At 37.3% G+C, this 53,309-nt stretch carries 45 protein-coding genes, 1 tRNA gene and 1 riboswitch; of the genes, 37 read left to right on the top strand and 9 right to left on the bottom strand.

Translation table 11 applies throughout. From position 1 onward, the window contains the following. Positions 1–73: 73 nt before the first annotated feature. The 5 genes from RTL21_RS17420 (at position 74) to tsaD (ending at position 3,049) form a co-directional block, all read left to right on the top strand. A tRNA-Met gene (locus tag RTL21_RS17420) sits at positions 74–147 on the top strand. A 265-nt stretch (positions 148–412) separates the two neighbouring features. Continuing rightward, entirely contained in the window at positions 413–868 is a 456-nt protein-coding gene (tsaE, locus tag RTL21_RS17415; RefSeq protein ID WP_312097631.1) for a tRNA (adenosine(37)-N6)-threonylcarbamoyltransferase complex ATPase subunit type 1 TsaE, read from the top strand. Next, a complete protein-coding gene (tsaB, locus tag RTL21_RS17410; protein ID WP_312097630.1) occupies positions 865–1,581 on the top strand; it encodes a tRNA (adenosine(37)-N6)-threonylcarbamoyltransferase complex dimerization subunit type 1 TsaB in 717 nt (238 codons plus the stop codon). The genes tsaE and tsaB overlap by 4 nt, the downstream gene beginning before the upstream one ends. Next, on the top strand, positions 1,581–2,027 hold the full coding sequence (gene rimI, locus RTL21_RS17405) for a ribosomal protein S18-alanine N-acetyltransferase (RefSeq protein WP_312097628.1): 447 nt from the start codon (positions 1,581–1,583) through the stop codon (positions 2,025–2,027). The genes tsaB and rimI overlap by 1 nt, the downstream gene beginning before the upstream one ends. After that, positions 2,024–3,049 carry a tRNA (adenosine(37)-N6)-threonylcarbamoyltransferase complex transferase subunit TsaD gene (gene tsaD, locus RTL21_RS17400; RefSeq protein ID WP_312097627.1) on the top strand — a complete coding sequence of 342 codons (1,026 nt, stop codon included), beginning with the start codon at positions 2,024–2,026 and terminating at the stop codon, positions 3,047–3,049. Before rimI ends, tsaD begins: the two co-directional genes overlap by 4 nt. A 210-nt stretch (positions 3,050–3,259) precedes the next feature. On the opposite strand, the gene RTL21_RS17395 is transcribed toward tsaD, so the two are convergent. Next, a complete protein-coding gene (locus RTL21_RS17395; protein WP_312097626.1) occupies positions 3,260–5,188 on the bottom strand; it encodes an ABC-F family ATP-binding cassette domain-containing protein in 1,929 nt (642 codons plus the stop codon). A 139-nt stretch (positions 5,189–5,327) separates the two neighbouring features. On the opposite strand from RTL21_RS17395, the gene moaC reads away from it, so the two are divergent. After that, positions 5,328–5,813: a cyclic pyranopterin monophosphate synthase MoaC gene (moaC, locus tag RTL21_RS17390; RefSeq protein ID WP_312097624.1), complete on the top strand. Its 486-nt coding sequence runs from the start codon at positions 5,328–5,330 to the stop codon at positions 5,811–5,813. Between the two features lie 39 nt (positions 5,814–5,852). Next, positions 5,853–6,524: a redox-sensing transcriptional repressor Rex gene (locus RTL21_RS17385; protein ID WP_312097623.1), complete on the top strand. Its 672-nt coding sequence runs from the start codon at positions 5,853–5,855 to the stop codon at positions 6,522–6,524. Positions 6,525–6,647: 123 nt separating this feature from the next. On the opposite strand, the gene RTL21_RS17380 is transcribed toward RTL21_RS17385, so the two are convergent. Next, on the bottom strand, positions 6,648–6,866 hold the full coding sequence (locus RTL21_RS17380; RefSeq protein ID WP_312097621.1) for a YdiK family protein: 219 nt from the start codon (positions 6,864–6,866) through the stop codon (positions 6,648–6,650). A gap of 1 nt (position 6,867) precedes the next feature. Next, positions 6,868–7,602 carry a CPBP family intramembrane glutamic endopeptidase gene (locus RTL21_RS17375; RefSeq protein ID WP_312097620.1) on the bottom strand — a complete coding sequence of 245 codons (735 nt, stop codon included), beginning with the start codon at positions 7,600–7,602 and terminating at the stop codon, positions 6,868–6,870. A 355-nt stretch (positions 7,603–7,957) separates the two neighbouring features. On the opposite strand from RTL21_RS17375, the gene groES reads away from it, so the two are divergent. The 8 genes from groES (at position 7,958) to RTL21_RS17335 (ending at position 16,929) form a co-directional block, all read left to right on the top strand. Next, the gene (groES, locus tag RTL21_RS17370) at positions 7,958–8,242 is read left to right on the top strand and encodes a co-chaperone GroES (RefSeq protein WP_016204035.1); all 285 of its coding nucleotides are present in this window, start codon (positions 7,958–7,960) and stop codon (positions 8,240–8,242) included. 72 nt (positions 8,243–8,314) lie between these two features. Further along, positions 8,315–9,946 carry a chaperonin GroEL gene (groL, locus tag RTL21_RS17365; protein ID WP_312097619.1) on the top strand — a complete coding sequence of 544 codons (1,632 nt, stop codon included), beginning with the start codon at positions 8,315–8,317 and terminating at the stop codon, positions 9,944–9,946. A gap of 277 nt (positions 9,947–10,223) precedes the next feature. Then, on the top strand, positions 10,224–10,595 hold the full coding sequence (locus tag RTL21_RS17360) for a DUF956 family protein (protein WP_312097618.1): 372 nt from the start codon (positions 10,224–10,226) through the stop codon (positions 10,593–10,595). A gap of 524 nt (positions 10,596–11,119) precedes the next feature. Further along, positions 11,120–12,091 carry a mannose/fructose/sorbose PTS transporter subunit IIA gene (locus RTL21_RS17355; protein WP_312097616.1) on the top strand — a complete coding sequence of 324 codons (972 nt, stop codon included), beginning with the start codon at positions 11,120–11,122 and terminating at the stop codon, positions 12,089–12,091. A gap of 32 nt (positions 12,092–12,123) precedes the next feature. Then, the gene (locus RTL21_RS17350) at positions 12,124–12,930 is read left to right on the top strand and encodes a PTS mannose/fructose/sorbose transporter subunit IIC (protein ID WP_396954466.1); all 807 of its coding nucleotides are present in this window, start codon (positions 12,124–12,126) and stop codon (positions 12,928–12,930) included. 16 nt (positions 12,931–12,946) lie between these two features. Then, positions 12,947–13,858 (top strand): PTS system mannose/fructose/sorbose family transporter subunit IID, encoded by a 912-nt coding sequence (locus RTL21_RS17345; protein WP_312097614.1) that lies wholly within the window; start codon positions 12,947–12,949, stop codon positions 13,856–13,858. A 175-nt stretch (positions 13,859–14,033) separates the two neighbouring features. Continuing rightward, positions 14,034–15,050, top strand: a complete 1,017-nt coding sequence (locus RTL21_RS17340) for an oxidoreductase (RefSeq protein ID WP_312097612.1) — start codon at positions 14,034–14,036, stop codon at positions 15,048–15,050. Positions 15,051–15,255: 205 nt separating this feature from the next. Beyond that, positions 15,256–16,929 (top strand): ribonuclease J, encoded by a 1,674-nt coding sequence (locus tag RTL21_RS17335; RefSeq protein ID WP_312097610.1) that lies wholly within the window; start codon positions 15,256–15,258, stop codon positions 16,927–16,929. A 216-nt stretch (positions 16,930–17,145) separates the two neighbouring features. On the opposite strand, the gene RTL21_RS17330 is transcribed toward RTL21_RS17335, so the two are convergent. After that, complete coding sequence (locus RTL21_RS17330; RefSeq protein WP_312097608.1) at positions 17,146–18,414, bottom strand: FAD-binding protein; 1,269 nt, start codon at positions 18,412–18,414, stop codon at positions 17,146–17,148. A 545-nt stretch (positions 18,415–18,959) separates the two neighbouring features. Here RTL21_RS17330 and dcuS point away from each other — a divergent pair. The 4 genes from dcuS (at position 18,960) to RTL21_RS17310 (ending at position 24,349) form a co-directional block, all read left to right on the top strand. Further along, entirely contained in the window at positions 18,960–20,564 is a 1,605-nt protein-coding gene (gene dcuS, locus RTL21_RS17325; RefSeq protein ID WP_312097606.1) for a DcuS/MalK family sensor histidine kinase, read from the top strand. Next, positions 20,557–21,264: a response regulator gene (locus RTL21_RS17320; RefSeq protein ID WP_312097605.1), complete on the top strand. Its 708-nt coding sequence runs from the start codon at positions 20,557–20,559 to the stop codon at positions 21,262–21,264. Before dcuS ends, RTL21_RS17320 begins: the two co-directional genes overlap by 8 nt. Positions 21,265–21,443: 179 nt before the next feature. Beyond that, positions 21,444–22,412 carry a 2-keto-3-deoxygluconate permease gene (locus RTL21_RS17315; protein ID WP_312097603.1) on the top strand — a complete coding sequence of 323 codons (969 nt, stop codon included), beginning with the start codon at positions 21,444–21,446 and terminating at the stop codon, positions 22,410–22,412. A gap of 233 nt (positions 22,413–22,645) precedes the next feature. Continuing rightward, the gene (locus tag RTL21_RS17310; protein ID WP_312097601.1) at positions 22,646–24,349 is read left to right on the top strand and encodes an NAD-dependent malic enzyme; all 1,704 of its coding nucleotides are present in this window, start codon (positions 22,646–22,648) and stop codon (positions 24,347–24,349) included. Positions 24,350–24,508: 159 nt separating this feature from the next. Here the strand turns inward: RTL21_RS17310 and RTL21_RS17305 are convergent, their stop codons facing one another. Together RTL21_RS17305 and RTL21_RS17300 are read right to left on the bottom strand one after the other, a co-directional pair. Next, positions 24,509–25,072: a DUF2812 domain-containing protein gene (locus RTL21_RS17305; RefSeq protein ID WP_312097599.1), complete on the bottom strand. Its 564-nt coding sequence runs from the start codon at positions 25,070–25,072 to the stop codon at positions 24,509–24,511. Then, positions 25,069–25,398, bottom strand: a complete 330-nt coding sequence (locus RTL21_RS17300; protein WP_312097639.1) for a PadR family transcriptional regulator — start codon at positions 25,396–25,398, stop codon at positions 25,069–25,071. Before RTL21_RS17300 ends, RTL21_RS17305 begins: the two co-directional genes overlap by 4 nt. 306 nt (positions 25,399–25,704) lie before the next feature. Between RTL21_RS17300 and RTL21_RS17295 the strand changes: the two genes are divergently transcribed. The 6 genes from RTL21_RS17295 to RTL21_RS17270 all read left to right on the top strand — a co-directional run bounded on the left by RTL21_RS17295 (position 25,705) and on the right by RTL21_RS17270 (position 33,340). After that, positions 25,705–27,495 carry a sensor histidine kinase gene (locus RTL21_RS17295; protein WP_312097597.1) on the top strand — a complete coding sequence of 597 codons (1,791 nt, stop codon included), beginning with the start codon at positions 25,705–25,707 and terminating at the stop codon, positions 27,493–27,495. A gap of 414 nt (positions 27,496–27,909) precedes the next feature. Next, complete coding sequence (locus tag RTL21_RS17290; RefSeq protein WP_312097595.1) at positions 27,910–28,692, top strand: sugar phosphate isomerase/epimerase family protein; 783 nt, start codon at positions 27,910–27,912, stop codon at positions 28,690–28,692. Continuing rightward, a complete protein-coding gene (gene surE, locus RTL21_RS17285) occupies positions 28,689–29,498 on the top strand; it encodes a 5'/3'-nucleotidase SurE (protein WP_312097593.1) in 810 nt (269 codons plus the stop codon). The genes RTL21_RS17290 and surE overlap by 4 nt, the downstream gene beginning before the upstream one ends. Beyond that, on the top strand, positions 29,491–30,531 hold the full coding sequence (locus RTL21_RS17280) for an ABC transporter substrate-binding protein (RefSeq protein ID WP_312097591.1): 1,041 nt from the start codon (positions 29,491–29,493) through the stop codon (positions 30,529–30,531). Before surE ends, RTL21_RS17280 begins: the two co-directional genes overlap by 8 nt. Positions 30,532–30,558: 27 nt before the next feature. Further along, entirely contained in the window at positions 30,559–32,283 is a 1,725-nt protein-coding gene (locus tag RTL21_RS17275) for an ABC transporter permease (protein WP_312097589.1), read from the top strand. Then, complete coding sequence (locus RTL21_RS17270) at positions 32,276–33,340, top strand: ABC transporter ATP-binding protein (RefSeq protein ID WP_312097587.1); 1,065 nt, start codon at positions 32,276–32,278, stop codon at positions 33,338–33,340. The genes RTL21_RS17275 and RTL21_RS17270 overlap by 8 nt, the downstream gene beginning before the upstream one ends. 100 nt (positions 33,341–33,440) lie before the next feature. Here RTL21_RS17270 and RTL21_RS17265 read toward each other — a convergent pair whose 3' ends face one another. Then, the gene (locus tag RTL21_RS17265) at positions 33,441–34,622 is read right to left on the bottom strand and encodes a DUF4317 domain-containing protein (protein ID WP_312097585.1); all 1,182 of its coding nucleotides are present in this window, start codon (positions 34,620–34,622) and stop codon (positions 33,441–33,443) included. 253 nt (positions 34,623–34,875) lie between these two features. Here RTL21_RS17265 and RTL21_RS17260 point away from each other — a divergent pair, with 253 nt between their 5' ends. The 4 genes from RTL21_RS17260 (at position 34,876) to RTL21_RS17245 (ending at position 40,359) form a co-directional block, all read left to right on the top strand. Beyond that, on the top strand, positions 34,876–35,769 hold the full coding sequence (locus tag RTL21_RS17260) for a LysR family transcriptional regulator (RefSeq protein WP_312097583.1): 894 nt from the start codon (positions 34,876–34,878) through the stop codon (positions 35,767–35,769). A 207-nt stretch (positions 35,770–35,976) separates the two neighbouring features. Then, positions 35,977–37,164: a M20 family metallopeptidase gene (locus tag RTL21_RS17255; protein ID WP_312097637.1), complete on the top strand. Its 1,188-nt coding sequence runs from the start codon at positions 35,977–35,979 to the stop codon at positions 37,162–37,164. Between the two features lie 43 nt (positions 37,165–37,207). Next, positions 37,208–38,653: a YfcC family protein gene (locus RTL21_RS17250; protein ID WP_312097581.1), complete on the top strand. Its 1,446-nt coding sequence runs from the start codon at positions 37,208–37,210 to the stop codon at positions 38,651–38,653. Between the two features lie 17 nt (positions 38,654–38,670). Beyond that, positions 38,671–40,359 carry a M28 family peptidase gene (locus tag RTL21_RS17245; RefSeq protein ID WP_312097579.1) on the top strand — a complete coding sequence of 563 codons (1,689 nt, stop codon included), beginning with the start codon at positions 38,671–38,673 and terminating at the stop codon, positions 40,357–40,359. 181 nt (positions 40,360–40,540) lie between these two features. Here the strand turns inward: RTL21_RS17245 and RTL21_RS17240 are convergent, their stop codons facing one another. Next, on the bottom strand, positions 40,541–41,092 hold the full coding sequence (locus RTL21_RS17240) for a hypothetical protein (RefSeq protein ID WP_312097577.1): 552 nt from the start codon (positions 41,090–41,092) through the stop codon (positions 40,541–40,543). 531 nt (positions 41,093–41,623) lie between these two features. Between RTL21_RS17240 and RTL21_RS17235 the strand changes: the two genes are divergently transcribed. The 3 genes from RTL21_RS17235 to licT all read left to right on the top strand — a co-directional run bounded on the left by RTL21_RS17235 (position 41,624) and on the right by licT (position 45,925). Continuing rightward, entirely contained in the window at positions 41,624–43,531 is a 1,908-nt protein-coding gene (locus RTL21_RS17235; RefSeq protein ID WP_312097575.1) for a beta-glucoside-specific PTS transporter subunit IIABC, read from the top strand. Between the two features lie 28 nt (positions 43,532–43,559). Beyond that, entirely contained in the window at positions 43,560–44,978 is a 1,419-nt protein-coding gene (locus RTL21_RS17230; protein WP_396954464.1) for a 6-phospho-beta-glucosidase, read from the top strand. 116 nt (positions 44,979–45,094) lie between these two features. Then, a complete protein-coding gene (licT, locus tag RTL21_RS17225) occupies positions 45,095–45,925 on the top strand; it encodes a BglG family transcription antiterminator LicT (RefSeq protein WP_312097574.1) in 831 nt (276 codons plus the stop codon). Positions 45,926–46,094: 169 nt separating this feature from the next. Here licT and RTL21_RS17220 read toward each other — a convergent pair whose 3' ends face one another. After that, a complete protein-coding gene (locus RTL21_RS17220; RefSeq protein WP_312097573.1) occupies positions 46,095–46,268 on the bottom strand; it encodes a hypothetical protein in 174 nt (57 codons plus the stop codon). Between the two features lie 319 nt (positions 46,269–46,587). Here RTL21_RS17220 and RTL21_RS17215 point away from each other — a divergent pair, with 319 nt between their 5' ends. The 5 genes from RTL21_RS17215 to guaA form a co-directional block, all read left to right on the top strand. Beyond that, entirely contained in the window at positions 46,588–47,982 is a 1,395-nt protein-coding gene (locus tag RTL21_RS17215; RefSeq protein WP_312097633.1) for a TerD family protein, read from the top strand. A gap of 171 nt (positions 47,983–48,153) precedes the next feature. After that, entirely contained in the window at positions 48,154–49,107 is a 954-nt protein-coding gene (locus RTL21_RS17210; protein ID WP_312097572.1) for an AAA family ATPase, read from the top strand. Continuing rightward, positions 49,107–50,312, top strand: coding sequence for a DUF58 domain-containing protein (locus RTL21_RS17205; protein WP_312097570.1), 1,206 nt, complete (start codon positions 49,107–49,109; stop codon positions 50,310–50,312). The genes RTL21_RS17210 and RTL21_RS17205 overlap by 1 nt, the downstream gene beginning before the upstream one ends. Next, the gene (locus RTL21_RS17200) at positions 50,313–52,550 is read left to right on the top strand and encodes a DUF4129 domain-containing transglutaminase family protein (protein ID WP_312097568.1); all 2,238 of its coding nucleotides are present in this window, start codon (positions 50,313–50,315) and stop codon (positions 52,548–52,550) included. Positions 52,551–52,579: 29 nt separating this feature from the next. Then, positions 52,580–52,681, top strand: a riboswitch (purine riboswitch). A gap of 181 nt (positions 52,682–52,862) precedes the next feature. After that, a partial coding sequence (guaA, locus tag RTL21_RS17195) for a glutamine-hydrolyzing GMP synthase (protein ID WP_312097567.1) occupies positions 52,863–53,309 on the top strand: 447 nt, incomplete at its 3' end.

Genomic DNA, 53,309 nt, shown 5'->3' with positions numbered 1-53,309 from the left:
AGCGCCGATGGTAGTTGGGGGTTCTCCCCCTGTGAGAGTAGGACGTCGCCAGGCTTTTATTATTTTATATCGTCGCGGGGTGGAGCAGTCTGGTAGCTCGTCGGGCTCATAACCCGAAGGTCGCAGGTTCAAATCCTGTCCCCGCAATCAAACAATGAAAAATCCTTAGGAAGTAACCTAAGGATTTTTTTGTTCGTCTAGGAATTTCTAAAATGGAGAGACTGTGGATAACTAGATGAAAAAGAAAGTTAAAGCATGATGAAGTTATTTGAATTATTATTTTGTTTTTTTATGATTTTGGGAGAAACTATTCTGTTTCCGCGAAAAAACAAGGAGACTGACTTTAGACTCAGTGGGTTATTGAGTATAATAAAAAGTAATACCATTATTAAATTTGTATTAGGAGTAATTTATGAATAACTTTGAATGGAAGGCAGATAATGCAGAAGATACGATTAGTTTTGCTGAGCGAATTGGGTTGCTCTTAGAAGCAGGAGATGTAATCACATTAGAAGGTGATCTTGGGGCTGGCAAAACAACTTTTACAAAAGGAATAGCGAAAGGGTTAGGAATAACTAAAACGGTTAACAGTCCAACCTTTACGATAATTAAAGAGTACCAAGGGAAATTACCGTTGTATCATATGGATGTCTATCGATTAAAGGATAGCGATGAGGATTTGGGATTTGAGGAGTATTTCGAAGGGGCTGGAGTCACTGTAGTGGAGTGGGCCCATTTAATTGAGGATCAACTGCCAGTAGAATATTTGCAAATTCAATTGTTCTATGACAACACTTCAGGAAGAAAAATTGTTTTATCCCCTAAAGGTTCCCGTTATACGCAATTATGTAAGGAGTTATTTGAATGAAAATATTAGCAATAGATACGTCAAATTTTGTTTTAGGAATTGCATTATATGAAGATGGAAAGGTAATCGGGGAGTATATCACAAACCTGAAAAAAAACCATTCGATTAGAGCGATGCCTGCAATTGAGCAATTAATGAAGGATTGTGATATAAAGCCAAAAGATCTTTCAAAAATTGTCGTAGCAAAAGGGCCTGGATCTTATACGGGTGTTCGAATTGGGGTAACCATTGCCAAAACACTTGCCTGGACACTAAAGATTCCGTTAGTTGGTGTTTCTAGTCTAGAAGTTCTTGCTGCATCTGTGGGACGATATTTTGATGGTTATGTGTCTCCGCTTTTCGATGCTAGGAGAGGGCAGATTTATACAGGGCTTTATCAATTTACAAGTAATGATGTGGAAATAGTTAAAAATGATCAGTTGATTTTATCTAAAGATTGGGCTCAGCAGCTTGCTCCATTGAAGCAACGAGTATTATTTGTGGGGAATGATTTACCCCTTCATCAAGAAGTCATTAAGGATGGGTTGGGAGAGCTTGCTCTTTTAGCAGGTGCAGTGGAATTTAATCCGAGACCATCTATTCTTGCAATGTTAGGCGAAACGAGACAAGCAGAAGAGATACATACGTTTACACCTAATTATATTCGATTAGCAGAGGCAGAGGCAAATTGGCTTAAAGCAAATAAAAAAGAGAAAAAGGAAGACAGGGGATAATGTCAGCATTTGAATTTCGCTATATGACAGTCGCGGATATAGATAATGTTTTTAAAATAGAAACGATTTCTTTTGCTACACCTTGGAGCAAAGAGGCGTTTTATAATGAGCTAACGCAAAATCGGTTTGCAAAATATATGGTTATTCAGCATGATAGCGAGCTCGTTGGATATTGTGGAGTATGGATTGTTGTAGATGAAGCCCATATTACAAATATCGCGATTCTACCAGAATATAGAGGCAAAAAGCTTGGTGAAACATTGCTTAACAAGGTAATGGATGAGGCAAGAAAGCTTGGTGCGGCTTCTATGACATTAGAAGTTCGTGTAACAAATGTTGTAGCACAGAATTTATATAGAAAACTTGGATTTCAAAATGGTGCAATCAGAAAGAAGTATTATACAGATAATCAAGAAGATGCTTTAGTAATGTGGGTGAAATTATGAAAAATAATAATGTGATTATAATGGGCATGGAAACAAGTTGTGATGAGACAGCGGTTTCGATAGTAAAAAACGGAAAAGAAATACTTTCAAATATTGTTGCTTCACAAATTGAAAGTCATAAGCGATTCGGTGGCGTTGTCCCCGAGATTGCTTCGAGACATCATGTTGAGCAAATTACGCTTGTGATAGAGGAAGCACTTTCGCAAGCAGATATTACGTATGAAGACATTGATGCTATAGCAGTTACAGAGGGTCCAGGTTTAGTAGGAGCGCTTTTAATTGGAGTCAATGCTGCAAAAGCAATTAGTTTTGCACATGATATCCCCCTTGTTGGTGTTCATCATATCGCAGGGCATATTTATGCTAATCAGCTTGTGGATAACTTGGAATTTCCTTTATTAGCACTTGTGGTATCTGGTGGACATACAGAACTAGTATTAATGAGAGAGCATGGTCATTTTGAAGTAATTGGGGAAACGAGGGATGACGCTGCTGGAGAGGCATACGATAAAGTAGCGAGAACACTTAATCTTCCTTATCCTGGTGGTCCACATATTGATCGACTAGCAGCAGAAGGAAATCCAAGGGCGGTTAAACTGCCAAGAGCGTGGATAGAAGGCACATATGATTTTAGCTTCAGTGGATTGAAATCGGCAGTTATTAATACTGTGCATAACGCTGAACAACGCGGAGAAGTTATTAGACCAGAAGATTTGGCAGCTAGCTTTCAAGAAAGTGTTGTAGATGTATTGGTATCAAAGACTGTGGAAGCAGCAGGCCAATACAAGGTGAAGCAAGTTGTATTAGCTGGAGGTGTTGCTGCTAATAAAGGACTGCGAACAGCGCTTGTGGATAAGTTTAAAGAGCTTGATTCTGTTAAATTAACGATTCCACCATTATCCTTATGCACAGATAATGCGGCGATGATTGCTGCAGCGGGAACTATTTTCTTTGAAAAAGGTCAGCGAGCACAATTAGATTTGAATGGAAATCCAGGTTTGGATATAACAATCCACAATTAAGGAAGCTTAAGACCTTTTCCCCATTTGCATAGAAAAGAATAATTGTGAATAAATATGATGTTATATACACAATCTGTGGATAATGTGAGTAATTTATTCGTATTATGTGGATAATGTGGGTAAATATGTGGAAAGCTTATAAAACAGCTCCTTAATATGTGGATAATAATGTGGAAAAAAAGTACTGGGTAAATGAATACCCAGTACTTTTTACTTATCTGATAATTCGGTCCATTCATCCATTAATCGTTCCATTTGGTCCTTTAACTGTTCAAGGCTTTTATTTAGCTCTAAAACCTTTTCATGGTCTTGGAAAATTTCAGGTTCACATAGGAGAGTTTCATGTTCCGATACTTTTGATTCCAGTTCTTCAATGGTTGTTTCGATTTCTTCAATCCTTCTGACTCTTTGGCGCTCTATTTTTTTCGCTTCCTTGCTCATTTGGTAAGAGGTTTTATCCTCTGTTCCAGCGTTTAGCTCTTGCTGTTGAGCAGAGTTCGCTTCTAATGCTTGGATTTCTGCTTGCTCTAGCTTCTTTTCCACATAATAATCATAGTCACCTAAGAATTCTGTGGATCCTTCCTTATCTAATTCAATCACCTTTGTCGCAATCCTGTTAATAAAATAACGGTCATGGGAAACAAATAAAATTGTGCCTGGATAATCGATTAAAGCATTTTCAAGTACTTCTTTACTATCTAAGTCTAGATGGTTGGTTGGCTCGTCCAAAATTAATACATTTGGTTTTTCCATCATTAGTTTAGATAGTGCTAAACGCGCTTTTTCTCCGCCGCTTAATGAGTTAACTATTTTTAAAACATCGTCACCCGAAAATAAGAAATTGCCGAGTACAGTACGAATATCTTTTTCAGGTGTGAGCGGGAAGTCATCCCAAAGTTCATTCAGCACTCGTTTATTGGAGTTTAATTCTGCTTGCTCTTGGTCATAGTATCCAATCATGACATTTGATCCAAGTGTAATGGAACCTGCGTGCTTAGGAAGCGTATCAATGATTGTTTTTAAAAGTGTTGATTTACCAACACCATTTGGACCAACAAGTGCAACGCTATCTCCTCTATTAATTTGGAAGGAGATATTTTTCGATACAGTAGTATCTTTATATCCAATAGAAAGATCATTAATTTTCAAAACATCATTTCCAGTTTGTTTTGTAATTTCAAAACCAAAGGATGCTGATTTTTCATTGCCGTCTGGACGATCCATTCGTTCCATTTTATCTAATGTTTTTCTGCGACTTTGTGCTCTTTTGGTTGTGGATGCTCGTGCCAGGTTTTTTTGAATGAATGTCTCTAGCTTCACAATTTCATCTTGTTGCTTTTCATAAAGTTTCATTTCTCGCTCATAATTTGCCGCTTTTTGTTCAAGATAACCGCTATAGTTACCAATAAACTTTTGAATATGATGTCTGGATATTTCGTACACTTGGGTCACAACTTTATCAAGGAAATAACGGTCATGGGAAACGATTAACACGGCACCCTTATAGCCTTGTAAGTATTGCTCTAACCAAGATAATGTTTCAATATCAAGGTGGTTTGTCGGTTCATCTAGTATAAGGATATCTGGTGTGGTTAGCAGAAGTTTTGCTAATGCTAATCTTGTTTTCTGCCCACCGCTTAAGGCAGCAATTTTTGTACTATAATCGAAATTATTAAAGTTAAGTCCGTGTAAAACGGAACGGATATCGGCTTCGTATTGATAGCCGCCACTTTCTTTAAATTCGAATTGCAGGTGGTCATATTCCTTTAAAATTCTCTCAAAAGCTTCCGGATTTTCGATTGTGTTCGGATCTGACATCTGTTGTTCCAGTTTTCTTAAATGCCTTTCTTTTACTTGAAGGTCATGGAAAACCGTCAACATCTCATCCCAAATCGAAAGACTTGATTCTAGGCCAGTATTTTGGGCTAGATAGCCTATTTCTACAGTTTTCGGCTTGATAATTTCACCGGAGTCATAAGATAGCTGCCCGGCAATTATTTTTAATAAGGTAGATTTCCCAGCACCATTTCTTCCCACTAGAGCGATTCTGTCTCTCGTTTGTACTTCTAATTTTATATTTGATAAGATAAGTTCAGCTCCAAAGTGCTTCGATAGCTGATTTACTTGTAATAGTATCATTTCTTCACCTCAGGGGATTATGTACCATAAGTGTAACCTATAAATATGTTATCCTGCAATAAAGTGGAATGGGGAAAAAAGTGATAATAAATACACATTCCCTTTAAAATAGTGTATCATTTTGCTTAGAGGTGTTATTATGGGGGAGTTTACACATTTTAATCAGGAAGGCCATGCGAAAATGGTTGATATATCAGAAAAAACTGAAACCGCTCGCATAGCTGTTGCTCTATCTAGTATTAGAGTAAGTGAAGAAATCTATGAGAAAATCACAAAGCAGGAAATAAAAAAAGGGGATGTATTAGCTGTTGCCCAAATAGCAGGAATTATGGCTGCTAAAAAAACAGCTGATATTATACCTATGTGTCACCCGATAATGTTGAAGGGTGTCGATATATCGTTTCAATGGGAAGAAGATGCGGAAGATTTCCGATTGATTATTTCCGCAATAGTAAAGACAGTTGGAAGTACGGGCGTGGAAATGGAAGCATTGACTGCTGCATCTGTGACAGCATTAACTATTTATGATATGTGTAAAAGTATGGATAAAGGGATGGTAATTGGCCCCACTTATTTAGTCGAGAAGTCGGGTGGGAAAAGCGGCGATTACAAAAGAGAGCAGTAGTAATAACTGCTAATTTTTAAATATAGGTAGGGGATAAGTATGCATAATGAGGTAATGAAAATACCGCAAGCAACAGCAAAGCGGTTACCACTATATTATCGTTTTTTAAAAAACTTACATTCATCAGGCAAGCAGAGAGTGTCTTCTGCTGAATTAAGTGAAGCGGTGAAGGTAGATTCTGCAACAATAAGAAGGGATTTCTCTTATTTTGGTGCGCTCGGGAAAAAGGGATATGGATATAATGTAAACTATTTATTATCGTTTTTCCGTAAAACATTGGACCAAGATGAACTAACGAAAGTAGCTTTAATTGGTGTTGGTAATCTAGGAGTTGCCTTTTTGAAATATAACTTCTTAAAAAATAATAACACAAAAATAGAAGTAGGATTTGATGTAGTAGAAGATAAGATTGGCACTTTAGTGAACGATGTGCCTATTCATCATATGGATGATTTAGAGAAGGTTCTGCAAGATAACGGCGTAGAAGTAGCGATATTAACGGTACCGGCAAATGCAGCACAGGTCATTACAGATCGTTTAGTAGAGAGCAATATTAAAGGGATATTGAATTTCACGCCTGCACGCTTAAATGTGCCAGCAAATGTGAGAGTTCATCATATTGATTTGGCTGTGGAGCTACAATCACTTGTTTATTTTTTAAAGCATTATCCTTCTCCGGATGTAGTAGAGGTAGAGGAAACGGAAGAATAAAAAGGAAATGCGTGTATAAGGGTGTAGAGGTAACTACATTCTTATACACGCATTTTTTGTTTTTTTTTATAAGGTACGTTAATTTCCGCTCCAAGTAATTCAGTTTTATAGCCTATTTATCCATTACTTCGGCTTTTTAGCATTGGCTTGGTTTTTTTTTAGGAAAAAATGAAAGTTGATTAATTTGATTCCTGATCCGATATCAAAGGTTGCCAGGATAACTAGTAAATACGTATAAAAACCCCAATCTTGGTTATTTTGTAAATCGTGGATAGCAAAATACGTAAAGAGAGCTCCGAAAATAATATATAGAACTCCTGAAAATAACGGTGATCTTCTCATTTTATAAAAATCCTCCAATAAATTGTGTTACGCCCGAGTATTTTTCCTGCCATTCGATAATTCGGTCATAGTTTAATTGCATAATAACGACGAGTGTATTCATTGCGACATGGGCGAAGATTGGCACAAGGATTCTTTTTGTCTTCACATAAAGGAAGGCGAATGTAAAGCCCATGCTTGCGTATAGTAGGATATGGACAAAATCCATATGAGCAACTGCAAAGATAAGGGAACTAACTAGTGCAGAGAGAAAAAATCCGAATCGCTTATAAAGGGAACCGAAAATGATTTTACGGAAAACTATTTCCTCTAATATCGGTCCAATAATACTTACTACCAGAATAACAAATGGTGCTGCATCAATTAGACGCATAATTTGTTCTGTGTTTTCTGACCCTGGTTTAATGCCTAATAACTGTTCAATTATTCCTGCAAAACTTTGGGCAAATAAAGACAGAAAAACCCCGCCAATTGCCCAGCCAATAGAAGATGGAATGCTCATCGCATCTGCACGCATGGGATATCGCATTTCTTTTCTTAATAAAAGAAGGCAGATGATTAAAGCAAGGATAAAACTAACTATTAGCCAAATAACGCCAGATTGGAATTGAATCGCTTTAGAAGCTGGATTGTATCCAAGTAAATCAGCGATAAAAAGAACAAGCGGAACTCCAACAAAAGTGGAAAGTTGCATGGCGATGTAAGCTATTAAGATAATCCAATATTCTTTTTTCAAAATAAAAGCTCCTTTAAATATGATGGTTTAAACAATAAGCGAGAAAGGTATATATCTAAGTTAATCTGTACTTATTATATTTGAGTAAAGAGACAATCATACTTTCTATTCTACTAATAAGAGGTGCGCTGTTTCAAATAGTAACAACTAAAATAATAGAAAGAGTGAATATTTGAAGCTTTAACGTATATACTTTCTAAGGGCAATAGAAACTAGAAAAAATTTTACGGAAAAATAAGTCTTGTCTCTTGCATTATGAGAAAAGATTAATTAATATAATAATTGTGTTAGCACTCATAGTGATTGAGTGCTAATAAGAAAATAAAATGTATATAATTTGAGGAGGTTGTTTCACTTGTTAAAGCCATTAGGAGATCGCATTATTATTGAGCTTGTTGAAACAGAAGAAAAAACTGCAAGTGGTATCGTATTACCAGACTCTGCTAAAGAAAAGCCTCAAGAAGGCAAAGTAGTAGCTGTAGGAACTGGTCGCGTACTAGATAACGGAGAGCGTGTTGCTCTTGAAGTATCTGTCGATGACCGCATTATCTTCTCAAAATACTCTGGTACTGAAGTAAAATACGAAGGTAAAGAGTACTTGATTCTTCGCGAAAGCGACATTTTAGCTATCGTTGGCTAATTCTACTTTAACATAAGAGATTACTGAATAAAAAATACATGAGAATAACAATACTTGAGGAGGTTTTTCAAAATGGCTAAAGATATTAAATTTAGTGAAGAAGCTCGCCGTGCTATGCTGCGTGGGGTAGATGCTCTAGCAGATGCTGTAAAAGTAACACTTGGACCAAAAGGACGTAACGTGGTTCTTGAGAAAAAATATGGTTCACCACTTATTACAAATGATGGTGTAACAATTGCAAAAGAAATCGAACTAGAAGATGCATTCGAAAACATGGGTGCAAAACTTGTTGCTGAAGTAGCAAGCAAAACAAATGATGTTGCAGGGGACGGTACAACAACTGCAACAGTTCTAGCACAAGCAATGATCCGTGAAGGTCTTAAAAACGTTACAGCTGGAGCTAATCCAATGGGCATCCGTAAAGGGATGGACAAAGCGATTGCTGCAGCAATTGAAGAATTAAAAGCTATATCTAAACCAATCGAAGGCAAAGCTTCTATTGCACAAGTTGCTGCTATTTCTTCTGCTGATGAAGAAGTAGGACAATTAATTGCTGAAGCAATGGAACGCGTTGGTAACGACGGTGTTATTACAATCGAAGAATCTAAAGGCTTCACTACTGAATTAGACGTAGTAGAAGGTATGCAATTCGACCGTGGATATGTATCACCATATATGGTAACTGATTCAGATAAAATGGAAGCTGTTCTTGAAAATCCATATATCTTAATCACAGATAAAAAGATTTCAAACATCCAAGAAATTTTACCAGTGTTGGAGCAAGTAGTTCAACAAGGTAAACCATTATTAATCGTTGCAGAAGACGTAGAAGGCGAAGCAAATGCTACATTAGTATTAAACAAACTTCGTGGTACATTCACTGCAGTAGCTGTTAAAGCTCCTGGATTTGGTGATCGTCGTAAAGCAATGCTAGAAGATATCGCTGTTTTAACTGGCGGTCAAGTAATCACAGAAGATCTTGGCTTAGAGCTTAAGACAACATCTATTGAATCTTTAGGACGCGCTGCAAAAGTAGTAATTACGAAAGAAACTACTACAATTGTAGAAGGTGCAGGTTCATCTGATGATATCCAAGCACGTGTAAACCAACTTCGTGTTCAATTAGAAGAAACTACTTCTGAATTTGACCGTGAAAAACTACAAGAGCGTCTTGCAAAACTTGCTGGTGGTGTAGCAGTAGTTAAAGTTGGTGCTGCAACTGAAACAGAATTAAAAGAACGTAAATTACGTATCGAAGATGCTCTAAACTCTACTCGCGCTGCTGTAGAAGAAGGAATCGTAGCAGGTGGTGGTACAGCACTTCTAAACGTATACAATAAAGTAGCTGCTATCCAAGCAGAAGGCGACGAAGCAACTGGTGTAAACATCGTTCTACGCGCAATCGAAGAGCCAGTTCGTCAAATCGCATTTAACGCAGGCCTAGAAGGATCTGTAATCGTTGAGAAATTGAAAAACGAACCAGTAGGAACAGGCTTCAACGCTGCTAACGGCGAGTGGGTAAACATGATCGAAGCTGGTATCGTTGACCCAACTAAAGTTACTCGTTCTGCATTACAAAACGCAGGAAGTGTTGCTGCTATGTTCTTAACTACAGAAGCTGTAGTTGCTGACAAGCCAGAACCAGCAGGTAGCGCTGCAATGCCTGATATGAGCGGTATGGGTGGAATGGGCGGCATGATGTAATCACGCCCCCTCTATCCCTTAAATAATGGAAGCCTCTTAAAAGTTTATTTGACTTTTGAGAGGCTTTTTTTGCTGTACAAAAAAGAGAAGAACTGGGATTTATTCACTTAGGAGATCCATTATTTACTCCAGAAATCTAGAGCGTAGCATCGATGAATAGACAACCAAATCAATCTTTCATCATTTCGAAAATATTGTGAACTTCCCCAAAGTATTTGCTTAAAGTGAAAAAACACGTATAATTATCGTATTAAAAGATAGAAATGGAGTACAACAAATGGTCCAATCAATTAATACAAAAGTCGATTTAGTTATTAATGCAACCTCACATACGGGAATTTCAGAATATGGGAAGATCATGATTGGAGACAAAGGGTTTGAATTTTTTAATAGTCGTGATGCTCGAAAGTTTATTCAAATTCCTTGGGATGAAGTGGACTACGTGATTGCTTCCATTATGTTCAAGGGGAAATGGATTCCACGTTACTCTATCCAAACGAAGAGAAATGGCACATATACCTTTTCTTCTAAAGAGCCGAAAAAAGTTTTGCGAGTAATCCGTGAATATGTGGATCCGAAGCATATGGTTCAATCATTAAGCTTCTTTGATGTAATCAAACGTGGCTTGAAGATAAAGTCTAAAAAATAATCGCTTCAAAGAAAGAATCGTAGAAGAGTAGGCTGATAAGAAAAGAGCTGAGGATTGGATCTCTTATCATTCGGCTTTTCCATCATCTCCATGATGGAATGGAAGGCATACCCTAGTTCTGATAGGGACGAAGGCAGAAAAATTAATAGTAATTTATTTGTTGAAAGCGTATATTCATTGTGCTATAATCTCTGGTAGAAGCTCATTAAAGCAAAACTAACTATTGAAACACTCCGTTTAAAGCGTTTACAAATGAAATTTAAATAGATATTGTCTTTATTTTTTACGTGTTACTGATTCGATCAGGCATGAGTGAAAAGTATGGTTAAATGTAGAATAAGGGGCATACTATACCCATTTTCTACATTTGGATCAGCTTTTTCCTCATGCTTTTTTGTTTTTTAGTGGGTTTGTAACCGCTTTATGTAATCGCTTTTAATGAGCTGGGAAATACAGCTAAAAATATACTTTAGTAGATTGTTAATGTTTATTTAGCTGTAACAATAATAATAGGAGGTAAAAAGATGGTAGGAATCATCATTGCTAGTCACGGTGAATTTGCTAGTGGTATCTTGCAATCTGGAACGATGATCTTTGGAGAGCAAGAAAATGTAAAAGCTGTTACATTGATGCCAAGTGAAGGACCGGATAATGTAAAGGCCAAAATGAAAGAAGCAATTTCCACTTTCGACAATCAAGACGAAGTATTATTCTTAGTCGATCTTTGGGGTGGAACCCCTTTCAATCAAGCGACCGGCTTAATTGAAGAACATAAAGACAAATGGGCAATCGTTGCAGGTTTGAATTTACCAATGCTGATTGAAGCTTTTGCATCACGCTTCTCCATGAACACAGCGCATGAAATTGCCGCACATATTTTGGATACAGCTAGAGAAGGGGTTAAAGTAAGCCCTGAAAATCTAGAGCCAGTAACGACAGCTGCTCCAACTACTGCTAAACCAGTAAATGCAGGTGCTCCTGGGAAATTTGAATATGTATTAGCACGTATCGATTCCCGTTTACTTCACGGACAAGTAGCAACTGCTTGGACAAAAACAACGCAGCCTACTCGCATTATCGTTGTATCGGATGAAGTAGCAAAGGATGAACTTCGAAAGAAATTAATCCAACAAGCTGCTCCTCCAGGGGTGAAAGCGCATGTTGTTCCAGTGAAAAAAATGATCGAGCTTGCGAAAGATGACCAACACTTTGGCGGTCAGCGCGCATTGCTTCTTTTTGAAAATCCACAAGATGCCCTTAGAGCTGTTGAGGGCGGCGTTCCATTGAAGACTATTAACGTAGGTTCTATGGCACACTCACCTGGTAAGGTTCAACCAAATAAGGTGTTAGCTTTTAATCAAAGTGATATTGACGCTTTTTCTAAATTAAAAGAAGCGGGATTAAGCTTTGATGTACGAAAAGTTCCAAACGATTCAAAAGGTAATATGAATGAAATTATCAAGAAGGCTCAAGAAGAGCTGAATAAACGAAAATAACTGATTATCAAAGAAAAAGGAGGCTTAACAGCATGGATTTGAATATGATTCAAATATTATTAGTCATTATTGTAGCATTTTTAGCTGGTGTGGAAGGAATCCTAGATGAATTTCACTTTCATCAACCAATCATTGCCTGTACGTTAATCGGTTTAGTTACAGGAGAATTAGTTCCATGTTTAATCTTAGGTGGTACCCTTCAAATGATCGCTCTAGGTTGGGCGAACATTGGAGCAGCTGTTGCTCCGGATGCTGCGTTAGCATCTGTTGCATCTGCCATTATTTTAGTCCTAAGTGGTCAAGGGGATGCAGGGGTATCTTCTGCTATTGCGATTGCTGTTCCACTTGCAGTTGCAGGTTTATTATTAACAATCATCGTTCGTACAATTGCTACAGGATTAGCACATTTAATGGATGCTGCAGCAAAAGAAGGAAACATCAGAAAAGTGGAATTATGGCATATTGTCGCGATCTGCTTGCAAGGTTTACGTATTGCAATTCCAGCTGCATTAATTATTGCGATTGGTGCAGGTCCGGTTAGTGACTTACTTACAGCTATGCCAGCGTGGTTAACAAATGGTTTAGCAATCGGTGGAGGAATGGTAGTAGCAGTTGGTTATGCAATGGTTATTAACATGATGGCTACAAAAGAAGTATGGCCGTTCTTTGCAATTGGTTTTGTATTAGCAACTGTTTCACAAATCACTCTTATTGGTCTTGGTGCTATCGGTGTTGCTCTTGCCCTTATCTATATAGCTCTTTCTAACAAAGGCGGTTCTGGTAATGGCGGAAATGGAAACACTGGTGATCCGTTAGGCGATATTATCGATAATTATTAAGAAGGAGGGGACAAAAATGGAAAAAACATTCAAATTATCAAAAAGAGATCGTATTTCAGTTTGGTGGCGTTCTACTTTTATTCAAGGCTCTTGGAACTATGAACGTATGCAAAACGGTGGTTGGGCATTCTCTATGATTCCTGCCATTAAAAGATTATATAAAACGAAAGAAGATCGTGCTGAAGCACTAAAACGTCACTTAGAGTTCTTTAACACACATCCTTATGTAGCTTCACCAATTCTTGGTGTAACTTTAGCACTGGAAGAAGAACGTGCAAATGGTGCGCCAGTTGATGATAAAGCAATTCAAGGGGTTAAAGTTGGAATGATGGGACCATTAGCTGGTATTGGTGATCCTGTTTTCTGGTTCACGGTTAAACCAATCCTTGGTGCATTAGCAGCTTCTCTTGCTTTGACTGGTAATATTCTTGGACCAATTATTTACTTTTTTGCATGGAACCTTATTCGAATGGGCTTCACTTGGTACACACAAGAGGTTGGTTATAAAGCTGGTTCTAAGATTACAGATGACTTATCTGGTGGATTACTACAAAACATTACCAAGGGAGCTTCCATTCTGGGGATGTTTATCCTTGGTGCGCTAGTAAATCGGTGGGTATCCGTTAAATTCACGCCTGTTGTATCCTCGGTTGAGCTGGACGACGGTGCCTTTATCGATTGGGGTAAGCTACCTGATGGAGCGGAAGGAATGAAGATGGCCTTGGAACAGCAGGCCGCCGGTCTTTCATTAGATCCTGTTAAAGTAACAACTCTACAAAGCAATTTAGATAGCTTAATTCCTGGTTTAGCAGGATTGTTATTAACACTTCTTTGCATGTGGTTGCTTAAGAAGAAAGTTTCTCCAATCGTTATGATTCTTGGATTATTTGCAGTAGGTATTGTATTCCATTTACTTCACTTAATGTAAGGTAAAGGTGTTATCATCGTGTCGCTTTTCTGTTAAATAATTTATACAAAATCGAGAAGCACCTCCTAATATAGGGTTAACCTATTGTTTTTAGGAGGTGCTTTTTAGATGACAAGGTGCTAGAAAAACAGGTTTAATAAGAATAAATACTAAATAAATATTTAGGGGGACCCACATGCTTACAATTGGTTATATTGGAAATGGAAAAAGCACAAATAGATATCATCTTCCGTTTGTACTGCAAAGAGAGAATATAAAGGTAAAAACCATTTATCAAAGAAATCCTAAGAATGAGAGTTGGGGCCGAATTGCAGGAGTAAACTATACATCGGATTTAGATGAACTATTAAATGACAAGGACATTCAACTAGTTGTTATCTGCACAAGACATGACAGTCATTATGAATACACCAAATTAGCGCTAGAACATAATAAACACTGTTTAGTTGAAAAGCCTTTTATGGAAACTTCCGAACAGGCAAAAGAAATATTTGCCATGGCAAGCGAGAAAGGTTTAATTGTTCAGGCCTATCAAAACAGACGATTTGATAGTGATTTTCTAACTGTTCAAAAAGTGATCGAAGAGGGAAAACTAGGAGACTTGCTGGAAGTGGAAATGCATTATGATTATTATCGTCCCGAAGTACCAGAATCTGCCCAGTCTTATAATCCAGCAGAGTCATTTTTATATGGACATGGCTGTCATACACTTGATCAGGTTATCAGTTATTTTGGCCAGCCAGATCATATTCATTATGATGTAAGACAATTATTAGGACAAGGAAGAATGAATGACTACTTTGATTTAGACCTGTATTATGGAAAGCTAAAGGTTTCTGTAAAATCTAGTTATTTTAGATTGAAAGAAAGACCTAGCTTTGTTGTTCATGGAAAAAAGGGATCCTTTGTAAAAGAAACAAAGGATCGTCAAGAAGAGCATTTAAAGTTATTTTACATGCCTGCTAACAAAGATTTTGGTGTAGATACGATAAAACACTATGGAGTACTAACGTATATGGACGAAGAAGGAACAATCCATGAGGAATCAGTGAAATCCATAAATGGCGATTATGGAAGAGTATATGATGATTTATATAAAGCAATTATCAATGGGGAAGAGAAGAAGATAACAGACGAACAAATTCTTTTACAAATGGAAATATTAGAAACGGGTGTTAAACACTTAAAGTGAAAAATTTAGATTAAATCCAATGAGATTAAAGCCCCTTTTATGGGGTTTTTCTTTTGGAATAAATGATGGAGGGCATCCACTTTAAACAGCGTATTCTTTCGGATTTTCTATTAATGATAAATAGGAATTCGTTTTTCCTTCCCTTTGCATTAAAGCTTTTAAAAAAGGAATAATAAACATATTTAGCTTTGATAGGAGGATAATGATGAAAGTCATTGAAAACGCTTTGTCTTTCTTTGCCCTAGGCGGTATAAATGAAATCGGGAAAAATATGTATGTGGTTCAATATAAGGATGAGATTTTTGTTATTGATTGTGGCGGTAAATTTCCTGATGAAAGCTTATTGGGAATTGATTTAATTATTCCTGACATAGCTTATTTGGAAGAGAATAAGGATAAAATCAAGGCTTTAATTGTTACTCATGGACACGAGGACCATATAGGTGGTATTCCGTTTTTCCTCAGAAAATTAAATGTTCCCATTTATGCTACGAATTTCACCTTAGGTTTAATAGAGTTGAAAATCGACGAGCATCGGTTAAGAGGAGACAGTAAATTAGTGACGATCGATTCAAATTCAAAGCTGGAATTTGGAGCTGTTCAAGTTTCTTTTTTTAAAGTAAGCCATAGCATTCCAGATTGTCTTGGGATAGTTTTTCATACACCGGAAGGGAATATTGTCCATACTGGTGATTTCAAATTTGATTTAACACCAGCCAATAATCAATATGCCGATATACATAAGATGGCAGAAATCGGCCAGCAGGGAGTTTTAGCTTTAATATCAGAGAGTACCAATGCAGAGCGTAAAGGGCTGACTCCTTCTGAACAAATGGTAGGTTCCCATATGGAGGAAGCTTTTATAAAGGCAACTGGGAAGATCTTTATTTCTACATTTGCATCGAATATCAATCGGGTTCAGCAAGTAGTAGAATCAGCTAAGAAGACGAATCGAAAATTAGCATTGCTTGGACGCAGTATGGTAAATGTAGTGGAAGTCGCTATTGAACGCGGATATCTTAAAGTACCAGAGGGGATGTTAATCGATGTTAGTGAAGTAGATAAACTCCCTGCAGAAAAAGTTGCTATTCTCTGTACAGGAAGTCAAGGAGAGCCGATGGCAGCCTTATCACGGTTAGCAAGTGGAAACTTTCGTGATGTCGCGATTTACCCTGGAGATACTGTTGTTTTAGCGGCCTCCCCAATCCCTGGGAATGAAAAAGATGTTTCGAAAATTATAGATAATTTATATCAACTAGGTGCTAAAGTCATTTATGGTTCTGGTAGTACTACTGGGATGCATGTTTCCGGTCACGGCTATCAGGAAGACCTAAAGCTTATGTTAACCTTAATGAAACCGACTTATTTTGTGCCGATTCATGGTGAATTCCGTATGCTTCATCATCATCAGATGTTAGCTGAATCAGTTGGAGTGAAAAAGGAAAATACCTTTATAATAAAAAATGGGGAAGTCATCGATATCAAAAATGGGGTAGCTTCTCAGACTCGCTCGATTCCAGCGGGGGATACGTATGTAGATGGGATGGGTGTTGGCGATGTTGGAGATATTGTATTACGAGATAGAAAGCAACTATCGGAGGACGGGATGCTTGTTGTCGTTATCACGATAAGCAAGGGAGAAAGGAAGATTATTTCCGGACCTGATACGATTACCCGGGGATTTGTTTACGCTCGTAATTCAGATGAACTACTAAAAGAAGTAAATCGTTTGGTGAAAAAGGCTGTGAACGATTTGCAATCAGAGAATATCCGGCAATGGAATGTAATGAAGCAAAACATAAAAAAATCAGTTGGACAGTATCTATTTAATCAAACGAAGAGAAAGCCAATGATTCTTCCAATTATTATTGAGATTTAGGCTTTAGCCGAGAACCCTCGTGACTTCAGTCGTGGGTTGTTGACAGATAAAAAAGATGTATTTCAAGGTATCTTATTTATTTTGTCAAAAAAACAATGGAAGCTATCATTTAAGCTCCCATTGTTTTTTATGACAGATTTCAACTAACAGGGGACATTATGTTTACCCATTCATTCTACCTGCATCCACCAACCTCAATCCACTTTACAAACAAATTCACTCCCCCACACCAAATACATTTCTACTCAAAAAATCATTCCGAAACTTACCATTTGGGTCATACTTCATGAGCAGTTGCTGAAAGTCAGGCATCTTTTCATATAGCGATTGTATTTTTGCCGGAGAAGTTGTAAACAGTTTCCCCCAATGTGGCTTTGCTTGGAAAGGCTCAAGTTGGGCTTCGATTAGTGGCAGCACCTTTTGAACTTCCTCCCTATCCTGCCATGTAAAGTGAAAGGCAACGGAATCTTGCTTATAGGATGGACTTAACCAAAGTTCGTCTTGGGCAATCGTCCGTACTTCGGATATAAATAAATGTGGTGCAATTTGTTCACGGATTTCGCTTATTGCACAAAGTGCTTCGTAGGCATGCTCGCGGGCCATAATATATTCACTTTGCAGCTCTTGGCCCTTACTTGGGGTAAAGTCCATTCGGAAGTGTGGCATGCGATCTAGCCAGTTGCCTGGCACACCAAGCTGGGCAGTACAATTCTCTGCTCCGACTCCTGGTACGGGATGGAGATTTTCTTTGGCAGCTTTTGCTCCATAGAAGTCTTCTCCTAACGAAAAAGTCTGATTATCTGTTAGTTTGCTCTTCAGCCACACCTGATTAAATGTTTCGTTCTGCCAATCCGTAAACAGGCTGACACTATAGGCACTCGAATAAATGGCGTCAAAATCGTGTGCTAGTTGTGCTAGCGGAAGCTTTTCATAAACATCCTGCCTCATTTGATGAGTTGGCTGTATATCTAGTGTTAGTTTTGTGACGACACCGATCCCACCTAGTCCAACAACAGCTCCATGTAATTCTTCTTCTGATTTTTCTCTAGAAAAAGTTACAATACTTCCATCAGCAGTAACAACCTCCATAGCGCGTACCGCTGCAGCTAAATTTTGATTGTGATTACCGGAACCATGTGTTGCTGTTGCGCAGGCTCCAGCAACTGAAATATGGGGAAGGGAAGCAAGATTATGTAAGGCATAGCCATGTTGCTGTAGGATATAACATAGGTCTCCATACTTAATTCCTGCTTCTACGGTTACGCTTTCATTTTCGCGATCAATGTGTAAGACCTTGTTAAGCTTTCGCAAGGATACTATATTCTCATTCGAATCTGCAATACTATTAAACGAGTGACGCGTTCCGATTACACGAAGTTTTTTTAAACTTGAAACTAATTGTTGAACCTCTTCAATCGATTCAGGTTCATGCCAGTTAGACGTGCTATATTGAAAGTTACCTGCCCAATTTCTTTTTAAAGCCATGGGTTTCACTCCTTTTGCTATTATTTAGTTTAACTATATACCTTAGAAGAAAGAATTTTCAATTATTAAGTCTGCGATAGCAGGATGAGACAAAAAAGTTCATCAAAACACGACAATCTGTTAAGTAGGGTATCTTCGTTTACCAGGATAAGTGGCGCTCTTTATGAACCTTCCTTTTCATATAGGTACTTTTTTTAATTACAAAAAAACTTCCAACTGTATTTAGTATTATAATAGACTTAAAAAACTTTTTCTAAAAAGAGAAAGTTTCTGAAAGATTAATACATCTACTATATTCCTATAGAAGTATGACTTAGGTTTGTTAATACAGGTAACCGATCCTATCATTACTTTTACTGTCGTTTTGGATGAATCTGTGTTAACTCTTATGATATTAATCTTATCCATATAGCATATGCCGTTTTGCTAACTTCATGATATATAATCAAGGCTGCTTGTATCTCTTTTTTGAGCTTAGCAGTCTTTTATCTTTTTGCCACAACTTTTATACATACTATAACTATTAGAAAATGACGGAGGAAAATATGAAAAAAGGCAAATTTAGTTTACAGGCCATCATTATTATTTTTGTATGTATTGTTGTTGCCTTATCCCTCGGAATAACCGATTTGATTATAAGTAAAGGCATAACCTCTAGTGTAGAAGGAACACAGAAAGAAAAAGCATTGGATGTTGCAAGGATGATGGCTGTTACTCCACAGGTGAAAGAGGTTCTCGAAGGAAAAGCTAGCCAGACAGAAATTCAAGCTTTTGCAAATCAAATAAAAGAACAAACCAATGTTAACTTTGTTGTTGTGATGGATATGAACGGAAATCGTTTATCCCATCCGGAGCCTAGTAAAGTGGGGAAGCACTTCAGCGGAGGAGATGAAGGTCCTGTTCTGAAGGGAAAGGAGTATGTCTCCATTTCCAAAGGGACGCTTGGCCACTCTATGCGAGCATTTACTCCTATAAAGAATGCACGGGGAGAACAAATCGGTGCGGTTGCTGTAGGGATTTCTTTAAAGAGCGTGACAGAGGCTGTCCATAAAGGTCGGATGGGAATCTTTATGGGAACATTGATCGGGACTTTGATTGGGGTAATAGGGGCAGTGGCTTTGGCAAGATACTTCAAAAAAATTCTTTTAGGACTAGAGCCGTTTGCTATTGCAAAGCTTCTGGAAGAGCGTAGTTCTATGCTTCAGTCTGTGCGCGAGGGAATTATAGCCATTGATCAGGAGGGGAAAATCACCCTTGTTAACAAGGCAGCTAGTAAGCTTTTTCAAAAAGCGGGTCTTGATGAGAATGCTATTGGGAAGAACATTGAAGGATATTTGCCAGATACTCGGTTAACACGCATTATAAAATCGGGTGAAATGGATTTGGACCAAGAGCAGAACTTGCATGGAGTCACCATTTTAGTAAACCGGGTACCAGTAGTTGTGGAAAATCAAGTGGTGGGGGCTATTGCAACATTTCGTGATAAAACAGAGGTCCAGAAAATGGCTGAACAGCTGACAGGTGTACGTAATTATGCGGATGCTCTCCGTGCTCAAGCACATGAATTTATGAATAAACTCCATGTTATTCTTGGTCTCGTTCGCACGGAACAATATGATACACTTTCCAATTATATAAGTGAAACGGTCAATCACCGGGAAACAGAAGTTGGCTTTGTTACGAAGCAAGTCCAAGATCCTGTTCTTGCTGGATTTCTGATTGGCAAGCTAAGCTTTGCCAGAGAATCAGGAGTTTGTCTTTCCTTTCATTGTGAAAATAAACTTCCGAAGCCTCTAAACCCAGAAATCACTCATGAACTAATCACGATTATTGGGAATATCTTTGATAATGCAATTGAGGCAATTGTAGATAGCGTAAACAAAAAGGTACATCTTCAATTGGATTATGCAGAAGATATTTTGACCATTGAAGTCAAGGATACTGGAATGGGGATGACGAATTCCCTTCAAAATAAAATTCTTGATAAAGGCTTCTCGACTAAAGGAAATAATCGAGGGTTTGGTTTGTTTCTTATGGCGCAGGCGATAGAGAGACTGGAAGGTGACCTCATTATTTCGTCCAAGCCTGGAAAGGGCACAACTTTTGCCGTGTATATACCTTATAAAGCAGAGGTGAGTAAAAATGATTAATGTGATGATTGTAGAAGATGATCCGATGGTAGCGGAAATTAATAAGCGGTATCTTTTACAAATTGATGGGTTCCAATTGGTCGCAACAGCCAATTCAGTAGAGGAAGCGATCACTTTACTGAAAAAAGAAAAAATCCAGCTGATACTTTTAGATATTTTTATGCCGGGCAAGCTCGGGCTGGAACTGTTACCCTATCTGAGGAAAAATGAACTGGAAATTGATGTTATCATTATTTCGGCAGCCTCGGATCTGGAACGAATTAAGAAAGCCTTAAGGCATGGTGTTGTCGACTATTTAATTAAGCCTTTTGAGTTTGAAAGGTTTCATGCTGCTCTCACTACCTACCTTGAGCAAACAAGGATTACGGATAAGCGGGATTCCATTAGTCAACAAGAACTGGATTCTTTGCTTTTACATAGAGATGAGACTGTAACCGTTGAGGAATTGCCAAAAGGGTTAACAAAGGATACTTTGAGGCAAATATGGGAAGCGATTCAGAAATTAAAGGAGGCACCTTTCTCGACTGATGATGTGGCAAATGTTGTTGGAATTTCAAGAGTATCTGCTAGAAAGTATCTTAATTTCCTGAAAGAGTTAGGAATACTGGAAGTGAAGGTTATCTATGGAACGATTGGAAGGCCTGTTTATCAACATGAATATAATCAATGGAAAGAACACTTAATAAAAAACTTTCTGTAAGCAGGTAAGAATACTGCTTACTTTTTTTATTTACAAAAAGAATGATTAAACTTACATAAACTTTGAAAGCGTTTAACAGAGGGGTATGATGAACATGTAAAAAACATAAGGGGATGATTCATGGTGTAATATTTAGAGCCGCTTCCCCGAAGTATAAAACTTGTTTAGGAGGATTAATTATGCATATTCCCATTAAGAAGACGCTTGATAAAATACCAGGTGGGATGATGGTTGTTCCACTATTTTTAGGCGTATTAACGAACACATTTTTCCCGCAATTTTTAGAAATTGGTCATTTTACAACGGCATTATTTAGTAAAGAAGCATCATCAACCATTTTGGCATGTTTTATGTTTTTAATTGGCTCGCAAATTAATTTCAAATTAGCTCCAAAGGCAATTAAAAAAGGTGCAATCTTACTATCGGGAAAATTTATAGTAGGTGCTGGTATAGGTATTACTGTCGCCATGATATTTGGACCTGCTGGAATATTGGGATTATCCCCTTTAGCCATTCTTGCAGCATTATTAAATGCTAATGGCGGTTTGTATGCATCACTTGCTTCATCATATGGTGACGAAACGGATGTAGGAGCATATGCATTATTTTCTTTAAAAGACGGTCCATTTTTTACATTGGTTGCATTAGGAGCATCAGGTCTTGCTTCCATTCCTTTTCATGCACTTGTAGGCGTATTAATTCCGATCATAATAGGAATGATTTTAGGAAATATTGATCCTGATATGAGAAAGTTTCTTGGAAGCAGTAAGTTATTATTAATCCCATTCTTTTCCTTCCCATTAGGTGCAGGAATGAATCTTAAAACGATTGTCGAAGCGGGAGGGCCAGGCTTATTACTAGGATTAATAGCTGCATTCACTGGAATTGGAGCTTACTTGCTGTTGAAATTATTTAAAGAAAATCCGATCGTTGGTTTAGCAACAGGGTCAACTGCGGGAAATGCGGTAGCTACGCCAGCTGTTGTTGCAGCAGCAGATCCAACTTTATCTTCCATTGCACCAGCAGCTACTGCCCAAGTTGCAGCAGCATGTGTAGTATCGGCAATCGTCTGCCCAATTATTGTTAGCTATGTATTTAAAAGAGCGGAAAAGAAAAAAGCTAAAAATTCTATTGCAAGAGCAGCATGATAAGGAAAGGGAATGGATAGACATTCTAAAGTTTCTAAGTTAATTGGAAATGAAATAAAGATGAAAGCAAGCCTTGCTTTCCAACTACATTGTTTAGTTACAAAATAGTGAATTTAAGTTAAATAACCTAGTGGAAAATAGCAATCGGTATTAATATGAGAAGAATAGAAATCTATTTTTTTAAGAATGTTAGATTAGTATTTTAATTTATATAGAAAGAAGGATCTACCACTATGAGTGTGTCAGAGAATGTAATTATTACAACATTAAAAGGAAAGGAAATTCTCTCTAATCCCTTTTTAAATAAAGGAGTGGCATTTACTAAAGAGGAAAGAGAAGATCTTGGACTTGACGGTCTGTTGCCGCCACAAGTGCTTACACTTGATGAACAAGTAAACAGGGTCTATGAGCAATATTCGATGCGGACCACCAATCTTTTTAAAAACGGTTTGCTTAATGATTTATATAACCGAAATGTCGTTCTGTATTACCGACTTTTAAAAGAACATCTAGCAGAAATGCTCCCAATCGTCTACACTCCTACAGTCGGTGATGCTATCCAGTCATACTCTCATAGCTACCATCGTCCAGGAGGATTATATCTTTCCATAGATCATCCTGAAGGTGTTGAAAAGGCATTTTATAATCTTGGCAAGTCTAGAAATGACATTGACTTAATCGTTGTTACGGACTCTGAAAGTATTCTTGGCATTGGGGATCAAGGGGTAGGTGGTATTAATATTGCGATAGGTAAACTAGCAGTATATACAGCGGCAGCTGGTATTGATCCAAGCCGTGTTCTGCCGATTGTGTTGGATGTTGGTACGAACAATCAGTCTTTAATTGAAGATCCTATCTATATTGGTAACAAATTTCCTCGCGTCCGCGGTGAGCTTTATGATAATTTCATCGATTTATTTGTTTACACAGCAAGAAAGTTTTTCCCAGAAGTGCTTCTTCATTGGGAAGATCTTGGCAATGTAAATGCACGAAATATCTTGGAAAAATATGGCGATAAAATCCTTACCTTTAATGATGACATCCAAGGAACAGGTGCTGTGACGCTTGCTGCTGTTATGTCTGCGTTAAAAGTTACAGGAGCTTCTCTGAAGGATCAACGTATTATTGTCTTTGGACCGGGTGCTGGTGGTCTCGGTAATGCAGACCAAATAGTTGATGCCATGGAAAATCAAGGGCTAACAAAGGAAGAGGCTTATGATCATTTTTGGGCTATTGACTTTCGAGGCTTATTAACAGATGAAACACCAGATGTTCTGAATTTTCAAATGCCTTATGTAAGAAAAGCGGAGGAAGTAAAGGGTTGGGATAGAAATGAGGACGGAATCATTTCATTACTGGAGGTAGTGAAAAGGGTGAAACCAACCATTCTAATTGGTACTTCTGGCCAAGCTGGCGCCTTTACGGAGGAAATTGTGAAAGAAATGGCAAAGCATGTGGAGCGTCCAATTATCATGCCAATGTCCAATCCTACTATACTTGCTGAAGCAGTTCCCGAAAACCTGATTAAATGGACGGATGGAAAGGCGTTAATTGCAACGGGAAGCCCCTTTGCTAATGTAGAATATAACGGGATTACCTATGAAATTGGGCAGTCAAATAACGCATTTGTATTCCCAGGTCTGGGACTTGGTGCCATTGTTTCAAAAGCACAAGTTATTTCAAAAGGAATGTTCGCAGCGGCAGCAAATGCTGTTGCTGAGATGTGCGAAGCCAATCAGCCTGGTGCTTCCTTGCTTCCTTCGATTGAGAAATTGCATGATGTATCTATCTATGTTGCCGTTGAAGTAGCAAAGGCTGCTCTATACGAAGGGATTGCAAGAGCGAATCTTACAGATGTTCCAAAAGCTGTGGTCGATGCAGTCTGGCAGCCTGAGTATAAGGAAATAAAGAGTGTTGGTATTTGGGCAACCGTTTAATGACCCAAATGATAATTAGTAAAAGAAATGCCTGTACTACTGGTGAAAGTTCGAACTTTCGATTATCCAGAAGTGCAGGCATTTCTTTTTTCTAGATTAATGGAGGGAGATGCATGTTAATGGCAAGGCGGTTTTAACTTTGTTTTACCATATCCATATTTAGAGCGAGATTACTGGATAATTCCTATTTATACAAAGTTTTTTTCTTTTTAGGTCGTTGATTTTTTTTGTAAGTGGGAATGCCAAGGTGAGAAAGAAGATTCCGATAATTATTAAGATAATGTTTAGAGTTAAGGCAAACTGACTGATCGTGCCTATTTGAGTTAGGCCAGGTATAATAAAGATTAAAGCTAGAATATACCAAATAAAATTGATCCTTTTATAATGCTCGATTTGTGAATCGATATCTGAATAGATTTCAAATTTACCTAGGGAAGATTCTCTTCTAAAATAATGCCATCTATTGACAGATGCTATCGCTTTAACTTTCAAGTCCTCCATTAATTCTAGATAGAATTCCTTTTCCCTTTGAAAAACTTCTTGGTGAAGAAATTCTATTCTATAAATATATTCACCAGGCTTACAGGGTTCGAAACTATAATATCCGTTTGCAATATCATGAAGTGCATATCCATTTTTGCACATATTGTTTAACCATGTCTCTTCTTTTTCTATATTAATAAAAAGCTTTTTTAAGAAACTTCTTTTCACTTTTTTAGTCATTTGTCTTTGCCTCCAGTAATCTCTATTCCGTTTTGATACAGCTCCTTCAATCTTGAAATTTCAGCTTCTATTACTTGATATCCAATTTTGGTTATCAAATATATTTTTTTTCTTTTTAAACTATCCGTATCATTTAGTTCAATCCAGCCTTTATCCAAGAGTGCTTTAATTGCTCCGTAAAGTGTGCCGGGAGCTAAAGTTACACGATCGTTGCTAAGTTTTTTTACAAATTGCATAATTCCATAGCCATGTTGAGGCGTTAGGAGAGATAGTAGTATATAGTAAGTTGCTTCTGATAAAGCTGCGTGGTTATTCTCTTCAGATATTTGAATCACCTCCCAATAATTTAATTATATCCCCAAGCGTTATATCGTCATACGATGTATATGTTTTGTTATATCGTATGACGATATAGAAGTCCATTATTTTCCAAAAATATATTTATGTTAAAAGAAAAGGATTTGTATATTGTGTTGATCGCAGGATTCTAAATAGTGTTGAGGAAACTTTTAGGAAGTAAAGCTGATTGAATAAAAGCAGAATCATTTATATATAGATTCATATTGTTTTCATCCACAAATGGTATCATAGTCATAGGATAATAAACGACAAGAGTCGGGGGTAACTGACAAGTGGGGTATAACTTTATAATATTTGTTATTTTAATAGCAGTTAGCTGCTGTCTTGCATTTATTGCTTTTCTTGCATGGAGAAAAAGAGAAATTCCAGTTGCTTTTTATTTTTTCTTTAGTTTATGTGCTAGTATATTTTACGCTTTTGGGTATGCGTTTGAAGTTATTAGTACTAGCCTTGAGGGGATAAAGTTTTGGCTCAGGATAGAATATATTGGTATTTCCTTTGGTACGCTTATATGGTTTTTTACGATTGTGCTTTATACCAACATCCAAGTGTTTAAACGGAAATGGATCATCATAGGGATGATGATTGTTCCTGTTGTTACCTTTATAAGTCATTACACGAATGATTGGCATCATTTGTTTTATCGTAAGATGGTGATTGATGAGACATCAGGCTTTCCTGTGCTTATAAAAACTGCTGGTCCTTTTTATATGCTGCACATCATCTATAACTATGTTCTTGTTATCATTGGAATGGGATTACTTATTCATATGTATCGAAAAGCAGAAGCACATATGAAGATGCAAGTAGCTTTATTGATAATAGGCTCTTGTGGACCATTCGGCATTACGCTCATCTATTTAAGTGGAATGTTAAATACGCCAATTGACTTCTCTCCAATTGGTTTCCTTTTCTTGGGTATATTCTTTATTTGGGGGATTTATCAATTTAATATGATGAAATTAGTTCCTCATGCCTTGCAAAAGGTGTTTGAATCTATGAGAGAAGCGGTTATTGTTGTGGATCGAGCTCATCTTATCACCAGCTATAATCAGTCTGCTGTCGAGATCTTTAAGGAGCTAGGAAGTAAGAAGGTTGTAGGGCAACCTGCATTTGAAATTTTTGCTGCTTATCCTAAGCTGGTGAAAATGTTGGTACAAGGAGAATCGATTAAGAGTAAACTTCAGCTAGAAAAGGATTTAGGACTAAGATATTATCAGGTGTATTCCTCAGATATCCATGATAAGAGGCAAAATCCGGTTGGGAAAATGCTGTTGTTAAATGATATTACGGAAGAAATGATTGCAGAAGAAAAACTCCGTCATCATTCAAGACAATTAAGGGAGCTTAATGCATTTAAGGATAAAATGTTTACCATTGTTGCACACGATATTCGAGATCCCCTTTCTATTCTTATAAGTTTAATGGAAATTTTGAAAGAAGAGATCCAACAGGATGATGAAAACCATCTTGAAGTTGTATATGAGATGGATAAACAAATTCAAAATACCTTTACATTAGTTGAAAATTTATTGGATTGGTTTAGAAGTCAAAAGGGGGGCATGATATTTCATCCTGATTTATGGAATCTATCAAGTGCAATGAAGCGGAATGTTGAATTTTTACAACCTAAAATAGAACGTAAGAGAATAAAGATATTCTCGCAAATTGAAAAAGACACATCTGTTTATGCAGATAAGGAAATGCTAGAGTTGACTATTAGAAATATACTTACTAATGCGATTAAATTTACTGAATATGATGGGAGTATCTTTATAAACGCAGAAAAGATAGACGGCAAAGTGATTGTCTCTATTCAAGATACCGGTAAGGGAATTCATCCTGAACAAGCAAAGGCGTTACTGCAGGAAAGAGAATCCTATCCGATTTCTTCAACAGGCACAGCGGGTGAACGTGGGATTGGAATTGGACTCATGCTTTGTAAAGAATTTGTTCAAATTAATGGAGGGGAACTGTGGTTCGAAAGTACGCCAAATGAAGGAAGTACCTTTTATTTCTCGGTTCCTACCCATGATTATATAAGGAATGATAGTTATAGTTAAATCGGCTCGGTGGGAAGAAATATTACGTTGAGACTGGGGCTTAAATTGAAGCCAAAGATAAACCTGAACAATTATACAAATGCTAATTAAGGTTTCGTATAATTGTTCAGGTTTTTTATTATCTTTTAAAAAAGGCTGTTTAGTAAAGTTTGTTATTATATAGGAGTTTGAATAAAGATTCCCCCCATAAACAGCAATATATTTTAATGAATTGTAAATAATTTACTCAGTTTTTACAAAAAGATCGTCCTGTTGTTGAAAAAACAATAATCCTCTCAAAAGTTATCTGAATTTTATTAATAATTTCTTTACATTCCTCCCCAAATTAGCTTTATATTTATTTTCTAAAATTTAATTAGTAGAGGATATAACAATATTTAAACTAATTTCTATCAAAAGGAGTGAGGTACTTTTATGCATTTTGCTTCAACATTAGCTTGGGCGTATCCGGCAGATAAAGTGGTGCTTCTTGCAAAGCAGAGCGGATTATCCGGACTGGAGGTTTGGGCAGACCATGTTTGGTACTACGAGACAGATCCTAAAAAAATCCGTGAAGCAAATCAGGATGATTCCCTTAACCTGACTATGCATGCTGCCAGCTGGGACTTGAATATTTGTTCTTTAGAAAAAGAAATACGAGAAAGTTCTGTTAGGCAAATCCAACATTCTATTAAGCTAGCAGATGAGATAGGTGCAGATTCAATAACATTCCATCCCGGGAGGCTGACGCTTCCTCAGATAAAACAGGAACTATATGAAGGACTTATGATGGAATCTATCTTTACGTTACTAGAAACAGCGAAGCGGTATAAGAAAAGCCTTAGCATGGAATTAATGGAGGTAAAACCAAAGGAATTTGTAACAAGTCCTAATACGCTGAATCGCTTGATATCGAGCTTTTTGCCCGAACTTAAAACAACCTTTGATGTCGCTCATATTTCGGAGGATATTCCTCAGCATGCTTTTGCACAATTAATCAATGTAGACAAAATTCATATTAGTGATAATTCCGTAAGTCAGCTACATATTCCCCTTGGTACTGGAATACTCGACAGCAAAATGTTGGAAGAATTTCTTTCTATCTCTTATCTTCCAGTTGTCGTGGAAGGCTTTGATGTTTCGAAAAGCTTGAACTGGTGGAATCAAAATCTTCACTATTTAAACAGCTTGGAAAAAATTAAGGGGGTACATCAATGAAAGTTCTAGTGACGAATGATGACGGCATTTTCGCTCCTGGCATTCAGGCACTCGTTGAAGTGCTGCAGCATTTTGCAGATGTTTATGTGTCCTGTCCAGATCAGGAAAGAAGCGCAATCAGCCATTCGATTACACTAAGAGTCCCTTTAAAGGCAAAACCACTTGCTCTTTTTCCAGGTGCAAAAGGTTGCTGGGCAGTGAATGGAACGCCAGCAGATTGTGTGAAGCTTGGAATCGAAGTGCTTATGAAAGAACCGCCTGACTTTGTTATTTCAGGAATAAATCTTGGACCAAATCTGGGGCGTGACCTTTATTACTCAGGAACAATGGCTGGGGCAGTGGAAGGATTGCTTTATGGCATTCCTTCTGTGGCAGTATCGTTAAATGCCTTTTCTGACATGGACATTAACTATGAAAAAGTGAAAAAACTATTTTATCCCATTTTGGAAGTACTTCTGCAGAATAAGATTCCAAAGGGCGTTTTCCTGAATGTTAACTTGCCTTATTTATCTAAGGAAATATGTAAGGGAATCCGTATCGTTCCGCCAGATATGAAGGTTTCGCGCTACTCTTATGTAGGTTTAAACGATCCCCATGGATTAGTCTACTACTGGCTGAAGGATCAACTTCATCATATGAAAGATTTTGAGAATGATAGTGACTTTCTTTTACTAAGAACAGGGTTTGTGACTATATCGCCGATTGAGTTTAGGACGTTTCATAAAAGAAAACAAGAACAAATTGAACGATGGTTTGCTCATTTAAATTTTGCTAGTACAGATGAGGAGGAAATAGATTATGCGTAAATGGATGCTTGTATTAATAATTGGAATAGTAATGGCCTTTGCTGCAGGCTGTGGTAGTAAGGAAAGTAGTGAGGCAAGTAATGTTTCTGAAAATACCGATTCTACAGAGTCGAAGCTAGAGGGAACACTCCATTTTTATACTTCCCAGCCAGATGCAGATGCGGCCAAATTGGTAGAAGCGTTTCAAGCTAAATATCCTGATGTAAAGGTGGATACCTTCCGTTCTGGAACAGAGGAAGTAATTTCAAAAATCAAAGCGGAAAAAATGGCTGGAAAGATTCAGGCAGATGTATTGCTAGTTGCAGATGCAGTAACATTTGAAAGCTTAAAGGAAGAAGATATGCTTCAAGTATATGAAACAGAAGAAGCAGCTGAAATTCCTTCAGAGCTTGTTGATCCAGATCATACATACTTTGGAACAAAGGTCATGGCTACTGGATTAGTTGTGAATACGGAAAATGTAAAGGAAATGCCTACAAGCTGGAATGTGCTTACTTCTAAAGAAGCAAAAGGGAAAATTATTATGCCAAGTCCGTTATATTCTGGTGCAGCTGCCTATAATTTAGGTGTGTTTACTCGTCAAGATACCTTTGGCTGGGATTACTATAATAGTATCGCTGCAAACGATGTAACTGTAACAAAGGGGAATGGTGACGTGCTTAAAGGAGTTGCTGGCGGAGAAGAAGACTATGGAATGATTGTTGACTATCTTGTTACACGCGCTAAAGCAGAAGGATCTCCCGTTGAGCTTGTTTATCCAGAAGAGGGCGTGCCAGTTATTACTGAACCAATTGGAATTATGAAGGACGCCCAAAACGTAGAAGCAGCAAAAGCATTTGTTGATTTCGTACTTTCTGAAGATGGTCAAAAGCTTGCTGCAGAGCTTGGTTATACTCCAATCCGCAAAGGAGTAGAAGCTCCAGAGGGACTAAAGACAATTGATGAAATAAAGGTCATTTCTGCCGATGTGCAGGAATTGTATAAGACAAGAGATGAGGACAAGAAGGATTTTGAAACAGTTATCAGCGAATAGAACACTTTTTAAGAAGGAGTGGACAGTATGAACTCACATGTTCAGAGTTCAGAAAGGAAAACGGAAGCTTTATCTCCGTTCTCCTTTTCTTATTTTAGCCGTAATTGGTGGGGCGTGCCCGGCTTTCTGTTGCTTGTCTTCGTATTTTTACTTCCTGTTTGTCGTCTTGTATGGCTGAGCATATCCTCTGGCGAAGAAGTTGGTCTCAAGCTTTATCAGGAAGTGCTGTTGGAAAAGGCAACGTGGAGGACCATTCAACATACCATTATCATTACGATTTCTAGTACATTGCTAGCCTTAGTGCTGGGAGTAGGGCTTGCCTTTACAATGGCTTACTTGAATATCCGGGCAAAAAAATGGTTGCAATTGCTTATATTCTTACCTTTTTTAATCCCATCTTATATATCAACACTTGCTTGGGTTCAATTTTTTGGAGGAAATGGTCCTATTCAGTTTCTTTTTCATAAATCTGTTAATTTGTACAGCATGGGAGGGATTATTTTTGTGCTGGGGCTTTCCCATTATCCCCTTGTTTACTTGATGAGTGTAGAGGTATTTCGCCGTATACCGCGAGAACTGAAAGATGCTGCTAGCACTTCTGGAGCATCTAGGGGAGTTGTTTTTCGAAAAGTTATTTTTCCAATGGCGCTACCGGGAATTGCTAGTGGCGGTATTCTTGCGTTTTTATCAAACATTGATAACTTCGGAATTCCAGCTTTTCTTGGGATTCCAGCAAATATTCGCGTATTAAGTACTTATATTTATGAGCAGATAATTGGATATGGACCATCTGCTTTTTCTAGAGCGGCTGTACTTTCCGTTATTCTTGGCGTGATTGCTCTAATTGGTACAGTTTTGCAATGGGTGATTAGTAGAAAAAGCAGTGTCAGTGAAACAGCTGCAAGAGATACAGAGCCAAGATATTATCTCTCCCGGGGTTGGAAGAATGTAGCGGAGTCGGTACTATGGATTTTCTTATTGCTGACAACTCTTGTTCCGTTGATTGTGATGGCTTCTACCTCCTTTATCAAAGCTTATGGATTATCTCTTTCATGGGAAAATCTTTCGTTAAAAAATTACCGATACTTACTATTTGAAGATGCTAAAACCGGTTCAGCAATAGGAAACAGTGTAACGCTCGCACTTGCTACTATGTTAATCTGTAAGGTTATTGGAACAGCTATTGCCTATCTTCGCTTTAAAAAGCCAATCTTTTTTGTGAAGGCTTCGGAAATCATTGTAACAATTCCATATGCTTTGCCAGGAACCGTTTTTGCCTTAGCAATTATATTAATGTGGCTACAGCCTTTACCGGGCGTGCAACCTGGTATTTATGGAACAATATGGATTTTGCTTATTGCTTATATAACCCGTTTTACCGTACTGCAAATGAGGGGAAGTCTAACTGCTTTTTCACAAATTGATCCTACTATGGAGGAAGCGGCAAGAACTTCGGGGGCAAGCGCTTATGCTAAATGGAGAAACATCCTTTTTCCATTGCTTATGCCCGGTGTATTAAGTGGTGCCGCTCTTGTATTTTTAACTGCCTTAACGGAGCTTACTGTTTCGAGTCTTCTATGGTCAAGCGGTTCCGAAACGATCGGTGTTGTCATCTTTAGTTTTGAGCAAGCGGGATACACGACTTATTCCACCGCATTTTCCACATTAATTGTAACAGCTGTATTAACAATGGGGATTATGTTTGTTTTATTAGAGAAAAGATGGAAGAAGAAGGTGATGAAAAGTGATTAGTATTGATGGCTTAAAAAAGAACTATCGGAACTTTACAGCACTTCATGATATTAATTTGGAACTGCTGAACGGAGAATTTATTGCTATTCTTGGTCCTTCTGGATGTGGGAAGACGACACTGCTACGGCTTTTGGCAGGATTTATGAAACCAACAGATGGAACGATTACGATAGATAATGAAATAGCAGCAAGTTCCAGTAAGCTTGTCCCACCTGAAAAAAGGAATATTAGTATGGTGTTCCAGTCCTTTGCATTATGGCCACATATGACAGTAGAAGAGCATATTCAATTCCCACTGAAGCATCATCGATTTGGCAAAACGAATGCCAAGGAGGAGCAGGCGATAAGGGTTGCGGAAGCATTGGAAATGGTCGGTCTTTCTCATTTAAAAGATCGATATCCAGCTGAACTTTCTGGAGGGCAGAAACAACGTGTTTCCCTTGCGCGTGCTATTGTTCCAAAGCCGTCTCTACTATTGATGGATGAGCCTTTAAGTGCACTTGATGCCGAGCTTCGTATGGAAATGAGAAGGGAAATTGGCGCGATTCACCGGAAGCTAGGGACAACAATTATTTATGTTACCCATGACCAAGGGGAGGCTCTAGCAATGGCTGATAGAATTGTCGTGATGAATCAGGGGCAAATAGAGCAGATTGGTACTCCTGAAAGTATTTATAATGCTCCCCAGTCGGTATTTGTGTCTACCTTTGTTGGAAAAAGCAATCTTATAAAAGGGGAATGGGTTAAAGAGGATCGATTTATTCCTGCGGATTTCCCCACCGTATCCTGGCTAGACATTGGCATTTCATCAGAAATTAAAGCTCAAAATCTTTATCCTGTTCGTCCTGAACAATGGAAGCTTGGAGAGGCGGACGAAAACCAAATGACAGGCACTGTTCAATTTGCTCAATTTCAAGGCAATGAAATTCATTATAGTATTCAATCAGGTGAAGAGACGATTAATGTTTATGCTTCTGTTTTTGAAAAACGATTCTTGCCAGGGGATCTTGTTTCTTTAAGCATATACAGAGGGGTGGAAAAAAGGGCTGTATGGTAGGCAGTAGGTAGAGAGATAGATGATTGAGTTTAAATCATTCTTAGAGGATATGATAAGAAAGAGGATTCTCCATTCTAACATGGAAAATCCTCTTTCTTTATTATTCTTCTGAACTCCCGCCAAAAGCTTCAGGAATCATTGTAAAGCCTTCGATAACAGTATCCTCTTCGACCTCAATCATTAAATAACGTTTTCCGCTAAATTCGATTTGTTTCACATAGCGTAAATCTGGTGGACTGATTGCGATATTGGCGATTTTTGTACTGATCTTAATCGACTTTGATGTGAATTTTGGCAAGATATTACTTGCTTTTAACTCGTATTTATCATCATCAATAATCTTTTTGAAAGCAAATTCGACCTTTTCTGGACTGATATCCTCCACGCCGCTCATTTTTAAGACTTGTTCGACGTCCTTGGAGTCTAATTTAGGAACTTCTTCCTCTTCGTTTTCCACAATCATCCGGTTAATTTCCTCATACACATTGGAAAGAGTAGAGGTGCTTAATTGATCACCGGTGACATCTTTAATAATTTCTTCAAATACAATTTTATCATCTTGAGCAGTCATCATTTCTTCGCCGTTGAGCACTTCTTCGATAAATTGGTAATCTGGTTCATGAATCTTGCCTGCCGCATAGAGAATATGGTTAACATCTGCGGAATTGTCTGAGAAGCTAGGGAAAAGAAATCCGCCCATCGGTGCATTAAGATTTATAATGGGATCAACAACAATATTGTATTTAAATTCTTTCTCTACATAATCAAAAAGCAATTCTTTTTTCGGCTCTTGTGTGTTATTGATGCTGCATAGAATGAAAGGATGGGAGAAAACAGTATCTCGGTCACTTTCTTCAGACTCTTCACTGCGGCGTTTCTTCGGCTTTAAATATTCTCCGCGAATGAAGGTGATGACAATGTCTTTTTCATATTGTCTGCTCGCAAGCATTTTGTCCACAATCTGGAGCATTTGCTCTTTCCAGTCCTCTACTTCAGAGCTAAGTAATCCTTTATGTAAAATAAGCTGGCTATTATTTTCTGCATCCCTTTGGAATTTTAATTCAAAGAGCTTTTCATCTAAATTCCCGGCAAGTAATTTCTTGAAGTTATGTAAAAATAACTCTTGCTGATCTTGATCAAGCATACCAAATGGTTGGCTTTGATAATGGAATATATCACTCGATTCTTTCATGACATAAACATTAAACATGTCTGTAATTCTAAGTAAATCGTTGTTCATTTTGAATTGTTTTCGAATGTTTGCTATATCTTTTTTGTTCATTCTAAGTACACTCCTAAGTTACTTTGAAAGTAAATGATGGATGTTTTATTAAGGTTTTGCTATATGTATTCACACTCATTGTAGTCATTTATCCATTTTATCATATTTGGTTTGCGGATAATAAGTAACAAAATAGTGTTCTTATGAAAAGTGTGGCATGCTAAAAATTTGTACGATGGCTAAAGGGGGCTGGTCAACAATATCCCTGTATGCTTAAATAGAAGATAATCTAAGATACAAGTGGGGAAACAAAATGAATGAGAAGGATTGCTTGTTGCTGCTCTATTTACAGAAGGAACAGAATATTACGAAAGCAGCGGAACATCTATTTATGACCCAGCCTGCCTTGACTTATCGTATACGTCAACTGGAAAAGGAATTTCAGGTTGAAATCCTTTCTAAAAATGGGAAAAATATAAGGCTGACTCCAGCTGGTGAACATTTAGTGGAATATGCAAAAAGAATTCTAAGCGATTTACGAAAGACAAAAGAATTTCTCCTAAATATGGAGAATGAACTGGTTGGAAGTTTGAAAATTGGTGTTAATAGTCATTTTGGTTTGTATAATTTGCCTTCTATATTAAAGGATTATATAAAAATGTTCCCGAAAGTGGAATTAAACGTGGATACTGGATTCAGTACGGAAATGATGGATTTACTATTAGATGGGCAAATTGATGTGGCGATTGTAAGAGGAGATTATAATTGGTCTGATGGGAAATATCTTCTTAGCGAAGAAAATGTCTGTATTATTGCAAATGAGCCAATCGATGTAAATAAACTTCCTCAGATGCCAATGATTAATAGAAAAGAACCTAAGGTGCTACTAAAATATAAGACAAGCCCTTATAACCCTTTCGAACAAAGCATTGATTTTTGGTGGAATCAAAGGTTTATCGAACCACCTTTGATTACAATGCAAGTAGATAGCTATGAAACGTGTAAGGAAATGGTGAAAAAGGGACTTGGGTATGCGATTATCCCTAGTGTTTTTCTAAAGAAGAGTGATGACTTATATCATGTTCCGCTCTTTTTTAAAAACGGTCAGGAAATGAAAAAAAGAACATGGATGTACTATCGAGAATCATCGATGAACTTAGCGACAGTAGCCGAGTTTGTTCAATATATAAAAAAAGTGGATGAATAGATGGAATAAAGAGAATGAGCGCGGAATTCTCTTTTTTTCTGCGGTATTTTGCATAATTATAAATTTTTATTTATGTAATTGTTTGGGATATCCATAAAAAATTTTTATGAGTTACGAAAAAAAGCTTAATTTTACTTATTTTAAAAGGGGTATTACAATGAAAAATATGATTATGATTATTCAGAATATTTCGGAGGTTGTATATTGATGTATATAGAGAGGGTTCAAGAAAAACAGGCACTTATCGATAAGGTGGATGCAATGGATTCGCAATTGCGTGAATTATCGTTAAAGATTCATCAGAATCCAGAGGTGAGTTTTCACGAGTATCAAGCAATGAACTGGCTAACAGCACCGCTTGAAGAAGCTGGATTTGTTATTGAAAAAGGAATTGCAAAATTGGAAACCTCCTTTCGGGCAACTTGGGAAGGAGAGCCTGGTGGGCCAACGATTGCTTTACTGGCAGAATATGATGCGCTGGCAGGATTAGGGCATGGCTGTGGACATAATATCATTGGTACCTCTGCCGTAGGTGCTGCGCTAGCGCTAAAGGAGACGATTCCAAATTTAAAAGGGAAAATCGTTGTTCTAGGAACACCAGCAGAAGAGCTTGGTGGCGGAAAAATTATCATGGTGGAAGAAGGAGTTTTCGATCAAGTGGATGTAGCCATGATGTGTCATCCCCATAAGAAATCGATGGTTTTACGGGGAGGATTGGCTTGTGTTGATGCTACATTTAAATATTATGGCAAGGCAGCCCATGCTGCTGCAAGTCCTGAACAAGGAATCAGCGCATTGGATGCTGTAATTCATACCTTTGTCGCTGTTAATTCCTTGCGTCAGTTCTTTAAGGATGATGTGAGAATTCACGGGATTATCACAAAGGGTGGGGAAGCTACAAATGTAGTGCCAGCTTATTGTGAGGCAGAATTTTTACTTAGGGCGGAAAATGTCGAGCAGTTGGAAATTGTTCGCGAAAAAGTGTATGCTGCTGCTCGATATTCTGCAGAGGCTGTAGGTGCAGCACTAGAGATTGAAGAAGGACTTATTTATGCGGAAAGAAATAATAATCACGCACTTGCCCATCTTTTTAAAGATAATTTGGAGCACTTGGATGAAGAAGTATGTAACCCTCCTAAAAAAGGAGGAATCGGTTCTTCTGATATAGGCAATGTTGGGCAGGTTACGGCTACGATTCATCCTTATATTAAAATTACAGATTCAGCAAATACACACACACCAGAGTTTGTGGAGGCTGCTGGCTCAGAAGAAGGGATGCAGGGGTTAAATAAAGCGGCAAAAGCGTTAGCGATGACAGCTTATGACGTATACACAAACGAACAAGCTCTTCAAGCCATTCGTAGTGAGTTTGAGGAATGGAAAAGAAACAAGTAATAAGGAAAATAATCATAAATAATAGATGAATAAAAAGTAAAGGGTGAATAGGTTGAAAATGAATAAGCTTGCCTCTAATGTAGTATCTCCAATGACGAATCCAAAGGCAAAGAAGCTTCGAATGCCACATACATTTGTCATCATTTTAATGATGGTGTTATTTGCTGCAGTTCTCACTTACATACTTCCTGCAGGAGAATTCGATCGTGTAGAAGATGAAAAATCAGGAAATACAGTGGTTGTACAGGATTCCTACCATCATGTTGAACAGAATCCTCTTAGTCTATTTAATCTGCCATTAGCAGTTGTGCAAGGTTTAGTAAGTGCAAGTGATACGGTCTTTTTTATCTTTATTGTTGGTGGAGTTTTTCAAATCATCAATTCTACTGGAACGATTGAAGCAGTTGCTGGTAGAGTTGGTAAAACCTTTATGAACCGAGGTCTGGTTATTATTCCAGTTTTCTTGACGCTGTTTTCATTTGGTGGATTAACGATCGGGATGTCTGCAGAGGTAATGGCGTTTGTGCCAATTGGAATCGCGATTGCTAGAGCTTTAGGGTATGATGCGCTAACTGGGACAGCAATGGTTATGTTAGGTGCTGCGGCAGGTTTTACAGCAGGATTACTAAATCCATTTAACGTAGGAATTGCTCAGTCGATTGCTGAAATTCCCATGTTTTCAGGAATGTGGTTACGTGCCATTATCCTTGTTGTTCTGCTAATTGCTACTAGTTATTATATTATTCGTTATGCGAAAAAGGTGAAAAAGGATCCGTCCTTCAGTATTGTTGTCCAACTTGAAAAAGAAGAAGGGCATAAAAATATGGATGTGGCTTCGTTGCCATCTATGAAAGTAAGTCATTATTTAACAATTATTGCTGTGTTAGCCGGCTTTGGTCTACTCATTTGGGGAGTTTCAGAAAAGGGTTGGTGGATGCAGGAATTAGCGGCATTTTTCTTAGCGTTAGGTGTTATCGTAGGTTTCTTATCCAAATTTGGACCTAGCAAAATTGCAAGTGAATTTGTAATAGGGGCAAAAGATATAACTTTTGGTGCCTTTATTGTCGGATTAGCCAAAGGAATTGTCATTATTTTAGAGCAGGGACATGTTATTGATTCGGTTGTTAATGGGTTAGCGATAATGGTTGACCATATGCCAAGCTATATTCAGGTTCTAGGGATGTACTTCTTTCAAACAATTATGAATGTCTTTATTACTTCTGGAACAGGACTTGCTGCTACGACAATGCCAATAATGGTTCCGTTAGCTGATTTAATTGATGTTACTAGACAAACTGCTGTATTAGCGTATCAGCTAGGAGATGGGTTATCTAATTGTATCCTACCTACCTCTGCCATGTTGATGGGAAGCTTAGCGGTATCCAAAATAAAATACCAAGAATGGGTGAAGTTTTTCTGGCCATTATTGGTAATATGGCTTGTTATAGGCGGAGTTTTTGTTATCGTTGCAGATATTATTCATTATTAATAAAGGAATGAAAAATATTGAAAATCCAGCATGTAGATTTAATCGATAAGGATCTTTTATACCATCATGTCAAGGCGCTTTCTGTGTATGAACGGTTAACCGGAGAGGATGAGGCTGAAAGTGCGGTAGATTATATCGTGGAAAATTTACAGCAGCATCATATTCCGTATGAACGTTACCAGTTTGATGGCTACTTTAGTGATCCTATCTATGGAGAAGTATCTATCATTGCACCTATGAAACTAGTTATTCGTGCAAAAGCAAGATCATTTGGTGCCAATCTTCCCCAAGGGGTAAAGGGACATGTTTTGTATGATTTCTATAGTGAACAATCAAGTGAGACGAGCGGACCGGTTGACCGTTATGAAAAGATGAAAGATAAAATTATTATCAGCTGGAACTATTACGAGGATTATGTGAAAAAACTAGAAAAGGCAGGAGCGATAGGTCTTATTCATATATGGCCATCTAAGGAAAAGGCGCTTCATGAAGAAACGGTTGGGACAATTTGGGGTACTCCTACGATTGAAAATGTGGGACAACTGACGAAAATTCCTGTTGTAGGCATAAACCATGAGGATGGAGTAAAGCTGCTCGAGTGGCTGAATGAGGAGCGTTCTTTAGAAGTCTTATTGAAAACAGAAGTGAGAAATTCTGTTAAAAAGACTAGTCTGCCAGTTGCTACTATCCGCGGAGAAATAGAGGAATATATTCTGGTTTCCGGACATTATGATTCCTGGTATAAAGGGGCAACAGACAATGCTACAGCCAATGCCCTGATGCTGGAGTTGGCACGGATATTTTCTACTCAAGAATGTAAGCGAAGCATCAAAATAGCTTGGTGGCCAGGGCACTCAAATGGTAGATATGCAGGGTCTGCCTGGTATTGTGATCAATTTTTTGAGGAAATCAATGAGAAGTGTGTAGCACATATTAATATTGATTTTCCAGGTACAAAAGGAAATGTCCAAGTAGTGCCAAGATCCACAGCTGTGGAAAAGGCGGAGCTTTTAACGGATATTATTCGGGATTATACAAATAGGGAACCATCTCGTATGGACTATTTACCTCGGGGGGCGGATCAATCCTTTTGGGGTACGAATATTCCTATCCATTTGATGCTTAAATATGAACCGCTGGATCAGGAAAAAATCTATCAAACACCAGGAGGAAACTGGTGGTGGCATACGGAGGAGGATCTCCTCGATAAAGTGGATAGTGATTTATTGGTGAGAGATACAGGAATGCATGTAGAGCTAGTAGATCATTTAGCAAATGCTACGATCTTGCCAGTTAATCTCATTCACTTTCTAACAAAAAGTAAAGGGATTATGAAAGAGCTAGACGAAAATTCCGATGAAGCTTTCCGTTTTACAACCATTTATCAAGCTTTTGAAAAGGTAACGAAGATGGTGGAAGAGCTTTTAGAAAAAGAAACAACAGATGTTGCGTCATACAATAAGCTCTTAAAAACGGTTGGCGGAACATTCAATAGACTTAAATTCTCTTATTCCAGTAAATATGATTATGATAATACGTATCCTTTTCACCCTTATCCAGGTTTAGCTAAGGTAAAGGGCGTCTATCAGAGCAACACATCACAAGAAGAATTTTTATTTAATAGGACCTTTTTTGTTCGACAGCGAAATCGGTTAGTAAATGAGATTAATGAAGTAAGCAAGGAGATAGAAAGATATTTAGAATAGATGATAAAGGTTTTCACTCATTCTTGTGGTCGAGTGGAAACCTTGGTTTATTCTTGCTTCACATACTTATTTATTAAGAAGGTTTGAAAGTTCCTGAAGTTGTTAGAAGTCTTAAAGAGAATTAAGAATATGAATATTCGATAATCGTTTTCGCTAAAAACGGATAAAACCATCTTAATCCTTAGTGATGATGAGAATTCTTTGTTTCTATAGGCAATTCATCACTATTTAGCATATAAGAAATCCCTATTAAAAAGATAATTCCTAGACTTAAGGTAGCCGATACGATTAAGAGATTGAAAGTGAATCTTCTTTTACTAGGCAGATACTTCTTCACAATATAGTAGATAATGAAACTACTTAGCAGAAAAATGGCGTCTACCATAATAATCATCAAAACTGCCTCTCCTTCTTTTAGCATGACTCCTAGCATGGCTCCCATTAATGCTCCCATAAAACTAGATGCTCCAGCTTCTATCATAGCAACAATCGGGCATTTTAAAAAAATTAAAAGTACGAAGGAGAAACTCACGATGATGGAAAGAATGGTAGCCATTCCTAATTCGGTGGGCATAATTGTACCAAATAAAACACCGATGGCAACACTAGAAGACATTCCATACAGCATAGGCAAGCATTTCACCGTCATTTGATTTTCTGGCAGGTCTTGTATCTGTGTATGGATAAATAAGCTAAACCCTAAAATGATCAGTGCACTTAGAATCCAAAGCATGTACTTCCTCCTATATTCAGTTTTATTTTTTCCTTCACATGAGTATTTACACATTGTATACCTTATGTCACTAGGAAATGATATATAACTTGTTATCCAGAAAACATTTAAGCGTATCTTTCTGGATAATGGAGGTACGAAGTAATGATGGTTGTTTGAAGAATAATATTTATGAGAAAAATAAGGATTATTTGTTTATTAGATCTTATAAATAGCCTCACTTAAAGGTAATTTTTGATTCTTATAAGTTTTCTCCATTTTATTTTCAGTATAAAACAGCTAAATAAGATAGTTTTAGAAAAGTGACAAAAAATTCAATTTTTCTAAAAGAAAGCGTTGACATCTATTTTAAAGCGTGATAAATTACAGATATCAAATAACAAAACTTAAAAGTTCCGTGAAGGAATGTTACCTTAAGTGGGCATAACCTGAACTGACTAGAAAAACATGCTATTATCTTGCGTGTATTTTAGTCGGGTCAGGTTTTTTTATTTGTTAAAACCAAATTCCAGAGTGAAGGAAGGGTCAAAAATGAAATATGAGCAATTAGCGAAAGATATTATTGCCAATGTGGGTGGAAAAGAAAACGTTTTCAGTGTTGTTCATTGTATTACACGTCTCCGTTTTAAGCTGAAAGATGAAAGCAAAGCAAATACAGAAGTGTTAAAAAATATGGATGATGTTGTAACGGTTATGAAAAGCGGTGGACAATATCAAGTGGTTATCGGAAACCATGTTCCTGACGTATACCAAGCAGTTGTCTTGGTAGGCGGCTTTCAAAATCAAAAGCCTGTAGAGGAAAATGAAGGTTCAAAAGGATCTCTTTTCAATCGATTTATTGATATGATTTCTAGTATTTTTACTCCTGTTCTTGGTGTATTAGCAGCATCTGGGATGATTAAAGGTTTTAATGCACTATTTTTATCAACTAAATTGCTGACGGAATCTTCTGGTACTTATCAAATATTAAATGCAACAGGTGATGCTCTATTTTATTTCTTGCCAATTTTCCTAGGATATACTGCAATTAAGAAGTTTGGGGGAACACCGTTTATTGGAATGGCAATAGGATCTGCATTAGTATATCCAACTCTATCCACTTTAACAGCAGGTGATCCTTTATATACGATCTTTGGGGGGACATTATTTGAATCGCCAATCCATATTACCTTCTTAGGAATACCTGTAATCTTAATGAGTTATTCTTCTTCTGTTATACCGATTATTTTATCTGCATTTTTTGCTTCTAAAGTAGAGAAATGGTTAAGAAAGGTAATGCCGGATGTAGTTAAAGCGTTTCTTGTTCCTTTATTTACATTATTAATTGTAGTTCCAGTAACATTTCTTGTTATTGGTCCAATTGCAACATGGGCAAGTACACTAATTGGTCAAGGTTCTCTGTTCTTATATAATTTAAGCCCAGTTATTGCTGGATTATTAATTGGTGGATTCTGGCAAGTTCTTGTTATCTTCGGTCTCCATTGGGGTATAGTGCCAATTGCTATTAACAATGTAGCAACACTTGGCTATGATACTATTTTATCTCCTGTATTTGCAGCATCCTTTGCGCAAATCGGTGCAGTTCTTGCTATTTTAATTAAAACAAAAAATCAAAAGCTAAAAACATTGAGTTATCCAGCATTTATTTCCGGTATTTTTGGCGTAACAGAACCAGCAATTTATGGGATTACCTTACCATTAAAGAAACCATTTATTATTAGCTGTATCGGTGCTGGTATTGGTGGTGCTATTGCGGGTCTTACGGATGTAAAGGGTTACATCGTTGGTGGTCTTGGAATCTTTGGTATTCCTTCCTACATTACTCCAACTGGAATCAATATGAATTTATGGGGAGTGGTGATATCAATCATTGTTGGCTTTATCGTTGCATTCTTATTGACATTGATGTTTGGAAGTATTAATAAAAATCGAGATTCTGCTGGGAAAAATACATCTGCTAATCAAGTGGCAGCGACAAAAGTGGAAAAAGAGGAAGTAAAAAGTCCTTTAACTGGAAAAGTAAAAGCGTTATCAGAAGTGAAAGATGAAGCATTTGCATCTGGTGCACTTGGCCATGGTATCGCAATTGAACCGAGTGAAGGGAAATTATATGCTCCTGTAGATGGGACTGTATCTGCTTTATTTCCTACTAAACATGCAATTGGTATTACAACAGATACTGGTGCGGATATATTGATTCATATCGGAATGGATACTGTTCAATTGGAAGGCAAATATTTTACTGTACACACTACACAAGGTGAAATGGTAAGAAAAGGACAATTGCTTATCGAATTTGATATGGATGAAATAGCTAAAGCTGGAAAACCCTTAACGACACCAATAGTTATTACTAATTATAGAGAGTTTTACCTAGAGGTTACAGATAAAAAACACATACAACAAGGAGATTCCTTATTCCATCTAGAAACAAAGTGAAAAACAGGAAAAAGATATAGAGAAAGGAATGATTGTTAATATGGCGTTTCCAAAAGGATTTTTATGGGGTGGAGCAATTGCTGCTAATCAAGCGGAAGGAGCTTATTTAGAAGCTGGAAAGGGTTTAACAACTGTTGATTTATTACCAACAGGAACTAAAAGATTTGACATTATGATGGGAAATCTTCCGTCTTACGAACCGCTTAAAGGAGAATTCTATCCTTCACATGAAGCAATTGACTTCTATCATCGTTATAAAGAGGATATTGCCCTTTTTGCAGAAATGGGATATAAAGCACTGCGTTTATCGATTTCATGGGCAAGAATCTATCCGAACGGTGATGATCCTACACCAAATGAAGCTGGACTAAAGTTTTATGATGCTGTCTTTGATGAAATTGAGCCAGTAGTAACTATTGCTCACTTTGATGTACCTATAAATCTAGTAAAGAATTATGGTAGCTGGAAAAATCGTAAACTAGTTGATTTCTTTGAAAAATATGCAATTACCTTATTTGAGCGCTATAAGGATAAAGTGAAATATTGGATGACATTTAATGAAATCAATATGCTTTTGCATTTGCCATTTGTTGGTGCAGGGCTGGTGTTTGAAGAAGGAGAAGATAAGCTTCAAGTGAAGTATCAAGCAGCGCATCATCAATTGGTTGCAAGCAGTTTAGCTGTAAAGGCAGGTCATGAAATCAATTCTGATATGAAAATTGGCTGTATGCTGGCAGCTGGTCAAACCTATCCTTATTCCTGTAATCCTGCTGATGTCTTTGATGCAATGGAAAAAGATAGAGATTCATTCTTCTTTATAGACGTTCAATCTCGAGGAAGATATCCTGGATATGCCAAGAGATTTTTCAAGGATAATAATTTAACGATTAAGATGGAAGTGCAGGATGAAGCATTACTAGAAAAATATACAGTTGATTATATTGGTTTTAGCTATTATGCAAGTCGTACTACAAGCACCAATCCAGAAATTAATAAGAAAACGTCTGGTAACGTATTTGGATCTATTGAAAATCCGTATTTAGAAAAATCAGAGTGGGGTTGGACGATAGATCCGAAAGGCTTCCGCATTACAGCAAATCAATTGTATGATCGATACCAAAAGCCGTTATTTGTAGTAGAGAATGGGTTAGGTGCTATCGATATGCCGGCGGAAAATGGAGAGGTAAATGATGATTATCGAATAGATTATCTACGTAAACATGTGTTAGAAATGTCAGAGGCCATTTGTGATGGTGTAGAAATTATAGGCTATACCAGCTGGGGTCCCATTGATATAGTAAGTGCTTCTACTGGTGAAATGAAAAAACGCTATGGATATATATATGTAGATAAGGATAATGAAGGGAACGGAACGTTGAATAGATCAAAGAAAAAGAGTTTTAATTGGTATAAAGAAGTTATCGCATCTAATGGAGAAAATGTATAAAAAGTGAAATAGGAAAGTTGATTTTTTCAACTTTCCTTCTTTCTAATTTAATGATACTATCACGATCACTTTCAATTATAATAAATGTAAAGCCATATTAAACTACAGGTGGTCTAATGAAAATAGAAAAAGTTTATAACAATAATGTTATTGGAACATTTAATGAAAAAAAAGAAGAGTTAGTAGTCATGGGAAGAGGCATTGCTTTTCAAAAAAAACCTGGTGATTCAGTAGATGAAGCAAAAATTGAGAAAATATTTGCTTTGAAAAATAATGATATATCAGAAAAATTTAAAACGCTATTATATGAAGTGCCAGTTGAATATATCGAAATCACAGAAGAGACATTAAAAATTGCTAGCAGTCGGCTTGGAAGAAAATTGAATGATAGTTTTTATATCTCTCTTACAGACCATTTACATTTTGCTGTTCAAAGAATAGAAAAAGGGTATGAAATTAAGAACGCTTTATTGTGGGAAATAAAACGCTTTTATAAGGAAGAGTATGCTATTGCGATGGAGACAGTTCATCTAATTAAGGAAAAATTAGGGGTTGAGCTGCCAGAGGATGAGGCTGGATTTATTGCAATGCATATAGTGAACTCAGACTTAAACCAGGAAATGGCCAATGTTGCAAACATAACAAAGGTAATGCAAAATATATTAAATATCGTTAAATATCATTATAAAATGGAGTTTGACGAAGAATCACTAAACTATTTTCGATTTCTCACTCATTTGAAGTTCTTTGCTCAAAGACTCTATAGTAAAGCATATATGGATGATGATGACCCGTATCTTTTTGAAATGGTTAAACATAAGCATAAGGAAGCGTTCAAATGTACGGAAAAAATAAATGAATATATTGAAAATCAATTCAATTATTCGTTAACAGATAATGAAAAGCTATATTTAGTAATTCATATACAACGGGTAGTAAATCGTTAGTCTTTAAAGGAGATTGCTATCTTCATTCAGGCTTTGTTGAATAAAATGTAATTTCATCGGCAAAAAGATAAGTAATAAGTGCTGAAGAAAAAAGAGGAGAAGAATATGTTCTTCTGACATTAAAAAACATTATATTTAACAAAGCCTTAAATATTTTATAAAAAATGAATTATTGATTAATCGACTGATCTGTATCCTTTTCTTCTGCCTGTTCCTCTTTGGAAACTTCTTGTTTTTTTTCGTATTCTTTTCTTACATCTCCGCAAGTGATGCATATCCCACTATAATAATAATTATATTTATGATATTTTCGTATCTTACAAATAAGTGAACCAAATAACAAAAGTAACAACTCCTTTACTTAACCATTCTACAATACTAGCCTTTATCCTTCGGTTAAATAATCGTTACGAACCTACCAAATTCATGACAAACATGTCTTCTTTATTTTTTTTATGACAATGATAGAAAAAACATTACATTTTCTTAGAGGGAGGAATATGAAAATTAGAAACTTTTTCATGTGTTGTATCGTAATAAGTATAGTTGTAATACAAATGTAAATGAATATCCGTACAAATACCTAGAAAATGCTGTAAAATAATAGGTAATACATGGTTGGAAGAATACGCGTGTAAAAGGAGAGATTCTTTGTGGGGGTTATGCTAAGCAAAGGTCAAAAGGTAGATTTGACGAAAGTACATCCTGGATTGAGCAATGTAATAATTGGTTTAGGGTGGGATATTAATCAACATGGTGCCAACTATGATTTAGATGCTTCTGCTTTTTTGTTGGGGGATAATCATAAAGTATGTAGCGATAATGATTTTATTTTTTATAATAACCCAACTGGTGCTAATGGGTCTGTCGTATTTAGTGGAGATAACCGGACAGGACATGTTAGATTGGACGATGAACAAATTAATGTAGATTTGACACGAGTACCTACCACAATTCAACGGATCGCTTTCACTATTACAATCCATGACGCTTACGAAAAAGGACAAAATTTTGGACAAATATCAAATGCCTATGTCAGAGTATATAATGAAAGAGAGCAAGTAGAACTTCTTCGTTTCAATCTTGGAAGAGACTACACAGTTGAAACAGCGATTGTTGCAGCAGAGCTATATCGCCATCAAGGTGAGTGGAAGTTTAATGCAATAGGCAGTGGTTTTCAAGGTGGATTAGCTGCCTTATGTCGCAATTTCGGAGTAACTGTAGAGGATGAGCCAGCGACACCTTTTTATCCTAATTCAGCTACACAACAAGTCTATCAAGAACCAATTCGTTCTTCCTTTCATTCACTTGAAGCACAAAGCAACACATCTTCTGGTGGAGGTGCGTATCAGCAGACCGGACAATCGATGTATTCGAATAACCAGCAAATGTATGGACAAGCTGGTACTAATAACCGTTATTCTAGTGAAAATATACAGTGTAATAGATGTCATAGCACGAATGTCCGTACAGGTGAAAAAGGATTTGGAATTGGGAAAGCGGCAATTGGCGGATTAATTTTAGGGCCAGTTGGATTACTAGGCGGCTTTATTGGAAAAGGGCAATTAAAAATAACCTGTAATAGTTGTGGGTATAGTTGGTCTCCTTCTCAGACAGATTATGCAGAATGGGGCAGACAGCAGAAACAACGGGCGAAAGACCTTTTTATGAGATATAAAAATCCGGAAGTATTAGATGCGGTTGTTGCTGCATGTGCATTAGTAGGAATGGCAGATGGAAGATTAGACCCTTCGGAAGAACAAAAAATGATGGAGTTTATCCATCAAAGTGAGGAATTGCGTGTTTTTGAGACAAATAAAGTAATTCAGCAATTTAATCATTTTGTCCGAAAAATAGAATACGATCAAATTATTGGTCGGACCGAATGTTTTCGTGCATTAGGGAAAGTGCGCTCAAAGCCAGAGATTGCAAGACTTGTAGCAAGATATTGTATTGCAATTGGGTATGCAGACGGTCACTTTGATCAAAGAGAAAAACAAGTAGTGATGGAAATATGTCGGGAATTAGGATTAAATCCACAGGAATTTTTATCATAAAAATTGGCCATGCTAGAATAGAAGACAGTTTTAATAATAATAGTTTGTTAGATAGAATATTTTTTGAAAGATTATTAGTTCTAGGATGAAAATAGTGCAGAAGTCAAATTGCTCGTTGAGAGTGAGTGTTAGGTACTTGCAGTTTAATAGAAATACAACAGGAGGAGAAGCATGGCAGGAAATCATAGTTCAGCAATTAACAGAATAATCGGTAATATCGAAAAGGTGATGATTGGAAAAAGAGACGTAGCAGAGCTTAGTTTAATTGCTTTGCTTGCTCAGGGACATGTTTTATTAGAAGATGTGCCTGGAGTTGGGAAAACGATGATGGTAAGAGCGCTAGCAAAATCAGTCGGCGCAAATTTCCGTAGAATTCAATTCACCCCAGACTTATTACCCTCTGATGTAACAGGAGTCTCCATTTATAATCCGAAAGAACTGGAATTTCAATTTGTTCCAGGTCCAATCATGGGGAATATCATTCTTGCAGATGAAATAAATCGAACATCCCCGAAAACACAGTCGGCTCTTTTAGAAGCCATGGAAGAAAGTAGTGTAACGATTGATGGAATTACCCATCATTTGCAAAAGCCGTTCTTTGTTATGGCAACACAGAATCCAATTGAATATGAAGGGACGTATCCTCTTCCTGAAGCGCAGCTAGATCGATTTTTATTGAAAATGCAAATGGGATATCCAACTGTAGAAGAAGAGATGGAAGTGTTAACAAGAGTTCAAGTAGCCGCGCCAATTGAAAAATTAGAGTCGGTTGTTACCCTAGATGAGCTGCTTAGTCTTCAAAATGAAGTAAGACAAGTATATGTCGATGATACGATTAAAAAATATATAGTAGAGCTTGCTACTGCAACAAGAGAGCATGCGAGTATTTATCTAGGAGTTAGTCCGAGGGGTTCCATTGCATTAATGAGAGCATCACAAAGCTATGCTTTTATACAAGGGAGAGATTATGTTATTCCTGATGATGTACAATTTTTAGTGCATGCTGTTTTTGCGCATCGAATTATTTTAAAATCAGAAACGAAATTCGATGGAATATCAGCTGTGGAAATTATCGATCGAATTGTTGGGCAAGTGCCTGTGCCGGTGCAAAGGTTAGTGAAGTAATGAAAAGATTTCTGCGAAAATTAAATCGGATTTGGAAACTAATCCTGCTATTTTTACTAATAGCAATGGTTTTTTCTTATGCCATGTTCCAAGGTGGATTCGTGAGCTGGTTTTTATTTTATAGCTTTTTACCATTTGCTTTGTATGGATTATTGATTGCTGGCTATCCAATTAGAGACTGGCAAGTAAAGCGGAAAATTCATAAATATGAATATAGTGCAACAGAAGAAATGCATATAGAGATTGAATTAACGAGAAATACATTCTTTCCAATTTTTTATGTAATGGTGGAAGATTCCTTCAGTTCGGCGCTAGAAGAAAAAAACATGGGGAAGAAAATGTTGATGCCGGGATTTAGACGTAGTCTTACGTATAAATATACGGTGAAAGAGTTACCGAGGGGAGAGCATATATTTGATCAGCTGCTCCTACAAATAGGGGACCCTTTAGGACTGATTGAGAAGGAGAAGGTTTATATACAGGTTGATCGAATTCTTGTCTATCCTCCTTTTGAAGAGATGGTTTACAAACCATTGGAAAATCATTATGAACAGGGAATGACTTCCTCGAAGGAACGGGTACAGCGAGATACGACGATGGCTGTAGGGATTAGAGAGTATCAGCCTGGTGATCGCTTTTCTTGGATCAATTGGAAAGCCAGCGCAAGGCGAAATAATATGATGACGAAAGAATTTGAACAGAAACAGTCTCATGACATTATGATTGTGATGGATTGCGAGGAAAATAATAGATTTGACGCAGTTGTCTCTTTCGCCGCTTCTATAACAAGGGCTATTTTAAAAAAAGGTGCTCAGGTAGGCCTTTTATCGATAGATGTGGATCGAACAATTTTTCCGATAAGAGGCGGAGAAAGTCAACAACAGCTGCTGCTCTATCATTTAGCAAAGGTTCGAACCGCGAAGGATATAACACTTGCAGAGGTTTTGGACAATGAAAGTAGTCAGTTACCGCAGCAGGCAGCAGTCATGTTAATTACGTCAAAGCTAACAAGAGAGCTAGTAGAGAAGGTAGGCTGGCTTTCTAGCAAAAGGTATAATGTGGCAGTGTTTGTTGTTACAGGTAAGAAGGAAGGTCTATCTAGTGATGAAAAAACATTAAGTGCTTTTGCTGCAAAAAGAGGGATTCGAGTCCTCCATGTTTCTGAGGGGAGATTTAAAGAGGCGTTTGGGGAGGTGGTTGCTTAAATGAGCACAGCCTTTAGCAAAAAACACATTACAATAGCCAATTTTCTATTGTACGGATTAGGGTTTTTATTAATATGGGAATGGCTCAGGCCCCTAGAGGAATTGACGAATACAGGAAATATAATTGTTTTTCACCTATTCCTTGGGCTTTCTTTATTGTTAGCCTTTTTGCGAGTGCCGAGCTTAATAAGTGGAACAATAAAGACTGTTTATATTATATTTATTCTTCAATATTTATATTATGAGGAATCCTTTTTAACCTTCCAATGGATTCAGCCCTTTGTTGCTGAATTTATTGATAATTTAGTAGTAGTATTTGATACAAATTGGCCAGAAATGACCAATATGTTTAAAAGCTGTCTTTGTTTCATTTTGCTATGGTTAATGGCTTATTTAATTGATTACTGGCTGATTAAGCGAAGAAAGATTTTTACGTTCTTTTTATTGACAATTATCTATATTACAGTTCTAGATACCTTTACGATTTATAGTGCTAATGATGCTATAATTCGGACGGTAATAATCGGTTTTACAGCGATGGGGATGCTGACATACTTTCGATTAAACGACAATGAAGGCTTAGGGAATAATAATAGCTCTATCTTGAAATGGATGATCCCGTTGCTTCTATTTGTGATAGGGAGCGTTGGAATTGGCTACTTATCACCAAAGGCAAATCCTATTTGGTCAGATCCAGTTCCTTTTATCCAAACGATGGGAAATCAAGGGGGAGAGGATGAAGGAGCTGGCGCTGGGAATGGGGTTCATAGGGTTGGGTATAGTGTAGATGATTCTAGATTAGGTGGAGACTTTATAGGTGATTCCTCCTTGGTCTTTGTTTCGGAAGTAAAGGAGCCTCATTATTGGAAGGTGGAAACGAAGGATACGTACACAGGCAAAGGATGGATACAATCAGAGAAGTCCTTGAAATTAAATCGGGATAACTTCGAAGTGTTGGACCATGGTGGGGAGATTCCGTTTATTTCCTTTATCGAAGGGGAAAATGTGAAACGGACGGAATCGGAAAGTACGGTGGAATTTACAAATGCTTTTTCTTATTTCCTCTATCCTTTAGGAGTAAAAGAAGTTTCCGCTACTAATTCGTATATGGAAATTGAAAGTGGAAATGAACGTGGAGTTTTTAATGGTTATGTAGAAAGCTATTCTGTTAAATATGATATTCCGGAATATAGTTTAGACGCATTGACAACAGCAGATATGGAAGACTTTGTGAGGAATAACCCAGATGTCGCGAGTCGTTATCTCCAGCTTCCTGATTCGTTGCCACAAAGAGTGAAGGATCTTGCTGCTGATATAACTAAAAATGATGAAAATGTATTTGCGAAAGTAAGAGCGATAGAAACCTATTTCTCTTCTAATGGCTTTGTCTACAGTCAAAGTAATGTAGCGATTCCTGCTGATGATGAGGATTATGTGGATCAATTCTTATTTGAAACAAAGCTGGGTTATTGTGATAACTATTCCACTTCAATGGTTGCTTTGCTCCGTTCTATTGGTATTCCTTCTCGATGGGTAAAGGGCTTTACGGAAGGTGAGTTTGTAGAGGTAGATGGTGATATTCGTCGATATGAAGTAACGAATAACAATGCGCATTCCTGGGTAGAAGTTTATTTTCCAGAGGTTGGTTGGGTTTCCTTTGAACCAACACAAGGATTCTCGAATGCTAATACGTATATTAATGATGTGCAAAACGATCAGAATACAGATAATACAGAAGCTCAAACGCCAGAGGAGCAGGAACAGCAACAGCAAGAAACGCAAGAAAGTAAACCGAAAGAGCAAGAACAAACGTTGGAACCAACATCTCCAGTGACAGAAGGATGGAGTAATTATACAGATTCTGTTAAAGGGAATTGGCAGTGGAATGTGCTTGGTCTAGGAGTAATTGCTGTGTTAGGACTTGCTATTTATAAATACCGGTATAAATGGCTTCCGTATTATTATATTTGGAAGTTCAAAAACGCAGCCGAAGAAAATAATTTTCCGAAAGCATATATTGTTTTGTTGCATTTATTAGAAATAGCTGGACTACAGAAAAAGGAAGAAGTTACCTTAAGGGAATATGCAAAGCAAATTGATCATGTTTATTCAAGCACTGAAATGAGCTTATTGACTGCTAAATACGAGGAATATCTGTATAAAGGCCAGATGCAAAAAGGTACCTGGGAAGATTTGAGGGAATTATGGGAAAATTTAATTAAAAAGACAACAGCTTGACCATCGATTCGACATGTTGTTACAATGTTCTCATCTATATATAATTCCTTCATATATCCTCGATGATATGGTTCGAGAGTCTCTACCGGGTCGCCTTAAATGACCTGACTATGAAGGCAGACAAGTCTTCGATATTTTAAGCTGAACGATCATTCGAAAAGACTAGAATTCTGCCTTCGTATTTATTTGAGGCGGATTCTAGTCTTTTTTGTTAAAAAAAGAATGGGATTTAGAGATAAGAAGCATGAAGGATGAAGGAGTTTGGCAATAGTAATAAAAGAAATTCAAATAGATTAATTGGGGTGAATAGGAATGGGGAAAGCGCATATTGAAGGTCAGGAAATGATTGTTGTCCTAGATTTTGGTAGTCAGTACAATCAATTGATTACAAGAAGAATAAGAGAATTTGGAGTATACAGTGAGTTGCATCCGCATACTATTACTGCTGAAGAAATTAAAGAGTTAAATCCTGCGGGAATTATTTTTTCAGGTGGCCCTAACAGTGTGTACGATGAAAATGCATTTGGTGTAGATGAGAAAATATTCGATTTAGGACTTCCAATCTTTGGTATTTGTTATGGTATGCAATTAATGACACAGCATTTTGCGGGAAAAGTGGAAAAAGCAAAGCATCGTGAATACGGAAAAGCGGCGATTAATATTGAAAACAGCTCAAAATTATTCGCTGACCTTCCAACAGAACAAATCGTTTGGATGAGTCATGGTGATTTAGTTGTAGAAGCTCCGGCTGGATTTACA

Source organism: Niallia sp., assembly GCF_031978665.1.
In the GTDB taxonomy this organism is placed as follows: Bacteria; Bacillota; Bacilli; order Bacillales; family Cytobacillaceae; genus Niallia.
The sequence above is the reverse complement of the archived record's forward strand: the minus strand, read 5'-3'. Positions and strand labels throughout refer to the sequence as shown.

Bases quoted from the DNA above. Each gene is read 5' to 3' on its own strand.
- tsaE (WP_312097631.1), top strand. From the start codon at position 413: ATGAATAACTTTGAATGGAAGGCAGATAATGCAGAAGATACGATTAGT.
- tsaB (WP_312097630.1), top strand. From the start codon at position 865: ATGAAAATATTAGCAATAGATACGTCAAATTTTGTTTTAGGAATTGCA.
- rimI (WP_312097628.1), top strand. From the start codon at position 1,581: ATGTCAGCATTTGAATTTCGCTATATGACAGTCGCGGATATAGATAAT.
- tsaD (WP_312097627.1), top strand. From the start codon at position 2,024: ATGAAAAATAATAATGTGATTATAATGGGCATGGAAACAAGTTGTGAT.
- RTL21_RS17395 (WP_312097626.1), bottom strand. From the start codon at position 5,188: ATGATACTATTACAAGTAAATCAGCTATCGAAGCACTTTGGAGCTGAA.
- moaC (WP_312097624.1), top strand. From the start codon at position 5,328: ATGGGGGAGTTTACACATTTTAATCAGGAAGGCCATGCGAAAATGGTT.
- RTL21_RS17385 (WP_312097623.1), top strand. From the start codon at position 5,853: ATGCATAATGAGGTAATGAAAATACCGCAAGCAACAGCAAAGCGGTTA.
- RTL21_RS17380 (WP_312097621.1), bottom strand. From the start codon at position 6,866: ATGAGAAGATCACCGTTATTTTCAGGAGTTCTATATATTATTTTCGGA.
- groL (WP_312097619.1), top strand. From the start codon at position 8,315: ATGGCTAAAGATATTAAATTTAGTGAAGAAGCTCGCCGTGCTATGCTG.
- RTL21_RS17360 (WP_312097618.1), top strand. From the start codon at position 10,224: ATGGTCCAATCAATTAATACAAAAGTCGATTTAGTTATTAATGCAACC.
- RTL21_RS17355 (WP_312097616.1), top strand. From the start codon at position 11,120: ATGGTAGGAATCATCATTGCTAGTCACGGTGAATTTGCTAGTGGTATC.
- RTL21_RS17350 (WP_396954466.1), top strand. From the start codon at position 12,124: ATGGATTTGAATATGATTCAAATATTATTAGTCATTATTGTAGCATTT.
- RTL21_RS17345 (WP_312097614.1), top strand. From the start codon at position 12,947: ATGGAAAAAACATTCAAATTATCAAAAAGAGATCGTATTTCAGTTTGG.
- RTL21_RS17340 (WP_312097612.1), top strand. From the start codon at position 14,034: ATGCTTACAATTGGTTATATTGGAAATGGAAAAAGCACAAATAGATAT.
- RTL21_RS17335 (WP_312097610.1), top strand. From the start codon at position 15,256: ATGAAAGTCATTGAAAACGCTTTGTCTTTCTTTGCCCTAGGCGGTATA.
- RTL21_RS17330 (WP_312097608.1), bottom strand. From the start codon at position 18,414: ATGGCTTTAAAAAGAAATTGGGCAGGTAACTTTCAATATAGCACGTCT.
- dcuS (WP_312097606.1), top strand. From the start codon at position 18,960: ATGAAAAAAGGCAAATTTAGTTTACAGGCCATCATTATTATTTTTGTA.
- RTL21_RS17320 (WP_312097605.1), top strand. From the start codon at position 20,557: ATGATTAATGTGATGATTGTAGAAGATGATCCGATGGTAGCGGAAATT.
- RTL21_RS17315 (WP_312097603.1), top strand. From the start codon at position 21,444: ATGCATATTCCCATTAAGAAGACGCTTGATAAAATACCAGGTGGGATG.
- RTL21_RS17310 (WP_312097601.1), top strand. From the start codon at position 22,646: ATGAGTGTGTCAGAGAATGTAATTATTACAACATTAAAAGGAAAGGAA.
- RTL21_RS17305 (WP_312097599.1), bottom strand. From the start codon at position 25,072: ATGACTAAAAAAGTGAAAAGAAGTTTCTTAAAAAAGCTTTTTATTAAT.
- RTL21_RS17290 (WP_312097595.1), top strand. From the start codon at position 27,910: ATGCATTTTGCTTCAACATTAGCTTGGGCGTATCCGGCAGATAAAGTG.
- surE (WP_312097593.1), top strand. From the start codon at position 28,689: ATGAAAGTTCTAGTGACGAATGATGACGGCATTTTCGCTCCTGGCATT.
- RTL21_RS17280 (WP_312097591.1), top strand. From the start codon at position 29,491: ATGCGTAAATGGATGCTTGTATTAATAATTGGAATAGTAATGGCCTTT.
- RTL21_RS17275 (WP_312097589.1), top strand. From the start codon at position 30,559: ATGAACTCACATGTTCAGAGTTCAGAAAGGAAAACGGAAGCTTTATCT.
- RTL21_RS17265 (WP_312097585.1), bottom strand. From the start codon at position 34,622: ATGAACAAAAAAGATATAGCAAACATTCGAAAACAATTCAAAATGAAC.
- RTL21_RS17260 (WP_312097583.1), top strand. From the start codon at position 34,876: ATGAATGAGAAGGATTGCTTGTTGCTGCTCTATTTACAGAAGGAACAG.
- RTL21_RS17255 (WP_312097637.1), top strand. From the start codon at position 35,977: ATGTATATAGAGAGGGTTCAAGAAAAACAGGCACTTATCGATAAGGTG.
- RTL21_RS17240 (WP_312097577.1), bottom strand. From the start codon at position 41,092: ATGCTTTGGATTCTAAGTGCACTGATCATTTTAGGGTTTAGCTTATTT.
- RTL21_RS17235 (WP_312097575.1), top strand. From the start codon at position 41,624: ATGAAATATGAGCAATTAGCGAAAGATATTATTGCCAATGTGGGTGGA.
- RTL21_RS17230 (WP_396954464.1), top strand. From the start codon at position 43,560: ATGATTGTTAATATGGCGTTTCCAAAAGGATTTTTATGGGGTGGAGCA.
- licT (WP_312097574.1), top strand. From the start codon at position 45,095: ATGAAAATAGAAAAAGTTTATAACAATAATGTTATTGGAACATTTAAT.
- RTL21_RS17215 (WP_312097633.1), top strand. From the start codon at position 46,588: ATGCTAAGCAAAGGTCAAAAGGTAGATTTGACGAAAGTACATCCTGGA.
- RTL21_RS17210 (WP_312097572.1), top strand. From the start codon at position 48,154: ATGGCAGGAAATCATAGTTCAGCAATTAACAGAATAATCGGTAATATC.
- RTL21_RS17205 (WP_312097570.1), top strand. From the start codon at position 49,107: ATGAAAAGATTTCTGCGAAAATTAAATCGGATTTGGAAACTAATCCTG.
- RTL21_RS17200 (WP_312097568.1), top strand. From the start codon at position 50,313: ATGAGCACAGCCTTTAGCAAAAAACACATTACAATAGCCAATTTTCTA.